Origin of the sequence: Catenulispora sp. GAS73, assembly GCF_041262085.1 — a bacterium.
Taxonomy (GTDB): domain Bacteria; phylum Actinomycetota; class Actinomycetes; order Streptomycetales; family Catenulisporaceae; genus Catenulispora.
On record NZ_JBGCCM010000006.1, the window covers coordinates 1 to 57671 of the forward strand.

Genomic DNA, 57671 nt, shown 5'->3' on the forward strand with positions numbered 1-57671 from the left:
GGTCGCCCCCTCGCTGTAGAGCGCCCGCCGGAGGCCTCAAGGTGCCCACCACGCCCGACGATTGCCGCCTACGACATGCGCAGTGACTCGGACCGGCGCGCGGTCGTGTCCGCGAAAACCGCCAGCCGCCAGCGCAACCCACGCCGCACATTTGGACGGCGGTTCCAACAACCGGCGGATCTGTGCCTGTTGTGGGGGAAGTGGCGCTGGTGCGGCACGACGCCGTGGACCTTTCCACAAGCCCGAACCGACCCGCACCAACCCTCCGCGAAACTCGCCCCCACCATGGTCCCCCACATGGCCCCACACGCCCCCCACCCACACCCCCCCACCCCCAACCCCCCCAAAACCCGAGAAACCCCCGCGACAGGCTGTCGCGGGGGCTCTGTGAGTGTTGGGTCAGGTCACTGGGCGAGAGCCCGCACCTTCTCCGCCTGCGGGCCCTTCGGACCCTGGGTGATCTCGAACTCGACCGGCTGGTTCTCCTCAAGGTTCCGGTAACCGGAGCCCTCGATGGCCGAGAAGTGGACGAAGACGTCCGGGCCGCCGCCGTCCTGAGCGATGAAGCCGTAGCCCTTCTCGCCGTTGAACCACTTGACCGTGCCAGTTGCCATGCTGCGTTCTACCTCGGAAATCACTCCCGCTGTGAGCGGGACCGGTGGTGGGGTACCAGCGCCTGTCGCGCGGATACCGGTCGAGCTTGGAGTGAGTCCGGATGTGCTTCATGAACCGACTGCCCAGTGCGACCGTGCGTCACGGTAGCACTACCAGCTCGGCGGCGATAGGTGAAACGGCAAGGTGGGCGCCGTGTCGTCACCCTATCGTCACTCTCGTGGCGGACAGATCCACCCACTTGTGCGCGTCTCGTACGCCTTTCGGGGGCCGTTCCGGGCGTGGTGGCCGGAGGTGTCGGGGGCTCGCGGCGGGTTCGCGGCAGGCGTGTGCGAAGCCGCCGCCCCGGCTCAGCCGAGTCCGGCGAAGAACCGATCGCTCATCTCGGTATGCAGCGGGAAGGCCAAGGGCTGCGCGTGGTCGATCACGACCAACTCCTGCGTCTCGCCGGCGGACAGTTCCCGCACGCGCTCGGGCGTCAGACCGGCCAGATCCTCGATCGGCCGCGGCTTGACCCGGCCGAAGATCAGGATCACGTAGCGGGGGGCGCTCAGCACGTCGGCGAGCTCCACCTCGTCCACCTCGGCGCGCAGCCCGGTCTCCTCCCACAGCTCGCGCACCGCGGCCTCCTGCCAGCTCTCACCCTGCTCGATGAAACCGCCGGGCAGGGCGATCTCGCCGAGCTGCGGCTCGATGCCGCGGCGCACCATCAGCAGGCCGGTCCCGCCGTCCTTCCCGATGATCGGCATCATCACCAGCGCGACCGGCGTCGGGTTCACCCAGGTGGTCTCGCCGCAGTTCGCGCAGGTGCGCGGCCACGGGGAGCCCTCGGCGTAGGCGGTGCCGCAGTAGGAGCAGTGCGAATTGTGGACCGGCATGGTTCATCAGCGTACGCCGACGCTTCAGGGGGTGAACCGTCGCCTCCCCGAAACGAGCCGGACGCGCGCCCGCGCCCGCGCCGTGAGCACGGGGACGCGGACGCGTTGTGGACGCCCTACGCCCCGCGCCCAGCCCGCCCAGCCGCCCCACGCGCCCAACCACGCGCCCCTCAGCCGAGCGAGAACTCGATCGGCTCCGTCGACGCCAGCCGCACCCGTCCCGTCAGCACCAGGTGCCGCAGATGCGACCCGGCCTCCCCCAACGCCAGATGCCGCGCGAAGGTGTCCAGGCGCTCCCAGCCCTTGTTCCACTCCATGTGCTCGGTGATGTTCCACAACGTCTTCGGCCCGGCGGCCAGCTGCCCCTCGATCTGCTCCAGGCGCCGGACGTGGTGCTCGGCGATCTCCGCGGCGCGGCCCGGGACGTCGTCGAAGGGCGCGCGGTGCGCCGGCAGGGCCCGCGTGGTCTTCAGCCGCGCGACCTTCTCCAGCGAGGCGAGGAAGTCGCCGAGCGGGTCGGAGGTGCCGACCACGTGGTCGTCGTAGACCGTGACCGCCGGCGTGATGCCGGGCAGGACGTGGTCGCCGGTCAGCAGCGCCCCGGTGTCCTCCAGGTGGAAGCAGGTGTGGCCGGGGGAGTGGCCGGGCGTCCAGACGGCGCGCACCGCGCGGCCGGGGACGTCCATCAGCGCGCCGTCCTCGATCAGGATGTCCGGTACCGCCGGCTTGGCGCCGGACGGGATCGCGGCCGCGGCGCTCGCGACCGCCTCGGCCGGTGCGCCGCACAGCTCCAGCAGCCTCTTGTAGCGCTTGGTCCACGGCTCGCGCTCGGCGGTGCGGACCATGTCGACGACCTTCGCGTCCTCCCCGTGCAGCGCCACCCAGCAGCCGCTCAGTTCCCTGATGCGCCCGGCGAGCCCGTGGTGGTCGGGGTGGTGGTGGGTGACCAGGACGCCGCGGACGTCGGACACCGACGTGCCGACGGCCTCCAGGCCGCGCTCCAGGGCCGCCAGCGACACCGGGTCGTCCCAGCCCGCGTCGACGAGCACGGGGCCGCCGTCCTTCGTCTCCAGGGCGTACACGAGGGTGTAGCCGAGGGGGTTGTCCGGGAAGGGGACGCGGATCGACCAGACGCCGGGTGCCTCCGCGACGGGGGCGTCCTTGCCGGGAGCGTCTGCGCCAGGGGTGTCCGCGACGGGGCCGTCCGTGCCGGTCGGCTCAGCACTGTCCTCGGCGGCCGGGGCGTCCGTCATGGTGGTGCTCCTTCGTTCGGCGCGTTCGGCGGTGGTGAGAACACGTTCTCATGACTAGTTAGCGAGGCGAAAGGTTCGCTGGTGCCCCGTGCGGTCAGACGCTCATTGAGGTCGTCCGGTGGAACTGATATCTGTTCTAACAGACCGCCTTCTGACGGCCTGTCAGCATCACGGAGAGGTGAACGCATGGGCACCGTGACCGAGCACCGGAAGCTGTTCATCGGCGGCTCCTATGTCGATCCGGCCACGACCGCCACGCTGGAGATGGTCTCGCCGGTCACCGAGGAGGTGTTCGGGCGCACGCCCGAGGCGGCGCCGGCGGACATGGACCGCGCCGTGACGGCCGCGCGGCGGGCCTTCGATTCCGGGCCGTGGCCGCGGATGAGCGTGGCCGAGCGGGTCGAGATCCTGCGCCGGCTCCGGAACCAGTACGAGGCCCGGGCGGACGAGCTGGCGCGGCTGATCAGTGCCGAGACCGGGTCGCCGTACTCGTGGTCGATCATGGGGCAGGTGTGGGCGCCGATCGTGATCTGGGACTACTTCCTGGGGATGGCGGCCGACTATCCGTGGGAGGAACTGCGCCAGGGGATGCTCGGGCCGACGGTGGTGCGGAGCGAGCCGGTGGGGGTGGCGGCGGGGATCGTGGCGTGGAACGTGCCGCAGTTCATCACGGTGAGCAAGATCGCGCCGGCGCTCGTCGCGGGCTGTGCGGTGGTGGTGAAGCCGTCGCCGGAGACGGCTCTGGACGCGTATCTGTTGGCGGATATGGCGATCGAGGCGGGGCTGCCGGAGGGGGTGCTGAACATCGTCCCGGCGGGGCGCGAGAACAGTGCCTATCTGGCTGCGCATCCGGGGCTGGACAAGATCGCCTTCACCGGCTCGACGGCCGGTGGTAAAGCGGTTTTGGCCGCCGCCACTCCGAACCTGACGCGGGTGACTTTGGAACTCGGCGGGAAGTCGGCGGCGATCATCCTGCCCGACGCGGATCTGGGTACTGCGATTCCCGGGTTGCTGCCGAACGCGTATATGAACAACGGGCAGGCGTGTGTCGCGCAGACGCGGGTGTTGGTGCAGCGGGACCGATACGCCGAGACGGTCGAGGCGATGGCGGAGGCTGTCAGGGGACTGAAAGTCGGCGATCCGCTCGATCCGGAGACGCAGGTCGGTCCGCTGGTCGCCGAGCGGCAGCGGGATCGGGTGGAGTCGTACATCGCCAAGGGCGTCGGCGAGGGCGCGCGGGTGGTGGTCGGCGGTGGGCGTCCGGCGGATCTGCCGAGGGGGTGGTACGTCGAGCCGACGTTGTTCGCCGATGTGGACAACCGGATGGTGATCGCGCAGGAGGAGATCTTCGGGCCGGTCGTGGCGATGATTCCTTATGCGGACGAGGAGGACGCGGTCCGTATCGCCAACGACTCCGACTACGGGCTGTCGGGGTCGGTGTGGTCCTCCGATGTCGAGCACGGGTTGGACGTCGCGCGGCGGGTGCGGACCGGGAACTACGGGATCAACACGTTCGGGATGGAGTTCAACTCCCCGTTCGGCGGGTTCAAGCAGTCGGGGCTCGGGCGCGAGTTCGGGCCCGAGGGGCTGCGGGCATATCTGGAGACGAAGACCATGCACCTGCCGAGCGGGTACACCCCTGAAGGGTTTTGAGCGGTGTCGGAGACCAAGTGGCGTGTGACTGTCGATACGGACCTGTGCATCGGGTCCGGGGGGTGCGTTTTGCGCGCGCCGGAGGGGTTCGAGTTGGACGCGGCGCGGCAGTCGTGTCCGCGGCACGAGGTGATGGGGGCATCGGAGGCGGTGCTGGACGCGGCGGAGAACTGCCCGGTGGAGGCGATCGCGATCGTGGAGGAGGGGAGCGGGGCGCCGGTTTTTCCGCCGGCTGACTAACGGCGCCGCTGTGCGAGCTCCCTGCGCGGCCGAAATTACTTGACTCAGTCATTGACTCAGTCAAGTAAGGCTGCCTAGCATGGCCGCATGGTGGATCTCGCGCCCGCGGTGGCGGCCGTCCGTTCGTTCAACCGGAGCTACACGAAGGTCATCGGCGTCCTCGACGAGGGGCTGTTGAAGAGCCCTTACACCCTGACCGAAGTCAGGGTCCTGTTCGAGGTCGCGCACGCCGGCCCTGACGGTGCGAGCGTCGCCCGGATACGGGAGGACCTCGGCCTCGACGCCGGCTACCTGAGCCGCATCCTGGCCCGCTTCGACGGCGAGGGCCTGGCGGTGAAGGGGCGCGCGGCGAGCGACGCACGGCGCGGGACCGTCGCCCTGACGGAGCGCGGACGCGGGGTCTTCTCAGGGCTCGACGAGCGGTCGAGCGAGCAGGTCGCGGCATGGCTGTCGCGGCTCGGCGCGGGGGACCGCGGGCGGCTGGTCGAGGCGATGGGGCAGATCGGCGGTCTGCTGGACTTCGAGGCGGGGACTCCGTCAACGAACGGCGTGACCCTGCGGCCCCCGCGCGCCGGCGACTACGGCTGGGCGGTGGAGCGTCACGGGACCCTCTACGCGACCGAGCGCGCCTTCGACGAGACCTTCGAAGCGGACGTGGCCCGCATCGTCGCGGACTACGCAAGCTCCCACGACCCGGAGCGCGAAGCCTTCTGGATCGCCGACGCACTCGGCCGCCGCGTGGGCTGCGTGGCTTGCGTGCAGCGCCCGACAGACGACGGCGTGGACACCGCCCAACTCAGGATCCTGCTGGTCGAACCGACCGCCCGCGGCCTCGGCGTCGGAAGGCGCCTGGCCGAGGAGTGTGTGGAGTTCGCCCGCAAGGCCGGCTACCAGCGCATGATGCTGTTCACGGTCGACGGCCTGACGGCGGCCCACAAGATCTACCGCACGCTTGGTTTCGAGATCACGCGCCAGGCGGCGGTCGAGATGTGGGGGCACCACCTGGTCGAGCAGGAGTGGCAGCTGGAGCTGGGGTAGGCGCCGGGCGTCGCCGCTCGGCCCGACCCCTGCACCCGCACTGCCGAACGAACAAGCTGCCCCCTGCGCGCCGTCGCCGTCCATGCGCGAAGCGGCGCGTGCCGGATGGCAGGATGGTGCCGCCATGGACCTGCCCACCGATCTTGCCGCCGCGCTCGACGCCGCTACCGCCGACCTTCCGTTGCGTGAGTTGGAGGCATCGGTTGACCGGCTGATCGCCCGCTATCGGGCGCCGGGCCACGCCGATCGGCCGATCCTCGCCGGGCGCGTTGATGCCGCTGCTTATGCGGCGTACCGGATGCCGGCTACGTGGGGTGCGGTGCGGGGTGCGCTTGCGGCGGCGGGGGCTCGGGTGGCGGGGTTGGCGCCGACGAGCCTCGTCGACGTCGGGGGTGGGTCGGGGGCGGCGGCTTGGGCTGCTGCGGGGGTGTTCGGTGCGTCGCTTCGGGACGTCACCGTGCTCGATCAGGTACCGGAGGCGCTGGAGTTGGGGCGGCGGCTGGCGCGTGATGCCTTCGCGGGCGCTTTGCGGCATGCGGAGTGGCGGCAGGTGCGGTTCCCGGCGGGGGTGCCGGCGGCGGATCTCGTGACCGTCTCGTACGTCCTCAGCGAGTTGGCGCCGGACGCGCAGGAGGCGCTCGTTCGCGCTTCGGCCGCCGGGGCCGAGACCATCGCGGTCATCGAGCCCGGGACGCCCGACGGCTACCAGCGCATCATGGCGGCGCGCGACGTGCTGGTCGGCATGGGGCTGCGGGTCGCGGCGCCGTGTCCGCACTCCGACGCCTGCCCGCTGCTCGGCACCCGCGACTGGTGCCACTTCGCCTCACGCATCCACCGCAGCCCGCTCCACCGCCGCCTCAAGGGCGCGGACCTCGGCCACGAGGACGAGAAGTACGCCTACGTCGTGGCGACCCGCCTGCCGGTCCCGGCCCCGACGGCATCCCAGGCGCGCATCCTGCGCCACCCGCAGATCCGCAAGGGCCTGGTCATGATGCAGCTCTGCCAGCCGGACGGCACGGTCGCCCAGACGCTCGTCTCCAAGCGCCAAGGCGACACCTACCGCGCGGCACGCGATGCCGACTGGGGCGATGAGTGGGGCGCGGCACAGCCGGCAATGTCGGAAGGCCCGCAAGCCTCGGCGGGCTGAAGGATCGCCCCGGCGACCGGCGACCGGCGACCGGCGACCGGCGACCGGCGGCAGTCGGCAGTCGGCAGTCGGCAGGCAGCGGCGGGTGGCCGGCGACCGGCGGCGGTCGGCAGGCAGCGGCGGGCGGCCGGCGCGACCAGCAGCAGTCGGCAGGCAGCGGCGCGCGGCCGGCGATCGGCAGCCGGCAGCCAGCGGCGGGCGGTCGGCGACCAGCGGCGGTCGGCAGGCATCGACCGGCGACCGGCGGTCGGCAGGCATCGGCGGGCGGTCGGCGATCGGCAGCCGGCAGCTAGAAAACCACGCTCAGTCCCGCACGTACCGCACCCGCTCGCGCTCCCGAGCCACCACCACGGCCCGCTCCGTAACCGCCTCCGCGTCCGGCCGCGCCGTGTCCAGCTCCCGCTGCCGCCGCAGCACATACGTCCCGGGCCCAATACCCGAGTACGCGTGCTCCGGATGCGCCAGATACGCCACCGCGCCCTCCGCCACGGTCAGCGTCCCGAGGTCCAGCCCGGCGCCCTCCCCGTCCCCACTCGCCGCGTCGAACGCCACCGCGCCCGCCGCGCCCTCCGCGAGCAGCGTGTGCGTGTGCCCGCCGAACTCGCCGCGCACCACCGGCAGCCCGGCGCGCGGAATCGCCGCCGTCGCCGGCCCCAGCGCCGGCCGCGGTACGACCATCACGTCGCCCTGCGCCTGCAACCCGGTCAGCACCGGAATCGTCATCTGCCGATCGAGATGCTCGTCCACGTCGATGCCGTGGACCTCGATCGCCTCGCCGAGAGTCTTCATTCTCCGTGATCTCCCCATGGTTTCCGTATCGCCCGAAGCCTCAAGCACGCCGCTCAAGGCCCGCATACTCCTCCGCCGTCAGCCCGTAGCCCCAGGCCGCGGCCCCCAGCGCCGCCCGCACCGTCACCGGCACCAGCAGCCCGAACGTGTGTCGGCCGCCGCCCAGATCCTCCGTGCCGTTCGTGCACACCAGCACGTTCGCCGCCATCCCCCACAACTTCCCCGGCACCGAGTACAGCGCCAGCCGCTGCCCGGCGTTGCCGGGGTCGGCGCACTCATCGACCAGCTTCAGCCCGGCCTCCCCGGTGAACCGCGACCAGCCCAGCGCCTCGATCGCGCAACGCCGCACCTCGACGTTCTGCTCGGCCGCGATGCGCGCGACCGTCGGCTCCAGCACCGCCCAGCGCGGCACGATCCGTCCGTGCCAGAAGTACGCGCTGAAACCGCCCGGATACGCCAGCGCCGGGCCGTCCTCGGCGTGCAGGCGCCCCTCCCGGTCGACCTTGCGGAGCGCCGGACGGTCGCAGACCACTGCCACGTCCCGGAACGGCCACCACCACCCGGCCGAGCGGGCCACGCGCACCAGCCCCTCGATACCGGCCACCGAACCCTGCGCGTGCAGCCGGGCCAGCGCGTCGTGCAACGCCAGCTCCTGCAACCCCTCGCGCTGGTTCCGGGCCCAGGCCAGGGTCGCCCTCACCTTGCCGTAGGACGGCGTATGGCGGCGGCGCGCGTCTTCGTATTCCTTCTCCGCCGACGCGCCGAGCGCCTCCAACGCCATCCGTACGCCGAGCCGGCGCTGCCCGAGCGCCCCGTGGCTCCAGAACGCGTGCTGCCCCCACACCTGCATCGAGGCCTTGGCGCGCGCGCCCTCGATCCGCCGCTCGGCCAGTGTCAGGCCGTCGGCCTCGGGCGTCCTGGCGTTCCGGGTGGTGAACGCCAGCCCCAGTGCCGCCGAGCGGACGGCGGTGTCCACGCGCTCGCGCTCCGAGAACCGTGTCCCGGCCTCAGCCTGCTGCCAGTGGCGGTTCTTGTGAGTGTTCCCGGTCGACCGCCGTGCGCGCTGCCGCGCCTCGGTCCACACCTTCGCCGACGCTCGCGACGTGAAACCGGACACCACCGTGGCGATCACCGCGCCCAGCGCCGGATCCGGCGCCCACACCACGGTGCGCGGCGGCTCCAGCCCCGCGGTCTCGTACGCCAGGGCGATCCCGAACTCCGCCTCGTACCGGTCGGCCGGCTTCGTGCACGCCGAGACGTCCAGCCACTCCCGCCGCACCGCCGGCAGGCCGCGCAGCCATTCACCGAGCTGGGAAGTCTGGATCTCCATGTCGTCACCCCCTTCGCGACCCGATGGTGACAGGGGTTTGCGAAGGGTGACGATCGCTTTTCAGCGCAACGGCTTTTTGCCCCGCGTCATCATTGCGCGGCGGCGGCCGAAGCGGACCCGGCGGCTCCGGCGGCCGCGTTGATCGCAGTGGCCTGCGAAACCAGCGTGCACGCCGTGTCGATGTCCGCCTTCACCTGCGAGATCGAGGCCCGCCCGGACAGCCAGGTGATCAGCGTCGAGTGCCACGTGTGCGTCACCACGCGCACCGCCGCGAGCTCGGCTCGGGTCAGCGGCCGGCCGGAGTGGACGGCGTCGGCGATGACGTCGGTGATCAGCCGGTTCACCGAGTCCACCTCGGCGGACACCGAGCGGTCGGCGAACGTCAGAGCGCGCATCATCGCCTCGGCCAGGTGCGGCTCGCGCTGTAGCGCCTTGAAGGTGCGCATCAGGGTCTCGGCCACGCGCTCGCCGGGGTCGGCGCTCACCGGGGGCTTGCGGCGCAGCTGGTCGTGCAGCTGCTCCAGCTGGTCCTGCATGGTGGCCACGAGCAGGTGGATCTTGGACGGGAAGTAGCGGTAGAGGGTGCCCAGGGCCACCTCCGAGAGCTCGGCGACCTCGCGCATCTGCACCGCGTCGAAGCCGCCGCGGGCCGCCAGCTGCTGGGTGGCGCGCAGGATGCGCTGGCGGCGGGCTTCCTGACGCTCCGTCAGGGCCGGGACCGGCGACGACGCCGAAGCGGGGGTGCCGGCGGGGGCCGACGCGTCAACCGACATGGGCTTTCCTCAACCTCGATAGACTCTGCGAACGCGGTTCCGATCCTGGCCACAGCGGTTCACGGACGGTGTTCGCCGTGGTAGCCGGATGTGAACCGTCTGTGAACTGTGTCACGTCCCAACTCTGCCACCTGCGGCGCGGGCGAAGTAGGAACTTGTTCTAGATTAGCGCCACGGATTATGCTCCGTTGACCCGCTCGTGACGCCGTCTAAGCCGTGAAGGCGGGACACGGACTTACGGAGCGAGGTGATAGAGCATGGCCCACACGCCACTGCGCATAGCCTTGCTCGCGTATAAGGGGAACCCCTTCTGTGGAGGTCAGGGCGTCTACGTCCGGCACCTCTCCCGAGAGCTCGCCCGCCTGGGCCACACCGTCGAAGTCCTGGCCGGCCAGCCGTATCCGGTGCTGGACCCCGAACCCGGCGTCAAGCTCACCGAGATATCCAGCCTGGACCTGTACCGCCAGCCCGACCCCTTCCGCACCCCCAAGCGCGACGAGTACCGCGACTGGGTGGACATGCTGGAGGTCGGGACCATGTGGACCGCCGGGTTTCCCGAGCCGCTGACCTTCTCGCTGCGCGCGCTGCGCCACCTGTCCGGGCGCAAGGGCGAGTTCGACGTGGTCCACGACAACCAGTGCCTCGGCTACGGCCTGCTCGGCATGCCGCGCCTGGGCTTCCCGACGCTGGCGACCATCCACCACCCGATCCAGGTGGACCGCGAGCTGGAGCTGGCCGCCGCGCCGACCAGGGGCAAGCGCGCCTCGGTGCGCCGCTGGTACGCCTTCACCAAGATGCAGACCCGGGTCGCGCGGCGGCTGCCGGAGATCATCACCGTCTCGTCGTCCTCCGCCGCGGAGATCGGCCAGTATCTCGGGGTCCCGCAGCGGCGGATCAGCACGATCCCGATCGGCGCCGACACGGACACCTTCTCCCCGGATCCCTCGGTGGCCAAGGTGTCCGGGCGCATCGTGACCACCGCCAGCGCCGACGTCCCGCTCAAGGGACTGCTCCCGCTGGTCGAAGCGCTGGCCAAGGTGCGGGTCGAGATCGAGCACGCGCATCTGGTCGTGGTCGGCAAGGCCCGCCAGGACGGCGTCGTCGCCAAGGCGATCGAGCGCCTGGGCCTGGGCGGCGCGGTGCGCTTCGTGCACGGCATATCAGACGCCGAACTCGTCGACCTGATCCGCTCGGCCGAGGTGGCCTGCGTGCCGTCGCTGTACGAGGGATTCTCGCTGCCCGCGGTCGAGGCCATGTCCTGCGGGACCGCGCTGGTGTCCACCACCGGCGGGGCGATCCCCGAGGTGGCCGGCCGGGACGGCGAGACCACGTTGGCGGTGCCGCCGGGGGATCCGTCGGCGCTTGCCACCGCCTTGACCCGGGTGCTGGGGGACGTGGAACTGCGGGCCCGGTTGGGCGCCGCGGCACGGGAACGTGTTCTGGAGAAGTTCACGTGGCGGGCCGCCGCGATCGCCACCGCCGAGTGCTATCGGGCGCTCATCGAGGCCGGCCGGGATCCGGTCGACTGGGACCGCATGGCCGCCGACAGGCTCCGTGGAAGAAAGGCAGGGGTCTGACGTGCTCACCGTGGACTTCGAGAAGTTCCCGATCGCCAAGGGCGAGAAGGTGCTGGACATGGGGTGCGGCTTCGGCCGGCACGCCTTCGCGCTGCTGCGTCAGGGGGCTGACGTGGTCGCCCTGGACTACAGCCAGGACGAGGTCGCCGAGGTGACCAAGTGGTTCGGGGCGATGCAGCTGGCCGGCGAGGTGCCGGCCGGGGCCGGCGCGATCGCGGTCCGCGGTACCGCCTACGGCCTGCCGTTCGCCGACGCCACCTTCGACGCGATCGTCGCCGCCGAGGTGCTGGAGCACCTGCCCGACGACCGGCTGGCGATGTCCGAGCTGGTCCGGGTGCTCAAACCCGGCGGCCGGCTGGCGGTGACCGTGCCGCGCTGGTTCCCGGAGAAGGTCTGCTGGGCGCTGTCCGACGCCTATCACGAGGTCGAGGGCGGCCACATCCGGATCTACAAGCGGCGCGAGATGGTCGAGAAGCTGCGGGAGGCCGGCGTGGTGCCCAGCGAGCTGCACCACGCGCACGCTCTGCACGCGCCGTACTGGTGGCTCAAGTGCGCGGTCGGCGTGGACACCGAGAACGCGCCGGTGAAGGCGTACAAGAAGCTGCTGGAGTGGGACATCATCAAGGCCCCGGCGATCACCCGCGTCAGCGAGACGCTGCTGAATCCGGTGCTGGGCAAGAGCCTGGTCGTCTACGCCACCAAGCCCGCCACCAAGCCCGCCGCCACCAGCCCCGCCGCATGACGGTGGGGTCCGCACCGGCGGCCGAAGGGCTCACCGCCGCGGTCGAACTGCTGGCCGGCGAAGGCGTGCTGAGCGCCGACCAGATCCGCGCCACCGCCGAGGGCATCGCCGCGCTCCAGCGGCCGGACGGCGCGATCCCCTGGTTCCACGGCGGCCACCTGGACCCCTGGGACCACATCGAGGCGGCGATGGCGCTGGACGTGGCCGGACTTCCGGAGCCGGCGCTGGCCGCCTACCGCTGGCTGGCGGCGTCGCAGAACGCTGACGGTTCCTGGTACGCGGCCTACGCCGACGCCCCCCAGGGCGTCACCGAAGCGACCAACCGGCTGCGCGAGACCAACTTCACCGCCTACATCGCGGTCGGCGTCTGGCACCACTTCCTGGTCACCGGCGACGAGGAGTTCCTGGCCGAGATGTGGCCGCCGGTGCGCCGGGCGACGGACTTCGTGCTGCGGTTGCAGACCCCCGGCGGCGAGATCGTGTGGTGCAAGGACGAGCAGGACCGCGACGCCGACGAGGCGCTGCTGACCGGCTGTTCGTCGATGTACCAGGCGCTGCGGTGCGCGCTGGCGATCGCCGAGCAGGTCGGGCACGGCCGGCCGGACTGGGAGCTGGCGTGCGGGCGGCTGGGCCACGCGCTGACCGGCCATCCGGAGCGGTTCGCGGATAAGGGCACGTATTCGATGGACTGGTACTACCCGGTGCTCGGGACGGCGCTGCGCGGCGCGGCGGCGGAGCGGCGGATCGCAGAGGGCTGGGACACCTTCGTGGTGCCGGGGCTCGGGGTGCGGTGTGTGACGCCGAACGATTGGGTCACCGGCGGCGAGACCTGCGAGTTGGCGTTGGCGCTGTGGGCGGTCGGCGACGTGGAGCGTGCGCGGACGTTGCTGCGCGACATCCAGCACCTGCGCGACGAGGCCGACGGGATGTACTGGACCGGCCGCGTCTTCGAACCGGACAAGGACGGGAATCCGCCGGCGATCTGGCCGCAGGAGAAGACCGCCTGGACCGCTGGCGCGCTGTTGTTGGCGCTGGCGGTGCTCGCCGAGGACAAGGCGACGGTCGCCGTGTTCGGCGGGGACGGGTTGCCCGAAGGTCTGCCGGTCGCGTGCTCGGTCGCGGAGTGCGTGGCGGCCTGAGTGCAGCACGGTCGCAGCTCGATCGAGCGAGCTGCGACGTGCCCTGATACTTCTTGGTACCGCCTGATGCCGTCGGCTCAGCCGTTGCAGGCCTTGTTCACCGCCGCGATGTCCTTGGTCGTCTGCGGAATCGTCTGACTCATCCCGTTGGTGTCGTCGTTGGCGTAGTCGTCCGCGAACGTGTTCCAGCTCGACGCCTCGTTCTGGATCGCGGTCTTCACCGCCGGGTCGGTGGCCAGTGCGGCGTCGGCGTCCAGCTTGTCGGCGAGGTCGTGGTCGGCGTTGATCTGGTAGTTCTTGTCGCCGGTGCCGGCCGGGTTGGAGGCGTTGAAGGCGTTCAGGTCGCGGTTGGCCTCCGCGCAGCCGGCCTTGACGCCGTCCGGGCTCGGCGGCCCGCTGGACGTCGACGTGTCCTGCGCAGGGGCGGCGGAGTCGGTCGTCGGCGCCGACGTGGACGGAGACCCGGTCGGGGTGTCCGTGCTGGACATCGTGGACGTCGTGGCGTTCGTGGGGTGGTTCGGTCCGGCCGTTGGCGAATTGTGGTGCATCAGCTGCGTGGCGCCGAGCGTCGCCAGCACCGCGACCACGGCGACCGCCGCGACCACGGCGGCGATCTTCGCCCCGCTGCCCTTGCGTGGCGGCGGGTTCAGCGCCTGGCTGGCCAGGTACGGCGCCGGCTGCGGTCCCAGCGCCGGGTAGGGGTTGGGATTCGACGTGCTCGCCGGGTTGGTCGGGTGCAGCGGATTCGCCGGCCGGATCCCCGGTATCGGCGCCTGCGGGGTCGGAGTCGCTACCGCCGTCGGCGTGGTGGCGCCGGCGGCAGCGAAGGCGGCGCCGAAGCGCGCGGCGCTCGTGCCACCGGTACCGCCGTCGTTCAGCATCGCCAGCGCGGCCTGTACCGTCGGGCGCTGCGACGGGTCCTTGGCCAGCAGCGCGGCCAGCAGGGCGGTCAGCCGCCCGGCGTTCTTCGGCGGTGCCGGCTGTTCGAACAGCACCGCGGTCATGGTGGCCGTCGGCGAGTCGCGGCGGAACGGCGAGACGCCCTCGACCGCCTGGTACAGCGTCACGCCGAGGGAGAACAGGTCCGAGGGCGGACCGGCCTCCTCGGCGCGGGCCCGCTCGGGCGCGAGGTACTCCGCGGAGCCGATGACCGCGCCGGTCATCGTCAGGGAGCTGTCGCCCTCGGCCTGGGCGATGCCGAAGTCGGTGAGCAGGACCCGGCCGTCCTTGGCCAGCAGCACGTTCGCCGGCTTCACGTCGCGGTGCACGATGCCCTTGGCGTGCGCGGCGGCCAGCGCGCGCAGCATGGTGTCGGCCACCTTCGCCGCGTTCTCCACGCTCAGCGGGCCGTGCTCGGTCAGGTGCTCGTCCAGCGAGCTGCCGGTCACCAGCTGCATCACGATCCACGGCACGTCGTCGTCGATCACCACGTCGTGCACGGTCACGATGCCGGGCTGGTCGCGCAGCCGGACGGTGTTGCGGGCCTCGCGCTCGGCCCGGCTCAGGCGCTCGGCCAGCTGCTTCTCAGAGAGCATGAAGGGCAGCGAGACCTCTTTGACGGCCACGTCGATGCCCAGCGTCTGGTCGTGGGCGCGCCACACGCGGCCCATGCCTCCCGAGCCCAGCCGGTCGACCAGGCGATACCGCCCGCCGACCAGGCGGCCGGGTTGTGAGTTCTCAGGCATGATTTGTATCCCCCACAAGATCCCCCCGGGGCTACTGTGTTTCCGACATCGGACAGACTACGGAAGCGGCGTGTTGATCACATCCGCCGAAGTACTCAGGAAGGGATGAGTGAATGTCCTATCCGGACCCGCGCTACTTCGCCGACACCGGTGAGGTCAGCGCCGCGTTCCGACCGGCCGATGCCGAACCGGAGATCGCCTTCGCCTCCGGCGGTACCTGCAGCCTACTGTCGACCTCCGACGGCACCGACGGCTTGTACGGGCTTTACCGCTGGGACTTCGCCGCGGCGCCCAGCGGCCCCGGCACGCACTTCCACAAGACGATGAGCGAGGCCTTCTTCATCCTGAAGGGCGCCGTCCGCCTGTTCAACGGCGAGAAGTGGGTGGAGGCCACCCCCGGCGACTACCTGTTCGTGCCGCCCGGCGGCCTCCACGCGTTCCGCAACGAGTCCGGCGAGACCGCCTCGATGCTGCTGATGTTCGCCCCCGGCGCGCCGCGCGAGAACTACTTTCGCGGGCTGGTGGAGGGGTTGCAGAACGCGGCGGGGCAGGCGTTCTTCTTGGAACACGACCAGTACAACGTCAAGGACTGATAGAGGGCCCCATGAAGCTTCTCCTCACCTCCGGCGGCGTCAGCAACCAGAGCATCCGCGACGCGCTCGTCGACATGCTGGGCAAGCCCATCGCCGAGTCCACGGCCCTGTGTATCCCGACCGCGATGTACGGCATGCCCGGGACCGCCGTCATGACGTGGCGGCAGATCGCCGGGCAGACACCCACCCCGATGGTCGAGCTCGGGTGGAAGTCGGTGGGGATGCTGGAGCTGACCGCGCTGCCCAGCATCGACGAGGAGAACTGGGTTCCGCTGGTCCGGGAGACCGATGCCCTGCTGGTGTGCGGCGGCGACGTCCTGTATCTGCACCACTGGATGCGCGAGTCCGGCCTGGCGGATCTGTTCCCGTCGTTGAGCGAGACGGTCTATGTGGGGCTGAGCGCCGGCAGCATGGTGATGGCCCCGCACGTCGGGCAGGAGTTCGTCGGCTGGAAGCCGGCCGCGGGCGGCGACAGCGCGCTGGGCATGGTCGGATTCTCGATCTTCCCGCACCTGGACAACGTGATGTGTCCGGAGAACACCATGGCCGACGCTGAGAAGTGGGCCGCGCGTGTGCCGGTGCCGGGATACGCGGTCGATGACGAGACGGCTATCAAGGTGGTGGACGGCGTCGTCGAGGTCGTCTCCGAGGGGCACTGGAAGCTTTTCGACCGCTGACCGTGAGGGCGGCTCGGACGGATCATGCGGATCGTGCGGATCACGCCGGCTTCGAGAAGCACGCCGGCATGATCCGCCGCTTCACCGTCAGAACGGTTCCCGTTTCCCGGCGGTGAGCTGCACCCACTGCGCCGTCGGCCGGCCCTCGACCCGGAACTGGTCGCCGGTGACGCCGAACTCCTTCGGCCAGCCTTCCGGCGAGTCCTCCCACGTTTCCTGGCGGCCGTAGACCGTCTCGTCCAGGATCGCGTAGCTCGGCGCGGCGCGCTCCACGCCGCGGCCGGTGGTCCAGTAGGTCTCGAACACGCGGTCGTCCTGGCGCAGGTAGCTCACGCGCATGCCGAACCAGCGGTCGGCCAGCAGCTGCTCGGCCGAGTCTCGGGCCGAGTACCACGGGACGTCCCAGTCCAGGAAGTCGTGGTAGGCGCGGCTCTGCTCGTAGGGGCCCTGGGAGAAGATCGCGTACGTCACGTCGCGGGAGTGCAGGTAGGACAGTTCCTGGACCTCGGCGGTGAAGAAGGTGCAGCCCTCGCACTGGTCCTTCGGGGAGCGGTCGTCGTGCCACATCGCGTAGTAGACGGTCAGCATGCGCCGGCCCTCGAAGACGTCGAGCAGCGGGACGGCGCCCTTCTCGCCGACGACCGGGATGGACGGGTCCACCTCGACCATCGGCAGCCGGCGGCGGGCCGCCGCGAGCTTGTCACCCTCTCGGGTGTGCGCCTTCTCGCGGATCGCGAGCTCGTCGAGCTGCGCCTGCCAGCTCTGGCGGTCGGTGATCTGCGGTAGCGGGGGAGTGTTCTCCATGAGTGCCTCCGGATCGGTTTTGGGATCGGTCCCTCGATTCAGACGATCCACGCGGTGCGAACTCATCGGTGCGAGCTTAAAGTGTGGACCTCGTGTCGATCCGGGCCCCGCGCCGTTCGACCTAAGGGTGCGGGGCCGAACCGGGCCCGCACGAACCGAAGGAGCGCGACCATGAAGTACATGCTGATCTTCCGTGCCGACGACAAGGCCCTGGAGTCGATGGCGACCACCGACTTCGCCGAGATGATCGACAAGGTCGGCCGGATGAACGACGAGCTGATCCGGGCCGGCGTGCTGCTCGCGGCCGAGGGCCTGGCCGGGCCCGAGGAGAGCGTCGTCGTCGACTACTCCACCGAGCCGCCGGTGGTCACCGACGGTCCGTACGGGGAGACGAAGGAGCTGTTCAACGGCTTCTACATCCTCAACGTGGCCTCGCTGGAGGAGGCCGTGGAGTGGGCCAAGCGCTCGCCGATCACCGGTCCCGGGTTCAAAACCGAGATCCGGCGCGTGACCTCGATCGACGAGATGCCGCAGGACAACGAGTGGGTCAAGAAGGAGCGCGCGTGGCGCGAGGCCACCGGGCAGCTGTGAGGGCGTGAGCCTGCGAGCCTGTGCACCATGACTGATCTGACCGGCCGGGCCGCCGTGGCGGCGGTGTGGCACATCGAGTCCGCCCGCATCGTCGGCGCGCTGGCCCGCTACACCGGCGACTTCGCGCTGGCCGAGGACGTGGCGCAGGAGGCGCTGGCCGAGGCCCTGGTCACCTGGCCGCGCGAGGGCGTCCCGCGGCAGCCGGCCGGCTGGTTGCTCACCGTCGGTCGGCGGCGCGCGATCGACCACTTCCGGCGGCACGCCGTCCAGGACCGCAAGTACGCCGTCCTCGCCCAGGAGCTCGGCGAGGGCGGCGTGGCCGCCGGCGGCGCGCCGATCGACCCGCTGCGCGACGGCGAGGCCGGGTTGTGGGACCCGGACCAGATCGACGACGACCTGCTGGCGCTGATGTTCGTCTCCTGCCATCCGGTGCTCTCCCGCGAGGCCCGGGTCGCGCTGACCCTGCGCGTGGTCGGCGGCCTGACCAGCGACGAGATCGCCAAGGCGTTCCTGGTGCCGACGGCCACCGTGCAGGCGCGCATCACGCGGGCGAAGAAGACGCTGGCCGCGGCCGGCGTCCCCTTCGATGTACCGCCGCCGGAACAGCGCGCTGAGCGGCTGGGCTCGGTGCTGACCGCGGTCTATCTGATCTTCACCGAGGGCTCGTCGGCCAGCGCGGGCGACGCGCTGATCCGGCAGGACCTGGCCGGCGAGGGGTTGCGGTTCGCGCGCATGCTGACCCGCCTGGTGCCCGACGAACCGGAGGCGCACGGCCTGCTGGCGCTGATGGAGCTGACCGCCGCACGCTTCCCGGCCCGCGTCGGTCCGGACGGCGAGCCGGTCCTGCTGGCCGATCAGGACCGCCGGCGCTGGGACCACGCGGCGATCCGGCGCGGTCGCGCGGCCCTGGCGCGGGCGCAGCAGAGCACCCGTGGCCTCGGCGCTTATGGCTTGCAGGCGATGATCGCCGAGTGCCACGCCGTCGCGTCCTCGATCGAGGAGACGGACTGGGAGAAGATCGTGTCGCTCTACGACGCACTCGCACGCCTGGCTCCGTCGCCGGTGGTGGAGCTGAACCGCGCGGTCGCGGTCTCGATGGCCCGCGGCCCCGCCGCCGCGTTGACGATCGTGGACGAGCTGGCGGCGGCCGGGACGTTGGGGAATTTGCATCTGCTGCCGAGCGTGCGCGGGGAGCTGTTGATCCGGCTCGGGCGCTTCGACGAGGCGCGTGGGGAGCTGGAGCACGCGATCAAGTTGTGCGGGAACGAGCGGGAGCAGGCGGTGTTGTGGGGGAAGCTCGCCGACCTGGACGCCGGACCCGATCTGACCGCTAGACCCGGCGCAGCACCCTGAGCGAGCCCGTCACCGATTCCTCGACGAAGTCACCCGACTCCAGGGCCCGCAGGTAGATCCGGTACGGCGCCTGGCCGCCGTCCTCCGGGTTCGGGAACACGTCGTGGATCACCAGCAGGCCGCCGGGCGCGACGTGATGGGCCCAGCCCTCGTAGTCGCCCTGCGCGTGTTCGTCGGTGTGGCCGCCGTCGATGAAGCACAGGCCGACCGGCGTGTTCCACAGCCGGGCCACGACCGGGGAGCGGCCGACGACCGCGACGACGCGGTCCTCGACCTTGGCCGCGTGCAGGATACGGCGCATCGTGGGCAGCGTGTCCATCAGGCCGACTTCGGGATCGACCAGGTCCGGGTCGTGGTACTCCCAGCCGGGCTGCTGCTCCTCGGAGCCGCGGTGGTGGTCGACCGTGACCACCACGCGGTCGGCGGTGGCGGCGGCCGCGGCCAGGTAGATGGTCGACTTGCCGCAGTACGTGCCGATCTCCAGCAGGTCGCCGACCTTCGCGGCGCGCTCGGCCGCCTCGTACAGGGCCAGGCCCTCGTCGGCGGGCATGAAACCGGGGGCGGCTTCGGCGGCGGCGCGCAGCTGGTGATCCATGGCGTCACTCTATCTTCCGGATAACTGGAACGTGTTCTACTATCCGGCACGTGGCATCAGTGACCGCCGGAATCGGCTCCATAGGGATCACCAGTGAGCACCGCGAGCTTGCCGAGGCGGTCAGGGGGTGGTTGGCACGGGCCGTGCCACCGGCTGCCGTCCGCGCCGCGCTGGACGCTGAGCAGGAGGAACGCCCGGAGGGCTGGGGCGATCTGGCGAAGCAGGGCCTGCTCGGCGACCACCTGCCGGAGGAGGTCGGCGGTGCCGGTGCCGGGCTGCTGACGCTGGCCGTCGTGGTGGAGGAGATGGGACGCGCGGCGACGCCGGGGCCGTTCCTGCCGACGGCGATCGCCGGGGTTTTCCTGACCGAGAGCGGCGGGAAGGGCTGCGCCGATGTGGTGCGGGGGATCGCGGACGGCAGCGTGATCGCGGCTGTGGCGATCGGTGCCGGGACGGTGGTCGCCGAACCCGTCGAGGGCGGCTACCGGCTCACCGGCTCGGTAGAACCGGTTATCGGCGCGGCGCTCGCCGACTGGCTCGTGCTGACCGCGCGGAGGTCCGACGGCTCCGAAGTCCAGGCGGTCGTCGCGGCGGCGGATCTGGACATCAGCCCACTGATCTCGCTGGATCGGACGCGGCGGGTGGCGAAGGTCTCGGCCGACAGTGTGATGGTGGCGCGCGAAAGGGTGATCGTCGGCGCCACCGCGGTCCTCGACCGTATTGCGGCGCTTCTAGCATCCGCCGAGGCGGTCGGCATCGCGGACTGGTGCACGCGTACCGCCGCCGAGTACGCGAAGGTCCGGGTCCAGTTCGGCAAGCCGATCGGCCAGTTCCAAGGGGTCAAGCACCGGTGTGCCGCCATGGTCGCGCGGACGGAGCAGGCGCGCAGTGCGGTCTGGGATGCTGCGTTTGTCGCCGGTGCTGCCGGGGAGGCCGGAGAGGCCGGTGCTGCCGAGGACGTCGAGGTCCCGATCGCCATCGCCGCCGCACTCGCCCTGGACGCCGCCGTCGAATGCGCCAAGGACTGTATCCAGGTCCTCGGCGGAATCGGCTTCACCTGGGAGCACGACGCGCACGTCTACCTCCGCAGGGCCCTGACCCTCCGCCAGGTCCACGGCCCCACCAGCCGCTGGCGTGCCCGCGTCGCCGAACTCACCGCCGCCGGCCGCCGCCGCGAGCTCAAGGTCGAGCTCCCCGCCGAAGCCGACGCCTACCGGGACGCGGCCCGCGAAGCCTTCGCCGCGGTCAGGGACCTGACTCCCGCTGAGCAGCGCAAGGCGCTCGCCGCGACCGGCTACGCCGCGCCGTACCTCACCAAGCCCTACGGGCTGTCGGCCGGGCCGGTCCAGCAGATCGTGATCGCGCAGGAGATGGCGGCGGCGAAGGTACGGCTGCCCGATCTCGTCATCGGCAACTGGGTGGTCCCGACGCTGGTCAAGTACGGGACGGACGCGCAGCGCGAGCGCTTCGTGCTGCCGACGCTGCGTGGCGAGGTCATCTGGTGCCAGCTGTTCAGCGAGCCCGGCGCCGGGTCCGACCTCGCCGCGCTGACTACCCGTGCGACTCGCGTCGAGGGCGGCTGGCGGCTGGACGGGCAGAAGGTCTGGACGTCGGTCGCGAACTTCGCGCAGTGGGCGATCTGTATCGCGCGTACGAGCCCTGACAAGCCCAAGCACGAGGGGATCACGTACTTCCTGGTCGACATGAAGTCGCCGGGGGTGGATGTGCGGCCGCTGAAGGAGATCACCGGCGCCTCGATGTTCAACGAGGTGTTCCTCGACGGCGTTTTCGTGCCCGACGAGCTGGTGGTCGGCGAGGTGGACGGCGGGTGGCCGCTGGCGCGGAACACGCTGGGGAACGAGCGGGTCTCGCTCGCTTCGGGGCCGGTGCTCGGAGGTTCACTGGAGGGGCTGCTGAGTTCGGTGGCGGCGCGCGAGGAACTCGACGCGGTGGTCGCGCAGAAGCTCGGCGAGCTGATTTGCCAGGGGCAGTCCGCCGCGCTGCTCGGGCTGCGGACGACCCTGCGGCAGTTGTCCGGGATGGAGCAGGGTCCTGAGGCAAGCATCAGGAAGCTGATTTCGATGAAGCTCGCGCAGGACGTCGCCGAGCTCGGCCTGGACCTGTTGGGCGCGGCTGGTGCGACCGAGCAGCCGGGAGCTGCGGCCGGTTGGACACAGGCCTTCCTGTCCAGCCGCTGCCTGACGATTGCGGGTGGTACCACCGAGGTCCAGCTGAACGTGATCGGGGAGCGGATCCTCGGCCTTCCTCGTGACTGAGACTGAACTCTGACTCTGAACTCTGATAAAAGGGGCGTAACGGTGAACAAGGTCTACGTCGTCGGCGTCGGCATGACGAAGTTCGAGAAGCCCGAGACCCGGCAGTGGCGCTACTTCGACATGGCGCGGGAGGCCGGCTCAGCGGCGCTGGCCGACGCCGGCGTCGGCTACGACAAGGTCGAGCAGGTGGCCGCCGGCTACGTCTTCGGCCCTTCGACGTGCGGCCAGCGCGCGGCGTACGAGCTCGGGCTGACCGGCGTGCCGGTGTACAACGTCAACAACAACTGCGCCACTGGCTCGACCGCGCTACTGATGGCCGCGCAGTGGGTCGGCGGCGGGCTCAACGAGTGCGTGCTGGCGCTGGGCTTCGAGCAGATGAAGAAGGGTGCGCTCGGCGGCGGCATGAACAACGACGACTTCGCCGCCTCGCCGCTGGCCCGGCACTACACGCTGATGGCCGAGCTGCACGAGTTCGAGGCGACGCCGCCGACCGCGCAGATCTTCGGCAACGCCGCCCGCGAACACATGGAGCGCTACGGCACCACCGCCGAGCAACTGGCGATGGTCGCCGCCAAGAACCACCGGCACTCGGTGCACAACCCGAACGCGCAGTTCCAGGCCGAGTACTCGGTGCAGGAGATCCTGGACGCGCGAGAGATCCACCGGCCGCTGACCAAGCTCCAGTGCTCGCCGACGTCCGACGGCGCAGGCGCGGCGGTGGTGGTGAGCGAGCGGTTCGTGGAGGAGCACGGGCTGGGGGACCAGGCGGTGGAGATCGTCGCGCAGGCGATGACGACCGACACCGCCGAGGCGTTCGAGACCCGGACCTGCATCGACGTCGTCGGCCGGCCGATGAGCCGGGATGCGGCGCGCAAGGTCTACGACGCTTCTGGGCTGGGGCCGGACGACCTCGACGTGATCGAGTTGCACGACTGCTTCTCCATCAACGAGCTGATTACCTACGAAGCGCTCGGGCTGTGTGGGGAAGGCGAGGGCGGCAAGCTCGTGGCCGACGGCGCGACGACCTACGGCGGCCGCTGGGTCGTGAACCCCTCCGGCGGGCTGATCTCCAAGGGGCATCCGCTCGGTGCGACGGGACTGGCGCAGTGTGCTGAGATCTCCTGGCACCTGCGTGGGCTGGCCGGGGAACGGCAGGTCGAGGGTGCACGCGTCGGGCTGGCGCACAACATCGGGCTCGGCGGCGCGGCGGTCGTGACGTTGTTCCGGAAGGCGTGAGCGCAGCAGTCTAGGACCCCATAGCCGCCAACAGTTTCTCGTCTGTCTCGCCCAACACCATCGCCACCGCCCCGAGCGCGCAGGCCTGCGGCCCCAGCGAGCCGACCTGGATCGTCATCGCGTCGCCGGCCAGCGGCAGCGACGCTGTCGCCGCGGCCTCGCGCAGCGGCCCCATCAGCAGCTCGCCTGCCGCGGACAGCGCGCCGCCGATGATGACGCTCTGCGGGTTCAGGATGTTGCCGAGCATGCCGACCGCGCGGCCGGCCATCGTGCCCGCGTCCGACAGGGCTCTGATGCAGCCCCGGTCGCCTTGCCAGCCCATGGTGATCACGTTGCGCAAGGTCAGGCGGTCGCCGTAGGCCGGTTCCAGTGCGCGCATCACGACCGGCAGTCCGACGAACGTCTCCAGGCAGCCGCGGTTGCCGCAGCGGCACAGCGGCCCCGTGGCGTCCACGACCAGGTGGCCGATCTCGCCCGCGCCGCCGTTGACGCCGCGGGTCAGCTGGCCGTTGGAGACGAACGCGCCGCCGACGCCGCCGTGCAGCTTCATGTACACGAACTCGTCGCAGCCGCGGGCCGCGCCCCAGCGGCGTTCGGCCAGGGCGCCGAGCTTGGTGTCGCCGTCGGCCAGGACCGGGAGGTTCAGGCGGGCGCCGAGTTCGGCCGCGACCGGGATGCCGGCCCAGCGGGAGGGCATGCCTGAGCTGGGGACGCCGCGGGCGGTGTCGAAGGGGCCCGGGACGCTCACCCCCACGCCCAGGATGCGGCTGGGGTCCGTGCCGGCCTCGTCGATCGCGGTGCGGACCAGGTCGGCGGCGACGTCGAAGCCCTGGCCCGGGTCGTAGCCGACCGGCAGGCGGACCGACTTGGCGATGCGGACCGCGTGCGCCACGTTGGCGATGATCACGTGGACGTGGCGGTAGCCGAAGTCGACGCCGATCGCCTCGCCGCTGGCCGGGTTGAGCATCACGGCGGCGCCCGGGCGGCCGGCGCCGCCGCCCGCGGGGGTGAGTTTGGCGTCCAGTTCGACCACCAGGTCGTCGGCGACCAGGGCGGCGATGATGCCGGAGACCGTCGAGCGGGACAGGCCGACCGCGCGGGCTATGTCGGCGCGGCTCATCGTCCCGCGCTCGCGCAGCAGCCGTACGACGGCCAGTCGGCTGCGCTCGGCACGGGACTCCGTCGGTGGCGTCCTCATGGGACTGAAGGATGCTGCGACTGGGCCCGATTAGTCAAGGATCAAACAAATTCAGGGGTTGAAGCCCCGGTTAGTTCGGTGGAATTTGTTCGTCCATCACGGAATCGCAACATGCTTGACGCCTTCATTTCGTCGCCTTTACGTTTCCCGCAACGCCGCCCCACTTCAAAAACGACAGGTCCCTCACTCGAGTCGATGAAAGAAGGCTGATCATGGGTGCACGCCCCCACCGGTCCGTCACGGTTGTCCTGGCCGTGGGACTGGCCTCCGGCCTGGCACTGGCCGGTTGCTCCTCCAGCTCCTCCAAGCCCTCGGCGGGTTCCACCTCCGCCGGCGGGGGCTCGTCGTCGAGTTCGTCCTCGGCCGGCGGTTCCACGGCCTCGGGGCCGGCGCTGCCGGACCTGTCCGGCAAGTCGATCCAGGTGCTGGCCGAGTGGTCGGGGACCGAGCAGCAGGACTTCCAGAAGGTGATCGACGCCTTCACCGCCAAGACCCACGCCAAGGTCAGCTACCAGGGCGCCGGCGACCAGACGCCGACCGTGCTGCGCAGCAAGCTGGCCGGCGGCGGCGCCCCGGACGTGGCGCTGCTGGCCCAGCCCGGCGCCATCGCGCAGTTCGCCAAAGCCGGGCAGATCAAGCCGCTGGCCGCCAACGTGATCTCCGAGATCGACGCGAACTACGACCCGAGCTGGAAGAAGCTCGGCACGGTCAACGGCCAGGTCTACTCGATCATGTTCAAGGCCGCGAACAAGTCGACGTTCTGGTACAACACCGCGCAGTTCCAGCAGGCCGGCGTCACGCCGCCGAAGACCTGGGCCGACTTCCTGAAGGCCTGCCAGACGCTCTCCGACGCCGGCATCACCCCGGTCTCGGTCGGCGGCGCGGACGGCTGGACGCTCACCGACTGGTTCGAGAACGTCTACCTGTCCCAGGCCGGCGCGGACAACTACGACAAGCTCACGCACCACCAGATCCCGTGGACCGACCCGACCGTGGTCCAGGCGCTGACCACGCTGAAGCAGCTGTTCGGCAACGACCCGTTCATGGCCGGCGGCAAGTCCGGGGCGCTGCAGACCTCGTTCAACGACTCGGTCACCCAGACCTTCAAGAGCCCGCCGAAGGCGGCGATGGTCTACGAGGGCGACTTCTCCGGCTCGGTCATCACCTCGACCACCTCGGCCAAGCTGGGCACCGACGCCAAGTTCTTCCCGTTCCCGGCGGCCGGCTCGCTGACCAACTTCGTGGACGGTGGCGGCGACGCCGCGCTGGCCACCAACGACAGCCCGGCGACTATGGCGTTCATCCAGTTCCTGGCCTCGCCGGCCGCCGCCGAGGCGTGGGCCTCGGCCGGCGGGTTCGTCTCGCCGAACAAGAACGTGCCGATGTCCTCGTACCCGGACGACACCACGCGCGCCGAGGCGCAGATGCTGATCGGCGCCGGCGACGGCTTCCGCTTCGACATGTCCGACCAGGCCCCGGTCGGGTTCGGCGGCACCAAGGGCGCCGGGGAGTGGAAGGACCTGCAGGACTTCCTGAGCAGCGGCGACGTCAACGGCACCGCCGCGCAGCTGGAGAAGGACGCGGCGAAGGAGACCTGGCAGTAGCCATGGACGAGAGCCTGTCCGCGTCGCCCGCCGCCGGGTCCGTCCCGGCGGCGCGGCCGCCTTCCGAGAACCCCTCCCATCCGGGGCCGCGCGCGCCGCACCCCCTGGCCGACCACGGTCGCAGCCCTCTGCGTATCCCGGTCCGAGTCCGCTTCGGCTTCCTGATCCCGGCCGCGATCGTGCTGGCCGCCATCATCATCTGGCCGGCCTTCGACTCGGTCTGGCTGAGCCTGCACAACGCCGACGGCTCCAAGTGGGTCGGGCTGCACAACTACCACACCCTGTTCACCGACTCCGCGACGCTCACCGCGCTGAAGAACAACGTCATCTGGGTGGTCTGCGCGCCGACCGTGGCCTGCGCGCTGGGCCTGATGTTCGCCCTGATGGCCGAGAAGATCCGCTGGTCGACCGCGTTCAAGGCGGTCATCTTCATGCCGATGGCGATCTCCTTCCTGGCCGCCGGCGTGATCTTCGAGCTGGTCTACCAGCAGGACCCGAACCAGGGCGTCGCCAACGCCGTGGCGGTGGGCGTCCACGACACCTTCGCGCCGTCCTCGAAGTACCCCGGCGCGCACCCGCGGCCGGCCTCCGCCAAGCCGGGCACTGCCGGGTCGTTCACCTCGGTGCAGACCTTCCAGGCCGGCACGGTCGCGCCGCTGCCGCTGGTCGGGATCCAGGACGCGGGCCTGCCGGGCAAGGCGGTGCAGGCCGCGGCGCCCGCCGCCGAGCCGGCCCCGGACCAGATCGAGGGCACCGTCTGGCTGGACCTCATCTACGGCGGCGGCGGGACGCCGAACCACATAGACGCCGGGAAGAAGGGCATGCCCGGGGTCTCGGTCAAGGCCATCGACGTGGCGACCGGCAAGACCGCGGGATCGGCCTCGGCCCACAACGACGGTACCTTCACCATCAAGGGCCTGAAACCCGGGGACACCTATCGGCTGGAGCTGCCGGGCAGCAACTTCGCGCAGCCGTATCGAGGGATCCAATGGCTCGGACCGTCTCTGGTGACGCCCGCGATCATCGCCTCGTACCTGTGGATCTGGGCCGGCTTCGCGATGGTGCTGATCGCCGCCGGGCTGGCCTCGATACCCCGGGAGCTGCAGGAGGCGGCGCGGGTCGACGGCGCCAACGACAGACAGGTGTTCTGGCGTATCACCGTGCCGTTGCTGGCTCCGGTGCTGCTGGTGGTGATGGTCACCCAGATCATCAATGTCCTGAAGGTCTTCGACCTGGTCTACGTCATCGCGCCGGGATCCACGCTGCCCAACGCGAATGTGCTCGCCGTGCAGATGTGGAACGTGTCCTTCGGCGGCGGTGCGGACCAGGGTCTGGGCAGCGCGATCGGGGTGTTCCTGTACGTGCTGGTACTGCCGGCCATGTACTTCAACATCCGCCGCCTCCGTAACGAGAGGAAGGAAGGGCGATGAGCGTTACGCGACCCGTCGCAGTGCCCGGCCAGGTCCCGGTCGGGACCCGCATCGCCAAGCGCCTCAGCGGCGGTGCGGTGTACCTCATCGTGCTGGCGGTCGGCGTCGTCTGGCTGATCCCGACGCTGGGGCTGTTCATCAGCTCCCTGCGCAAGGCCTCCGACATCAGCAGCAGCGGCTGGTGGACGGTCTTCACGCATCCGGCGCAGATCACGTTCAAGGACTACACGAACCTGTTCGCCAACAAGGGCATCATCCAGTCGCTGTGGAACACGGTGATGATCACCGTCCCGGCCACGGTCCTGGTGGTGTTCCTCGGCGCGCTGGCCGCGTACGCCTTCGCCTGGATCGACTTCCGCGGCCGGGACTGGCTGTTCGTGGTGGTGGTCGGCCTGATGGTGGTGCCGATCCAGGTGGCGCTGCTGCCGGTGGCCGCGCTGTACCGCAACCTGCACCTGTTCGGCACGATCCTCGGCGTGGTGATGTTCCATGTCGGGTTCGGCCTGCCGTTCGCCATCTACCTCCTGCGCAACTTCTTCGCGGCGATCCCGCGCGAGCTGCTGGAGGCCACCCGCATGGAGGGCGGCAGCGAGTGGACGATCTTCCGCAAGGTGATCGTGCCGCTGGGCCTGCCGGCCATCGCCTCGCTGGCCATCTTCCAGTTCCTGTGGGTGTGGAACGACCTGCTGGTGGCGCTGGTCTTCTCGAACGCGAAGACGCAACCGCTGACCGTGGCGTTGCAGTCCAACATGCGCCAGTTCGGCAGCAACATCGACATCCTGGCGCCCGGGGCGTTCCTGTCGCTGTCGGTACCGCTCGTCGTGTTCTTCGCTTTCCAGAGATACTTCGTCCAAGGACTCATGGCCGGCTCGGTCAAGGGCTAGTAGCACCAGGCGACGAAAGAAAATAGGAGAGCGCGCGACCGTGGCGGACGTCCGTTTCCTCGACGCCACGAGGGTGTTCCACGGGGCGTGGCGGCCCGCCGTCGACGGCGTCAGCATGGACGTCCGCGACGGCGAGCTCCTCGTCCTCACCGGCCCCTCCGGCAGCGGCAAGAGCACTCTGCTGCGCATGCTCGCGGGGCTGGAGCCGATGGACCGCGGCAGCGTGCTGATCGGCGGCAAGGACGTCGGGCGCGCCGCGCCGGACAAGCGCGGCGTCTCGATGATCTTCCAGGGCTTCGCCCTGTTCCCGAACCAGACCATCCGGGAGAACATCGCGCTGCCGCTGACGATGCGCAAGAACTCGGCGAAGTCGGCGGCGGCGCGGGTGCAGCAGGTCGCGGAGCTCTGCGGCGTCGCGGACCACCTGAACAGCAAGCCGGACTCGGTGGGCTACGACGTCCGCCAGCGCACGACCATGGCCCGTGCGATCGTCCGCAGGCCCGACGTGGTGTGCCTGGACGAGCCGCTGGCCGGATCGGGCGTCCCGCTGATGATGCGCGGCCGGTCGCCGATCGCGGCGTTGCAGCGCGAGCTGGGGATCACGACGCTGTACGCGACGTGCAGCTCGGTGGACGCCTGGTCGATCGCGGACCGGATCGCGGTCCTGGACAGCGGCCGGGTGCAGCAGGTCGGCACGCCGACGGAGGTCTTCAGCAAGCCGGCGACCATCGCGGTGGCCCAGTTCCTCGGCGAGCCGGGCATGAACCTGGTGACGGCGGTCGCCGCCGACGGCGTGGTGCGCCTCGGCGGCCTGGCGGTGGGGCTGAGCTCAACACAATCCTCAGCACTGACCGGGAGCCGGGTGGTGATCGGGATCCGGCCGGAGGACCTGTCGATCGGCGCTGAGGCGGAAGGTGTCCGCGCGACCGCGGTGTTGGTCCGGGACACCGGCCGCGACTACCTGGTGACGGCCCGGGCGGTGGTCGACGGGGAGGAGAGCGATCTGGTGATCCGGCACGGAGGCGGCCCGGTGCCGGCGAAGGGCGAGAGCGTGGTGCTCGGGGTGCGGGCCGGTGCGGCGCTGCATTTGTTCGATGCGGGGAGTGGGGCTCGGCTGCCGGATTGAGGAGGCGGCCTCGTTCAGGGCCCGGCTCGTCCGTTCAGAGCCCGAGCTCGTCGGCGGTGCCCGTCACCGCGGGACCGGTCCCTTCCGGCAGGTGCGCGACGACCAGCGCGACGGCCTTCTCGGCCGTGGCGGCTTCGCCCAGAACCCGCGTGGTGTCACCCCAGCCGGGCCAACGGACCCGGTAGTGGCCCTCGACGTAGTCGATGCAGGGCACGTCGTAGGTGTACGGATTGCCCGTACACCGGCTGAAGCACAGCACCCAATGGCTGGTGTAGGGGAGCAGCTGAAGACCGCCTCTGCCGGTCCACGCTCGTGCGCGAACGCGATCTCCCGGACCGCGATCCACGGGAAGTCGCGCTGGATGTCCGCGAGCGGCGCACCCGACCGCCAGGAAGCCGCCGCGCGGGCGATCTCCCGCAGATCGGGGGTCCCGCCGGAGAACGTGTACACGCCCCGAATCCAGCCGTTGACCGAGAACGTCCGGATCAAGGCCGCGCACGTCACAGAGAGCGGGGCGCGGTGAAAGCCGGGCACCCCTCCGAGTTCGGCGGACAACAACGAGTGGCCGACGGTGGTGGGCAGCTCCGCGAATTCGAGCCCCTCGTCGGCAGCCGCCTTCCGCAGCGCTGCGGCGAGGCTGCCGGCGGCTCGCAGATCGGCGTAGAGCTCGGGGTGCGGCAGATCGGCCCACGCGGGTTCGGGGGATGTCGGCGTCACCGCCGTAGTGTGCCATGTGAGCCCCCTGTCTTAATCACCGTTCGGTAACACTCGCAACGCCACAGCGACCGCAGCCCGTCCCTACCCGCATGACCGCACCCCGCCTCCTGCTTCGTCGGGCCGTGTACCAGCGCGGCATGCTCGGAGCGGCGGTGGCGGTGTTGATGCCGGCGCTGGTGCTGGTCACGCTCATCGGCTTACACGCTTCGGCGGTGCGGGCGGCGTCGGTGCGGAGCGCGCTCGGGGCGATGGCGCCGGATGCGCGGACGGTGCGTGTCGTCTACGGATCCGGGACGCAGTGGGCGGCGACGCCGGATCAGCGGGCCGCGTTCTTCGCGCAGCTGCACGGTCGGGTCGGCGCCGCGTTCGCGGGGGTCGGGTCGCAGGTCGACACCACGGTCGTGTCCGGGCCCTATGTCCTGCTCGGCTCCGGTGCGTCCAGCACCGACGCTGTCGCGTTCTGGTCGAGCGACTCGCTCAAGGACAAGGCGCGGCTGGTCGACGGCACATGGCCCGCGACGGGAGCGGTGAGCGCCGACTCCAACGCGGCCTTCCCGGGCGTCGTCTCCCAGCAGACCCTCACCAGCCATCACTGGCACGTCGGCGACACCATCCCCACGCGCTCCGGCTGGCAGTCCAGCAGCGCCTTGACGTTCCGCGTTGTCGGCGTCTACCGGCCGCTCGACCCCGCCGACCGGTTCTGGCGCCACGACGGCGACCAGGCGCCGGTGCTCGTCGACGCCTCCGTCACCGCGCGGCCCGACATCCTGCTCACGCAGGCCGCGATCACCGCGGCGCCCGACCCGGCGGGCTTCCCGGCCGATCGGCTGCCGCAGTTCACCGCGCAGCTCGCCGCCTTCGACGCCTGGGTGCCGACCACCTCCTCGCCGGACGGCGACTTCACCGCCGTGCTCGACGACCAGCTCGAACCGCGCATGAGCGTCCTGGTCGGCGTGACGGCGGTCAGCGTCCGCCTGGAGTGGCTGGTCGCCGCCGAACTCGGCGTCCTGTCGCTCGCGGCGCTGGCGCAGATCGCGCGAGCGCTGGCCGACCGCCGGCACGCCATGGACGGCCTGCTGCGTGCCCGGGGCTCCTCCGTCGGCGCGCTGGGCCGCGTCCAGGTCGTCGAAGGGCTCGCGCTCGCCGTGCCCTGCGCATTGCTGGCGCCGTGGGCCGCGCGGTGGCTGGAGCAGCGCATCGGGGCGGGGTGGGCGCAGCGGGGCTCGGGCATCGCCGGGGCCGTGGGCGGCACCGACCACATCCAGACCGCGCAGTGGGTGGTCGCGCTGATCGGCGCGGTGCTCGCCGCGATCCTGCTCGGCTCGGTCGGCACGCGCTCCGCACTCGGTTACAGCACTGTCGCGCGCGTCCGCCGGCGCTCGACGCTGCGCACCGCCCTGCAGCGCGCGACCATCGACCTGGCCGTGCTCGCCTTCGCCCTCGCCGCGCTCTGGGAGCTGTTCCAGGCCCGTGACGACTCCTCGCGCGCCGGCGCGTTGCCCTGGCCGCAGGTGGTCGCGCCCGCGGTGCTGCTGTCCGCCGGGGCGCTCATCGTTCTCAGACTCCTGCCGTTCGTCGCCGCCCCGGCCGGCCGGGGCGCCGCGCACGGCAAGGGCGCCCTCGCCGCCCTCGTCGGCTGGCGCCTCGGCCGCGCGGCCCGCACCCAGGCCCTGCCGATGGCGCTGCTCGTCCTCGCGGTGGCGATCGGCGTGCAGGCCAGTGTCCTGCTGTCCTCGGCCGACCGCTCGGACGCCGACCAGGCCGGCTTCGCCGTCGGCGCCGACGTGCACGTCACAGGGCTCGTGTCCACCGGACCCGAGACCGTCCACGCGCTCGCGACCACGCCCGGCACCGGCTCCGGCTTCGTCGCTCTGCGCGCCCCCTACCGCATGGTCCGCGCCGACCAGGCCGCGACCACCCACGGCATGGACCAGACCACGCCGACGGCCGACGTCCTCGGCTTGGACCCGGAACGCTCCGACGGCGTCCTGGTGCTGCGGGACGATCTGGCCGGCGGCAGGAGCTGGCTGCGGATCAGTGCCCTGCTGGCCACCGGCGGCTGGGACGGGCACGGCTCGGTGGGCGTCCCGCTGCCCGGCACGCCGACCCGGCTGTCCGCGGACCTCACCTACAGCCCGAGTGCGAACAGCACCTGCGACCCGGGCCGACTCCAGCTGACCGCCCACTTCACCGACGCCTACGGCTTCCCCGGCTCAGCACCCCTCGGCGCCATCGCCGCACCCGACGGCGCCGCCCACACTCTGGCCGGAACCCTGGTAGGCGGAGGCAAGAACATCGCCTACCCGATCTGCATCAGTGCCCTGTCGGAGGCCTCGACCGCCCCGTCCTGCCCGATCGGCACCCTCAAAGTCGCCGGCCTGCGCGCCGACGACCAGCCGGTCGCCATCCCGGCCGGCATGGCCTTCACCGCACCGCCGGTCCCGACCGACGCCGACCTCGCCACGACCAACGCCGGCGTGAGGCAGGGCCTCACCGTCTCGAATCCCGTCCAGATCCTGGAGCTCGCCAAGGTCGGCGATACCGGCACCCTGACCGTCCCGGCGATCGCGACCGATCACCTTTTGGCCGCCCTGGACAAGCGCGTCGGCGACACCTTCGCCACCGGAGCCTTCTCCCAGCCGGTGACCCTGCGCTTCGTGGCCGCGATCGAAGCCGCCCCCGGAACCGGGTCCGGCGGCGCCGCCGACAGCCGGGACGCCCTCATCGTCCCGATCGGCTTCATGGACCGCGAAGCACAGCGCGCCTCGGCCGGCCCCGGCGCGACCGGACAGCAGATCGCCCCGCTCACCGGCGAGTGGTGGGCCGACGCGGACGGCGGCACCTCCGCGGCCGGCCTCGCCGACCGCTGTCGCAGCACCCTGATCGCCGCACGCCTCGCGCAGCCCGCCGCCGTCGCGGACCGTGCCACCGCCACGCAGGCCCTGCGCGACTACCCCTTCGCCGCCGGCTTCCGCCTGACCCTCGAACTCGGCACCCTCGCCGCCCTCGCCTTCGTCCTGCTCGGCCTGGCCCTGCACACCGTGTCCACGCTGCGCGAGCGCGCCCGCGAACTGGCGGTGCTGGCCGCGCTCGGCCTGACCCGGCGCCGCGCCGCCGTCCTGCTGCTGGCCGAACAGGCCGGCGTCGCACTGCTCGGCGCCCTGGCCGGCCTCGGTCTGGGCGCCCTGGCCCTGCGATCGGAGTTCAAGCTGATGGTGTTCACGCCCTCCGGCGCCCCGCCGGACCCGCCGCCGGTCCGGGTCTACGACTGGCCGGCGCTCGGCCTGGCCGGGGCCGCGGCGGCGGTGTTCGGGGCGCTGGCCGTCCTGCTCGCCTACGCCTTCAGCGAGCGGGCCTCGTTCCGAGCGGAGGTGAGCTGATGCGGCGCCCGCGGTGGTGGAGCGAGGCCGCGCGGGTGCGGGGCGTGCTGGCGCTGCTCGCGGCGTTCGCGGCGGCGACGGCGGCCACCGGGGCCGCGGTGCCGTACCAGATGAGCCGGTCCGACCGGGCCGTCGTCGAGGACGCCGTGGGCGGCGCGAGCAGCCAAGACCGGGACATCACTCTGGTCTCCCCGAGCAATGACCAATACAGCAACGCCTTCATGGAATCCGTCGCGGCCGCGTCGAAGGCGGCGATGCCGCCACAGCTGTCGGATCTGATGACGGACACCGATATCAGTATCCTCAGTTCCGGCGAGTTCCCGGTCATGGGCTTCAAGGGGCCCGATGGCTTGTTCGTGCACCTGCGTGGTGCCGCCCTGCCCGGCTTCGCCGAGCACGTCCGCTTCGTCGCCGGCGCCGCGCCGACCGCCGCGACCGGTGTCCACGACGTCGAAGCGGCCGGCGACCCGCGGCACGTCACCGTCACGGAGTCGGCGGCGATCAGCCAGGCCGCCGCGAGTGCCCTCGGGCTGCACGTCGGCTCGGTGTTGCACACGACCGCCGGCAACACCAGCGGACGTGAGGACATCACCTACACCGTCTCAGGCGTCTACGTCTCCGACGATCCGGGCGACGCGGTCCGCTGGCGGTACGCCGACCACGCCCGCGGCCTCGGCCTCGGCACCATCTGCGGTGTCGAGGACCCCGTCCTGGGGTATGTGAACGACCCGAAGTGCGCTCAGCCACAGGCGGTCTGGCGTCTGGACCTTCTGCTGCCCTCGGTCACCGACGTGGACGCCATGGGCCTGATCCCCGGCATCGGCCAAAGCAGCACGGCGATCGAGTTGGTCGTCGACCCCTCGCGGGTCCGCGTCGGGGACCTGGCGGTCCTCCAGGACGCGGTGCACCGCCTGGTGGTCGGGGGACAGGGCCTGTCGTTGCAGGACCCCGGCGGCCATCCGTTCCCGCTGGCCGCCGAGACCAGGCTCGACATCCTCGCCGGCCACGCGCTCACCGTCGAGCGCCAGGCGCGCCTGCTGGACTCCGTCGTGCTCGGCGGCGTGCTGGCTGGGGCGCTCGCGGCGTTCTTCCTGATGCTGCGCACCGTCGTCACCCGGCGCTCGGCCGAGATCGTGCTGTGCAAGGCGCGCGGCGCGGCGCCGGGACGCCTCGCGCTGCGGTTCGCCACGCAATCAGGGCTCGTCGTCGCGGTCGGGGCGGCGGCGGGGGTGGCGATCGCCACCGCGGCGGGGGTCGCGGCGGGTGGGACCGTCCCGGCCTGGCCCGGCGCGGTCTTGCTGACGCTCGCCGGGTTCTTCTCCGTCCTCGGCCGGGTCGCGGCACACAGCGACCAGCCCGGGTCGGAACGCCGCGAGCCGACCGAGGCCGACGCCGACGCCCGGATTCCCCGTCTGGTGCGCGACATCGCGGTCCCGCTCGGCGCCGCCGCAGCTGTCGGTGTGATGCGGACCCGGGGCGCGCAGAGCGCGTCAGGGTCCGTCGACTGGCTGGCGGTCGCGGCGCCCGCCTTGCTGGCGTTCGCCGCGGCGCTGGTGGTGGTGCGGGCCGTCCCGCTGCTGTGGTCGGTGCCGTTGGCGCTGGCGCGACGGCGGCGCGCGACGGTGTCGTTCGTCGCCGCCGCGCTGGCCGGACGCCGGGTCCGGGTGCTGGCCGCGCCGCTGGCGGGTCTGGTGGTGGCGATCGCCGCCGCGACGTTCGCCGCCCGGCTGGATTCCTCGGTGACCCAAGGAGTCCGCGACGAAGCGCTGTACGCGGTCGGCGCCGGGGCGCGCGTCGAGGCGATCCCCGATCCCTCGACGATCGTGCTCGAAAACGGCGCCGCGGTGTCGCTGCCGGCCGGGTTCGCCGCCGAGGCCGCCGCCGTGCCGGGTGCCGGACAGGTCTTGAGCGCGTACGTGGGAGCGGCGGGCATCTCCGGCCTCGCTTCAGCCCCGGCGAACGTCGCGGTGCTCGCCGCAGACTCCGGTCAGCTGCGGACGCTGACGCAGCGCGCCGCGAGCGAGTCCGGCGGGCGCTCGGGGCAGGTGCCGGACGACTGGCCGGAGAAACCGAGCCGCCCCGGCACGGTGACCGCGCTGGTCTCCCCGGGACTCGCGGGACTGGTCGGGTCACACGCCACCATCGCCCTCCCCGCCGAACAGATCGAGGTGGACTTCGTCGCGACGGCCGATCTGCCGACGGCGTCGGTGATCGCCGGTGAATACGGGCCCGGATACGTCGTGCTGCCCGCCGACCGGATGGGCGCCGAGGCGCCGCCGCCGGACGCGGTGTGGATCACCGGGCACCCCTATGTCAAAGCCCTGCGTTCGTTGCCCGGCGTCCAGCCCTACTTCCCGTTCGCTTCCTACGCGCAGGTCTCCGCCGCCGGATACGCCGACGGCCGCACCTCCGCCGCGCACTCCGTGCTGCGCATGGCCGAGCTGCTGACGGTCGGATTCGGCTTGCTGTGCCTCGCGCAGACGATGGCCGGGAGCCGCCGGGCGGCGCATGACAGTGCTCTGCTGCTTCGAGTCTTAGGTCTTTCTGAAACAGGGGGCCGACTGCTGGGTCCCGCCGTTACGCTGCCGCTGTCGATCCTGGCGGCAGCCGGGGGTCTGGCGATGGGGGCGGCGCTCGCGCCACTGCTCGGCGACCAGGTTCCGGGCGCGCCGAGCGACGGGTGGCTGGTACCCGTCATCGGTGTGGTCGCCCTGTGTCTCGTCGGCGGGGTCGTGCTGGAGGCCGCGTCGCGGCCCCGGCACCAAATCTCGGTGCGCCTGCGGGCCGCCGACTTCGAATGAGGAGATCGTCGGGGGGAAGGAGTAGCGATGGTGCGTCTGTGAGACAGGGTTTTGCGATGACTCTTCGATGACGGCCGGGCTCCGTCGCCGCGATCCGCGGATCGCGGCGACGGAGCCCGGGGTCAGACTTCGTCGGCGAGCATCCCCGGCAGTTGGTCCAGGCCGGTGAGATAGAAGTCCGTCTTGGCCACCAGATCGGGGTCGTCCCCGTGGACCGTGCCCCAGGGGCCGCGACGGATGAAGGCGGTGCGCAGTCCCGCGCCCCAGGCCGGGCGCAGGTCGTTGTCGAGGCGGTCGCCGACGTACAGGACGCTTCCGGCGCCGCGCAGCGGGCCGCGTCCCTCGGCGCGCGAGACGGTGTCGCAGACTTCGACGACCTTGGCGAAGAACGCGGGGTCGGGCTTCTCCAGGTCGCCCCACATGCCGGAGGTGGTCACCAGGTGCACCGGCAGGTCGAGCGATTCCAGGATGCGGTGGGACACCGTGGTCTGGTTCGCGGCTATCAGGACCAGATAGCCGGCCTCCTTCAGGGCGGCCAGGGTGGGGCGCGCGTCCGGGTACAGATCGCGCTCCCCGTAGCCCTCGGGGCGGCCCGCGAGGGTCCGCGCCTCGCGCTCGGCGGCGAGGTCGAAGCCCGGCCGGAAGTACTCGAAGGCCTCCAGGTGCGGCCGGCCCGCGGCGATGACGGCGCCGAAGACGGCCGAGAAGGTGTGGCGCGGGACGCCCAGCCAGTCGGCCCAGTTGTGGTACTCGATGCTCTCGTCCACGAGCGTCTCCCCGACGTCGAAGACAACTGCGTCGATGGTGCGTGACTTGCCCGGGTTGTGCATGCTCAGAGTTCCTCTCACGGGACGCTGCGTAGCGTCAGACAGCTCCCCATTCCAAGCAGTGCCCGAGGGACGGCGATGGCAGTGACGATCGCGATTGTAGAGAGAGTCTTTGAGTTAGGTGGTTCCACTATCGGAAAGTCATGCCAACGGGTTACGGCGTAGGGGTGGCGTGAACGCGTTTCCCGGGACCGGATGCCCGGGCTCCGCCGACCCTAACGCGCCGCGACGGGATCGCCGGCGACACCGACCCGATCGGCCGTCGCGCGATCGGCGGCGGCGTCCAGAGCCGCGTCCAGAGCCAGCGCCACCCAGATCACCCCGAGGTGCGTGAACGCCTGCGGGTAGTTCCCCAACTGCTGGCCGTCCGGCGTCAGCTCCTCGGCGAACAGGCCGGTCGGCCCGGCGTGGTCGAGGAAGCCCTGGAACAGCTTCTGCGCCTGCTCCACCGCGCCGCTGCGGGCTAGTGCCGCGTAGTAGAGCATCGTGCACAGGTCGAAGCTCGCCTCGTCGCCTTCCATGCCGTCGCTGAACTCGCCGAGGTGGTAGCGGTGGCACAGGCCGTCGTGGACCAGGCCGCGCTCGATGGCGGCGAGGGTGCCGGCCCAGCGCTCGTCGTCCCCGGAGGTGAAGCCGACGACCGGCATGAAAAGGATCGAGGCGTCCAGTGCACCGTCGCCATAGCTCTGGACGTAAGCCTGCTGCGTCTCGTCCCAGCCCCGGGTGCGGATCTCGCCGGCGATCGAGTGCGCCATCACGGCCCACATGCCGGCGTTCTCGTGCGTCGGCGCGATCCGCAGACCGTACTCGAAGGCGGCCCAGCACATCAGGCGGCTGTAGGTGAAGTCGCGCCGACCGCCCCGGGTCTCCCAGATGCCCTCGTCCGGCCGGGCCCAGTGCTCGACCAGCCAGTCCAGCAGCCTGCCGACCGCGGCCTGGCCCTCAGCGCTGTGCAGGTGCTCGGTGTCGGCCAGCGAGTAGAGGAACTCGCCGTAGACGTCGAGCTGGAGCTGCTCGACCGCGCCGTTGCCGATGCGGACGGGCGAGGAGCCGCGGTAGCCCTCCCAGTGCGGCAGCTCCTCCTCGACCAGGTCCGTGGTGCCGTCCACCCGGTACATGATGTCCAGCGGCTCGCCCAGCGGGTTCGGACCCTCGGCCAGGCGGTCGGTGACCCAGCGCGCGAAGGCCTCGGCCTCCTCATGGAAGCCGAGATCGGACAGCGCGCGAGCGGAGAAGGAGCCGTCGCGGACCCAGGTGTAGCGGTAGTCCCAGTTGCGCGCACCGCCGATCTCCTCGGGCAGCGCAGCCGTGGCCGCCGCCAGGAAGGCGCCGGTCGGCGCGTACGTGAGCAGCTTGAGCGTGATCGCCGAGCGGTGCACGGTGTCGGCCCACCGGCCGCGGTAGGTGCTCCGCGCGAGCCAACCGTGCCAGAAGATGAGCGCCTCCTCCAGCGCGCGCTCCACATCGGCCGCGACGTCGGGCTGCCAGTCGTCCGGCTCATCCAGGTCAGTGGCCAGCACGAACGCCGCGGCCTCACCCGGCCCGAGCAGGACCTCGGCGACCGCAGTGCCGGAGTCGTCGGACAGGCCCAGCGGCGCGGACGACAACAGGCTCACCGTCCGTTCCAGGCTGGAGAAGACCACGGCCTGCGTGGCACCGCGCTGCACCAACCGCACCCGGTCACCGACCGAGCGGGCATAGTCGAAGCGCGGCAGGCAGCTCACGGAGAACTGGACGTCGCCGGCCACCGCGCGCACGATCCGGTACAGGACGCTCTCAGCCGGGGTCTGCGAGGCCCGAGCCTCATCCGGCACCATGAAGTCGACGACCTCGCCGACGCCGCCATCGGCGGTCTCGAACCGCGTCACCAGCACCGCGCTGCGCGGCACATAGGACTGGCTCGACGTCGCACCCTCGACCCAGATCCGGAACGCCCCACCCCGCTCGCGGTCCAGCACCGCGCCGAACACACTCGGCGCGTCAAACCGCCCCGGACAGAACCAATCCACGGTGCCGTCACCGGCCACCAGCGCACAAGTCCGCAGGTCACCGATCAGACCATGGTCGTCGATCGCGGGGTAGGGGAGCGTGGTCGAGGTCATGCGCAGACCCTACATTCCCGCACGCCCCGCCCCGGACACCTTCCACGGCGGGGCCCCGAGCGGTGCTTTTCCGACGCCACTGCTCGACGCGCGGGTGACGGGCCAGCGCGGCCGGCCCCGTGCTGGGTCGTGTCCGACCGGACCATGCGGGGTGTTGGTTCTGGGCCCCTCGCCGCGTCGGCGGGCGCAGCCAACCTGGCCGGGCCGGTGGTGTCAAGCCGGGCGAAACCGGACCACAGCAGCAGCGATCCGGCTTTACACCACCGGACCGGGCTGGTTCCGTAAGGCGACGACGCGGCGAGGGGCACAGAACCCGGCGACCACAAGCAGCGACCGCCGCCGGACAGCGCGGCGCAGGCAACAGCGTAAAGAAAGCCGAGCAGTCGCGGGCCGCCGCCAAACAGCAGGTCGCGCGGGTCGCCCCCTCGCTGTAGAGCGCCCGCCGGAGGCCTCAAGGTGCCCACCACGCACGACGATTGCCGCCTACGACATGCGCAGTGACTCGGACCGCCGCGCGGTCGTGGACACGAAAACCGCCGGCCGCCGACGCACCGCCGCCGACACCTAAACCGCCGCGCGGTCGTGCCCACGCAAACCGCCAGCCGCCAACGCACCGCCGCCGACACCTGAACCACCGCGCGATCGTGCCCACGAAAACCGCCGGCCGCCAACGCACCGCCGCCGACACCTAAACCGCCGCGCGATCGTGCCCACGAACACCGCCAGCCGCCAACCCACCGCCGCCGACACCTGAACCACCGCGCGATCTTGCTAACGAAAACCGCCAGCCACCACCACCACCACAACAACAACCACCACCACCACAACCTCAATGCGGCAACGCACTCCCAGCCACCCACTGACCCCAGCTCAAATTCCAATCACCGAACCCATTATCAGCACGCACAGTGTCCTTGGAGTTCACAACCGTCACCGGATCACCAGGCATCACCTGACTAAAAAACCACTCCGCATCCGAAGTCGACATCCCGATACACCCATGGCTGCCGTTGACGTTGCCGAACTTCCCGGCGTTCCACGGCGCGGCGTGCACGAACGTCCCCGAAGGCGTCAGCCGCACGTCCCAGTACACGTCCGGGATGTCATACGCGTTCACCCCGAAGATGCCGACGGTCGAGGAGTTCATGCTGATGTCCTGGTCCTTCTCCAAGACCACCATCGTCCCGTTCCAGGTCTCAAAACCGGGCTTGCCGGAGCTCGTCAGCAGCGTCGTGGTCTTGCCGCCGGTGGTCACCGCCATCCGGTGCGTGTTCGCGTCCATCGTCGCGGTCAGGGCCCGGCCGATGGTGAAGGTGACGTCCCGGTTCTGCCTGCCGTACAGGCTGCCGCTCTTCACGCCGTCCAGGCGCATGTGCAGCGTCACCTTGGTGCCCGCCGCCCAGTACTGCTGCGGGCGGTAGTCCACGCGCTGCGAGCCGAACCAGTGCCAGGAGCCTGCCACCGCAGGGCTCGCGGTCACCGTCAGCTGCTTCTCCACCGCGGCCCGGTCCGTGATCGGCTTGTCGAACGTTATCGACACCGGCTGCGCGATGCCGTACGTCGTGTTGGGGTCCGGGGTGTAGGTGCCCGCGTAGGTGTTGTCCGGGGTGCCGGTCGTGAACTGCGAGGTCGTCGTCTGCTGCTTGCCGTCGTCGCCGACCGCGACCGCGGTCACCTTGTAGGTGTGGCCGATCCCGACCGGGTTCGCCGACGTCCACGAGGCGCCCGAGGGGTCCAGCGTGCCGTCGACGGCGTTGCCGCCGGACAGCTGCGCGGTGACCGACGTCAGCTTCCCGTTGGCAACACTCACCGAGATCTGCGACGAGGGGTCCACGTCGGAGGAGTTCGCGGCGGGTTTGATCACCACGAGCGCCGGGGAGGTGACGGCCGGGGCCGAGCTCGACGGGGCGCTCGACCCAGAGCTCTGTGACGAGCTACCGCCCGAAGCCGCTGATGACGAGGGCGACGATCCGTTCGCCACCGGAGCCACCGTCGCCGTCTTCGCCGAGTTGCCGCCCCCGCCACAAGCGGCGGTCAGCCCTGCGACGGCCACCGCGACGGCGAGCTTGTGCAGTCTACGCATAATCGCCTCCCGTGCTCGATCCTATAACTGGCTGGTACCAATGGCACCGCAGCCTGCTGGTGAACCGTTAGGTTTTCCTTAACCGCAGCAGAAGCACAGGAGAAGGCAAGGCAGGGGCCCGTCGGGCGGGCTCGAAACACGCTACAGATCCAAAGGGGGGCTCCTGGATGACGATCGCCACACCTCATGCGCCGACCCAGGTCCTGGCCACACAGGGCGCGGCGGCAGCCGCCGCGCCGAACGAGCCGGCCAAAACGGCGGGGCAGCGCACGGATCGCAAACTGGGGCGGATCCGCGCCGCGCTGGCCGCCGGGGCGCTGGTGTTCGGTGCGGTCGGGATCATCGGGGCCCAGGTGCGCGCCGACGGGGCCGACGACGCCAAGTCGCACAGCGGGGTCATGATCCAGCAGGCTGAGGTGCTCTACCACAGCCTCTCGGACGCCGACGCCACCGCGACCACCATGTACCTGCACGTCGGCGAGGCGCCGGTCGACTTGCTGAACACGTACAACGCCGACCTGCAGAAGGCCCAGGGCGCGCTGCTGACGGCGACCGCCGAGGCCGGCGGCGACACCGCGGCGATGAAGGCGCTCAATCAGGTCGCGGCCCAACTGCCGCAGTACGTCAAGCTGAACGCCACCGCGGCGGCGAACAACCTGCTCGGCTACCCGGTCGGATTCCGCTACCTGCTTCAGGCCTCGAACCTGATGCAGGGGACCGCCGGCACGGCGACCAGCCCGCCGACCGGGATCCTGCCGTGGGCCCAGGCGCTCACCGACACCGAGGCGAAGAACCTCGCCTCGGCCGAGAACACGGCAACGCAGTTCCCGGTGCTGATGATCGCGGCCGGCGTCCTGCTGCTGGCGGCTCTCGTGCTGGTGCAGACGCGCGAGTCGCGGCGGACGAACCGGACGTTCAACATCGGCCTGCTCGGCGCCACGGCCGCGCTGGTGGTGTCCTTCGCCTGGGCCGGGGTCGACATGACGGTGCAGAACAGCCGTGAGAACGACGCCAGGACGCGGGGCTCGGATCAGGTGAGCGCGCTGGCCACGGCCCGCATCCTGTCCCTGCAGGCGCGCACCGACGAGATGCTGACGCTGGTCGGCCGGGGCACCGCGGACGACAAGGAGGCCGACTACGCGGGCGTGACCGCGGCGGACGGCTCGCACGTCCCGGGCACCGAGGAGGCGCTGGCCGCCGAGCTGCAGAACGCCTCCCAGCTCGCGACCGACGACGCCGGCCGGAAGCTCGCGAACCAGGCCGCGGCCGACGCGGGCGCCTGGCACACCCAGCACCAGGCGCTGCGGGCCTCGGACGCGCAGAACCAGTACCCGAAGGCGGTGGACTCGGCGCTGGGCCAGCACGACTTCGCCGCGCCGAAGCCCAGCGCCGCGGCGTCGTTCACCGCCCTCCAGGGCGACCTGGACCAGGCCATCAAGTACGCCGAGGCCTCCTTCCAGGACGAGGCCGCGAGCGGTGCGAACGCCTTGGCCGGATTGGAGATCGGGCTCGGGGTATTGGCTTTGGCGATGGCGGCGGCGGTGGTCCGGGGGCTGGGCCGCCGGATCGCGGAATACCAGTGAGGGGGCGGGGGATGACCGGGATGGACGGGATGCGGCACATCAGGGTCCGGACATGGGCGGCCGCGGCCGTCGTGGCGGCGGTCGGGCTCACGGCCGCCTGCGGCGCGGAGAACAAGGGCACTTCGGGCAGCGTCATGGTGCCCCGGTCCGGCCAGGGCATCGGCGCGGGCGGCGTCCCCAGCGGTACGCCGTTCAAGCCGACGCTCTGCGGGCCGGAGGCCACCGCCGCGGCCGTGAACCCGCTGCCGGGCCCGAACGACCAGGTGGCGCCCGGCGGCACCCTGGACAAGATCCGCAAGCGCGGGTTCCTGATCGCCGGCATCGACCTGAACACCGAGCTGTTCGGCTACGACCCGCAGCACGACAACAACCCCCAGGGCTTCGACGTCGACATCGCCCGGGCGATGGCCCGCGCCATCTTCGGCTCCGACGGCCACATCCAGTTCCGCGTGGTCACCCTCGGGGACCCCAAGACCGGTGAGTACGCCCAGCTGCACGCGGGCAACGTGGACCTGGTCGTGCAGACCACGACCATCACCTGCGCGCGGATGCAGAGCCCGACGCCGCTGAGCTTCTCCAACCCCTACTACACCGCCGAGCTGAAGCTCCTGATGCCGCTCGGCGACGACGGCAAGCCCCAGTCCGCGTCCCTGGCCGGGCTGAAGGGCGTCAAGACCGCCGACGGCTCCCAGGTGAAGGTGTGCGCGACGCTCAACTCCACGTCGGCCGCCGAGATCCTGCGGGTGCTGGGCAAGGCCGGTACCTTCACCGCGGCGAACGCCCTGGACTGCCTCGCAGACTTGCAACAAGGTCTGGTCGGCGCGATCTACACCGACGACGCCCTCCTGCGCGGCATGGAGAGCCAGGATCCGCACGTCAAGATGACCACCGCTCCGGCCGAGGAAGAACAGCCATACGGCATCGTCACGAACCATCCCGCCAGCGGCACGAACGATCTGACCCCGTTCGTGAACACCGCCCTGGCGAACCTGATCCAGGACACCGGTCCGAACGGCTGGCGCTCACTGTTTGCAAATGATTTGGGTTCCCAGCCCAAGTCTCTTCCACAGATCCCCCAGCACTATCCTCTGGGTAGCTGAGCTGATGGAACGGGCAGTGGGTAGCTGAGCTGATGGAACGGGCAGGGGATTCCAGTCAGACGGGCATGGGGGGAGCAAGAGCACGACCGTGACGACGATGTGGACCCGGCAGGCGATCGACGCCGCGATCGACCGCCGCGCCCAGGAGCGCTCGGGGGTGTCGGCGGGCCTGCTGGAACTGGACGACCACCCGGGCCGGCGGCTGCTGGACGGCGCTCAGCTGACCGGTGCCACGGCGCAGGCCTGGGCGCAGGCCTCGGCCGAGCTGGCCGGGCTGTGGACCGTGTTCGAGGCGTACCAGCAGGTGCTCGACCGGGTCGTGGCGATGCGCGGCGGCCCCAAGACCCGGCTGGGCGACCGGGAGCTGGCGGCCATGGCCGATCTGCTCACCGGCCGGTCGGTGGCGCTGCCCCGGCAGGCCGTGCCGTTCGAGCGGCGCGGGCTGCTGGACCCGGCCAGCACCCAGGACCTGCTCACCCTGGACGAGGCCGTGGAGTCCATGACCCGGACCTACGACCTGGTCAAGAAGGTCGCGGTCGACGCCGAGAACGCGTGGAACCGGCTGCTGGAGCCGCTGGACGAGCTCCAGGCCAGGGCCCGCGCCGCGCGCGGCACCGCCGACCGGGTCGGGGTGAGCGCCGATCCGGTCTTCGACCGGCTGGCCGGGATCGAGGCCCAGACCTCGGACCTGCGGCGCCGGGCGCTGTCCGACCCGCTCGGCACCGCGGCCGGCACCGCGGCCGGCGGGGGCGCCGCCACCCCGGCCCGGGTGGCGCGGCTGCTGGCCGACCTGGCCGGCGTGCAGACCGAGCTGGACCAGGCGCTGGCCGCCCGCGAGGAGTTCGACCAGCGGCTGGCCGGGGTGCAGGACGTCATCGTGCTGATCGCCCGGGCCGAGGCCGAGGCCGAACGGATCCGCGGCGAGGTGCGGGAGAAGATCGCCAGGGTGAAGCTGCCGCCGGCCTCGGAGGCCGCCGCGCACCTGCGCACCAAGGTCGCCGACCTCCAGCGGGAACGTTCCGCACAGTCCTGGACGTTGCTCGGCCGGAACCTGTCGGCACTGGAGAAGAACAGCCGCGTGGTCCTGGAGAACGCCCAGAAGCGGGTCGGGCAGATCCGCGCTCCGCTGGACCGCCGGGACGAACTGCGGGGGCTGCTGGAGGCCTACCGGGCGCGCGCCGCCCGGCACGGGATCGCCGAGTCCCCGGCGCTGGCCGCCGCGCACGGGCTGGCGCGGGACCTGCTGTGGTCCGCGCCGTGCGACCTGGCCGGTGCCGAGGCCGCCGTCCGCCACTACCAGGCAGCGGTCGGCGCCGCGCTGCCGAGCATGTCATAGGTCTGGTGTCCACTGATGACGAGAGCTGATCGGGCCGACCGGACCCACGAGGATTCACACAGGGCTCCACAAGGGTTTTACAGGGGAGAGGGAAAGACCAGTGACCGCCTGTCTTGAGCCGGGCTGCGACGGGACCATCGACGCCGACGGCTACTGCGACACCTGCGGTACCGCCGCCGCTCCGGCGGCGGCGCAGCAGGGCACGCCGCGCGTCGGAGCCGGCCATGCCTCCACGCGCACCGGGACCGCGACGTCCACGCGCACCAGCGCCACACGCTCCACCGGCACCTCGGCCTCCAGCCGCAACTCCACCTCGGTCTCCAGCCGCACCCGCGGCTCCCGGGGCGGCAGCACCGGCCGGTCGCGCCGCGGCAACCTGGGCGCCGGGCTGATCGAGGTGCCGCCGGTCCCGTCCAAGGACCCGATGACCGAGATCATGGTCAACCCGCAGGTGCCGGAGGCGAAGCGGTACTGCTCCAACTGCTCGGCGCCGGTGGGCCGGGGCCGGGACGGGAACCCGGGCCGCACCGAGGGCTTCTGCCGCAAGTGCCGGACCGCGTTCTCCTTCGAGCCCAAGCTGAAGGCCGGCGACAAGGTCGGGCAGTACGCGGTGCTCGGCTGCATCGCGCACGGCGGCCTGGGCTGGATCTACCTGGCCAAGGACGAGAACGTCTCGGAGCGCTGGGTGGTGCTCAAGGGCCTGCTGGACTCCGGGGACGCCGACGCGATGGCCGCCGCGGCCGCCGAGCGCCGGTTCCTGGCCGAGGTGAACCACCCCTCGATCGTGCAGATCCTGAACTTCGTGCAGCACCCGGACGCCGTCACCGGTGCGCCGGTCGGCTACATCGTCATGGAGTACGTCGGCGGCAGCTCGCTGAAGCAGATCCGCTCCGACTACCGCGACCCGGCCGGGCAGGCCGGCCCGCTGCCGGTGGCGCAGGCCATCGCCTACGCGATCGAGATCCTGCCGGCCTTCGGCTACCTGCACAGCCTGGGCCTGGTCTACAACGACTTCAAGCCGGACAACATCATCCAGTCCGAGGAGCAGCTCAAGCTCATCGACATGGGCGGCGTGATCCGGATGGACGACGAGGACTCCGCGATCTACGGCACCAAGGGGTATCAGGCCCCGGAGATCGCCGACGAGGGTCCGTCGGTCGAGTCCGACCTGTACACCGTCGGCCGCACCCTGGCCGTGCTGACCAGCCTGGACTCCCGGGCCTACCAGACCACCTACCTGGACGCCCTGCCCGCGCCGACTGACGTGCCGCTGTTCGCCCGGCACGAGTCGTTCTACAAGCTGCTGCAGCGGGCCACGGACCGGGACCCGGAGATGCGGTTCGGGTCCGCCGAGCAGATGGCGCAGCAGCTGACCGCGGTGCTGCGCGAGGTGCTGTCGCTGGAGGAGGACAAGCCGCACCCCGGCGCCTCGGTGATGTTCGGCCCCGAGGTGCGGGTGCCGAGCACCACCGTGGAGATCCCGGGCGTGCTTGAGGTGGTGCGGGCGCTGCCGGTCCCGCTGGTGGACCGCGACGACCCCGGTGCGCAGTTCCTGGCCGGCCTCGGCGCCGTGGACCTGGTCGAGCAGCGCTTCGCCCTGGAGAACTCGCCGCTGCTGGCCACCTCTCAGGAGATCCAGCTGCGGCTGGTGCTGGTGGCCACGGCCGAGGTCGACTTCAGCACGGCGATCCGGCTCCTGGACGAGTTCGAGAACGCCAACGGCGGCGACTGGCGCACCTTCTGGTACCGCGGCCTGATCCAGCTGGCCTCCGGCATGCTCATGGAGGCCGCGCGGATGTTCACCGCGGTCTACGACGCGCTGCCCGGCGAGGCGGCGCCGAAGCTGGCGCTGGCCGCCTGCGCGGAGCACCTGAACGACTGGGCGACCGCGAGCCGCTACTACGACATGGTCTGGCGCACCGACCACGGCTACGTCAGCGCAGCGTTCGGCCTGGCCCGCGCGCTGCTGCGCACCGGGCAGCGGGACGCGGCGGTGCGCGCCTTCGGCGCCGTGCCGCAGACCTCGACGCACCACACGGCCGCCGCCGAGGCCGCGCTGCGGGCCCTGCTGGTGGACCGCGACCGCGACCTGTCCGGTGCCGACCTGGCCGACATCGACGCCCGCTACGCGTGGCTGGCCACCCGGCTGGACTCCGAGCAGGCGAACTGGCTGGCGCTGGACGTGCTCAGCGCCGCGGGCGCGCGGCTGACCGTGCAGAAGCCGAACGACCTGGTCCCCGGCCAGAAGTTGATCGACCGCGAGGTCGACGAGCGCTCGCTGCGCCTGGGCATGGAGCACGTCTACCGCTCGCTGGCCCGGCTGGCCACCGACCGCACCAAGCGGATCGAGCTGGTCGACCAGGCCAACGCGGTCCGGCCCAGGACCCTGATATGACCGTCGAGACCACCATGGCTGCCGAGGCCGGACAGGAGGCGGATCACTCGATGCCGCTACAACTGACGTGTCCGAACTGCGGGGCCACCGACCTGGTGATGGAGCAGGGCGCCCGGTTCTGCGAGGCCTGCGGCTACGGGGTCGACGAGCCGGTCACCGGCGAGGAGGAGCCCTCGGAGTTCCAGGGCCCCAAGCCGTGCGTGTCCTGCGGCGGCACCGAGATCGACGCCGAGGGCTACTGCACCGACTGCGGGGACCTGCAGCCGCGCCGCCGCGACCGGATGGAGGTCGACCTCGGCGTGGTGGCCGGGATCAGCGACCGGGGGCTGCGCCACCCCCGCAACGAGGACTCGATGGCGCTGCGCCCGGCGCTCGGGCTGGACGGCCGGAACCTGGTCGTCGCCGTGGTCTGCGACGGGGTGTCCACCTCGGAGCGGCCCGACGAGGCCTCGGCCGCGGCCGTCGCGGCGGCGGCGAAGCTGCTGCTGACCGCGATCGCGGCCGGGACTCCGGAGCCGGTCGCCGAGCGCGTGCCGGAGCCGGAGCCGGCGCACGTCGATCCCGTCGAGACCGCGGTGATGGAGCTCCAGTCCGAGATCGAGACGGAGCCCGACGACGCCGCCGAGGCGGCCGGCGCACCGGTGGTCATCGGCCCCGCCGACCTGAGCCTGATCTCCCGGCACGCCGTCGCCGACGCCGACCGCGCGGTCTCCGACCTCGCCCGCGACGCCGACCACGGCAACCCGCCGGCCTGCACCTACGTCTCGGCGATCGTCGGCGAGGAGGTCACCGTGGCCTGGCTCGGCGACAGCCGGGCCTACTGGCTCGACGAGCGCGGCACCTCCCGCGCGCTGACCCAGGACGACGCCGCCGAGGGCTCGCACGCCATCGAGGCGTGGCTCGGCGCCGACTCCGGCGCCCCGGAACCGCACCTGGCGCGCTTCACCCCCGACGGCCCCGGCGTCGTCCTGGTGTGCAGCGACGGCCTGTGGAACTACGTGGAGAAGGCCGCGGACCTGGCAGCCCTCGCCCTGCCCGCAGCCCTGACGGACCCGTTCGGCGCGGCCGCCCGGCTCGTCCGGAAGGCCCTCGACTCCGGGGGCCACGACAACATCACCGCCGTGCTCGTCCCCTATCCCGTTCAGGCACCCGCGGAGGGCGCCGCCGGCCAGACAGGAGCAAGTCAGCAGCCATGAGCCAGTACCCAGACTTCGCTTTCGAGATCAACCAGAACGAGTACCTGGCCGCCGGCCAGCGCGAGGTGCACGCGGTGGTCACGCTGACCGCGACGGCCGCGGCCGGCGGCGCGCCGGTCCCGTCGGGCGGCGTCCCGGCTTCGGGTAAGGACAACGTCGAGGTCATCATCATCGACTGCTCGGGGTCCATGGACTACCCGCGCACGAAGATGATGGCGGCCAAGGAGGCCACCAAGGTCGCCATCGACACGCTGTCCGACGGCGCCTACTTCGCGGTGGTGGCCGGCACCGAGGGCGCGCGCGTGGTCTACCCGACCGGCGGGCAGCTGCTGCGCGCCGACTACCAGAGCCGCGCGGCGGCCAAGGAGGCGGTCGGGCGCCTGCACGCCAACGGCGGTACGGCGATGGGCCGCTGGCTGGCCCAGGCAGGCCGGATCTTCGACACCCACCCGCACGCGATCAAGCACGCGATCCTGCTCACCGACGGCAAGGACGAGTCCGAGACCCCGGCCGACCTGGCCCGCGCGATCCAGGCCAGCATCGGCAACTTCACCGCCGACTGCCGCGGCATCGGCGAGGACTGGGAGCCCAAGGAGCTGCGCAAGATCGCCGAGGCGCTGCTGGGCACCGTGGGCATCGTCCGCGACCCGGCCCGGCTGGCCGAGGACTTCCGCGAGATGACCGTGAACTCCATGGGCAAGGAGGTCGCCGACGTCGCGCTGCGGCTGTGGGCGCCCAAGGGCGCCACGATCCGCTACGTCAAGCAGGTCAGCCCGAACCTGGCGGACCTGTCCGGCATGCGGGTGCCCGGCGACAACCCGCTGACCGGCGACTACCCGACCGGCGCCTGGGGCGCGGAGAACCGCGAGTACCACATCTGCGTCGAGGTCGAGCCGGGCAACATCGGCCAGGAGAAGCTGGCCGGCCGGGTGCAGCTGGTGGCCAAGGACGCCGGCGGCGCCACGCTGCTCGGCGAGGGCAAGATCCGCGCGGTGTGGACCGAGGACACCGACCTGTCCACGCGGATCAACGGCCGGGTCGCGCACTACACCGGCCAGGCCGAGATGGCCGCGGCCATCCAGGAGGGCCTGGACGCCCAGGCCGCCGGCGACCTGGACACCGCCACCGCCCGCCTGGGCCGGGCCATGGACCTGGCGGTGGAGTCCGGGCACGAGGACACCGTCAAGATGCTGCGCAAGGTCACCGAGGTCGACCCGGCCACCTCCAAGGTGCGGGCCAAGGCCAAGGTGGACAAGGGCGACGCGATGGAGCTCGACGTGGTCTCCACCAAGACCGTGCGGGCCAAGCGGAACTGACTCCTGTGGGGGGTAGGCAATGAGCATGGCGAGGGTGCGGAATCCGCGGCGGTCTGCCGCGGTCGGCGTTGAGGCGGGTGGACGATGATGGCCACGTGTCCGGACGGACACCAGTCGGTCGCGACCGACTACTGCGACGAGTGCGGGCTGTCGATGGGCGCGCCGCAGGCGGCGCCCGGGAACGCGGCCCCGGCCGGCGGGCCGGCGGCCCACGGCTCGCCGTCCTTCGGCGCGGCCGGCGAGCCGTGCCCGAAGTGCCTGATGCCCCGGCAGGACGGCGACACGTTCTGTGAGGGCTGCGGGTTCCCGTTCGACGAGGAACAGAGCAGCGACACGCTCGACGAGCCCGAGCTGGACATCGAGGCCGAGCTGCGCAAGGCCGAGAAGGCCCAGCGGGCGGCCGAGGAGGCGGCTCGCGAGGCGGCGGCGCGGGGCGGCGGTCAGGTTGGCCAGGGCGGCCAGACCGGGCCGGTCGCACGCGGAGTCGCGACCGGAGCGAATCAGGGCTCGCAGACCGATCCGAGCAGTGGGCGGACCGGTTCGGTCGGGCAGGGCGGTCAGAACGGCCAGAGCGTCCAGGGCGTCCAGGGCGGTCCGGCGAATCAGGGCTCGCAGGCCGGCCAGGACCCGCTGGCCGCGACCGTCACCTCCGACCCGCGCGGCGCCTCGACCGCGGTCCAGTGGATCGCCATCGCCAGCGCCGACCGCGCGTACTACGACGCGGTGGTCGCCGAGGGCGAGATCGACCCCAACGCCTACCCGTTCCCGCCGTACTGCCCGGACCGCCAGTACGAGCTCAAGGGCGACACGGTGCGCATCGGCCGCTCGGGCAAGCGCGGGAACGTCGACATCGACCTGACCGGCCCGCCGACCGACCCCGGCGTCTCGCACCTGCACGCGGTGCTCCAGCAGCGCCCCGACGGCGGTTGGCAGGTGGTGGACCTGGAGTCGATGAACGGCACGGTGCTCAACGACGACACCGCCCCGATCCCGGCGAACCAGGCCTTCCCGGTCGAGGCCGGGTATCGCATCCATGTCGGGGTGTGGACGACGCTGACGCTGATCCAGCTCACCTGACGGCATCGCCCGCGAGGAGCGGGAGGGAGCCCGGCCGAACCACGACGGCCCCCCGTACGTGCCATCAGTGGAGGTCGAAGACCTCCGCTGAGCCGAAAGGGGCCACGAAAGATGTCCAAGCCGGGTTTTCCTCCCACCGCCCGGGTGGCCGGGGCCGTGTCGGCGGTGGCGCTGCTCGCGCTGGCGGCGGCCTGTTCCTCCTCGTCGGGAAAGAGCAACAGTCCGTCGTCGAGCAGTTCCGGCACTTCCGGCACCACCGTGAACAGCGGTTCGGCCAGCGTCAACGGGGCGCAGACCGCGGTGCTCACAGCACCGGACGGCCACACGCTCTACTACTTCACCCCGGACACCGCCGGCGGCAAGCCGACGTGCACCGGCAGCTGCGCCGCGACCTGGCCGGCGCTGACCGCGACCAGCCCGACCGAGGCCACCACGGCCACGGGCACGCTGACCGTGGTGAGCGGGCAGGTGGTCTACAACGGTCACCCGCTGTACGAGTTCACCGGTGACAGCGCAGCCGGACAGGCGAACGGCGAGGGCACTGGCGGCACGTGGTACGTCGCCACCCCCACCCTGGCGACCGGGGCCGGCCCGGGCACCACGATGCCGTCCAACCCGTCCATGCCGTCCAGCTCGTCAGGTTCCTCCACTTCCGGTGGAGGCGGCGGCTACCACTACTGAGCTTTCACTTGTCGCGCTTGCGGACGGTGTCCACCCACAGTGCGGCCCCTCCGGCCCCCGCGAGCACGATCAGGATGATGCCGAAAACGGTCCCGTTCATGAAAAACAGCGCTCCCCTCTCGCTACCCGAACCACGGTAGCGAGAGGGGAGTCAGAGAGCGAGCGAGCTTTCGGTTAACGACTGTATACGGCCACGAAGTCGCGTTCCTCGGTGGAGAAGTACCGCTGCGCGGTCCGGGCGAAGTCCAGCAGTTTCGTCGAGGTCGGATTCCCGGTGCCGTTCGGGTTCGCGGCGTAGGTCATGTAGGACACCCACTCCTGGTTGATGTCGAGTTCCATGCCGCGCACCGCGCCGGCTCGCTGCAACAGCTCGGCCAGCGTACGCACCGACAGGGCCGGCCCGATCGCGTACACCACGTTACCGTCGGCGGTGACGCCGATCCCGGAGCGCCACACGAAGTAGGCGTTCTTGACTGTCACGCCCCACAGCTTCTTGTCTTCGCTGTCCACGCTCGGGTTGACCTGGCCGTTGTCCACCAGCAGCTGCAGGTTCTGCCGGACGCCGACCACGTTCGGGTCCATCTGCAGGCCGGGGCCGGAGTTCCAGGACCCGACGTTCATCGTGCCGTCCTTGTAGAACACCTCCGAGGCCTGGCCGGGCACCAGCGTGCCGTAGGTCTTGCCGTTGAGGTAGAAGCCGCCGTGCGCGTCGTTCGGGTTCAGCAGGAACGCGCCGTTCCAGGTCGCGATCAGGTTCTTGAACTGGTCGCCGGCCAGGTGGTCGGTCTGGTTGTAGCCGGCCGTGCCGGGCTGCTGGGAGCCGGGGTGCAGGACGAAGCTGGCGTGCTTCTGGTCCATCCACGACACCGCCGACAGGTACTCAAGGTGCTGAGGGTCCGAGCGCAGTTTCGCGGTCTGGATCACCGGCACGCCGTTCACCACGACCGCGGGGGACCAGTCGCCCTCACCGGGCGCCGGGTTCGGCACGAACGGCTTCATCGGGGACAGCACGTGCTCGTTCTTGGCCAGCGTCGGCGTCGCCGACGGCGGGGCCAGGTCGGCCAGCTGCTGCGGGGACAGCGTGCCGCCGGTCTTGGGCTTGTTGTTCTGGTACTGCTGGTTCTCCATCCACGTCACGGCCCAGCCCATGCCGTGCCCGCGGGCCCATTCGGCCACCCGCGCCTGGTTGCTCATGTTGCCCGGGGCGCTCAGCGCGCCGTACAGCGAGTAACTGGTCATGAACAGGAACACGGCAAGGAACGCGGCGACGCCGCGGAAGATTATCTTGCGGCGGCGGCGCTGGGCCGGGGAGAGCCGGTCCTTGCGGCGGCTGCCCGCCCGGCGGCGGCCCCGGCCGCCGCGCTCGGCGTCCAGGGCGTCGTCCTCGGGACCGTCGTCCCCGTCGTAGCCGGCGTAGCCCTCGTGGAAGCTGGAGGAGAACTCGTCCTGGTCCGGGCCCTGGGAATAGCCGTTGGCCTGCGGCCGCGGGCCCGGGACTCCCGTTTGACGCAGATCCTCAGGGTTTTGAGGGACGCGGCGCCGCGTGCCGCGCGGGACGTGTGTCTCCTCGGGGGTCCGCATCTCCTGCGTCGCGCGGTCCACGCGCTGGAAGCTCGGGCTCTGCTGGTAGCTCGGCGCCTGCTGGGCGTAGCCGGCCTGCGGACGGCCCGCCTGAGGCGGGTAGCCGGGCTGCTGGTAGTCCTGGCGCGGCTGTTGGCTCGGATCGCGCGGGTCCCGGGGAACGCGCTGCTGGCCGGGGTCGCGCGGATCGCGCTGCTGCCCGGCCCGCGGATCGCGGCCCTGCGGGCGCTGAGGGTACTGGGGAGCTTGAGGGGTCTGAGGGGCCTGAGGGTTGGAGTAGTCGTCCCACGGCGTCCGCGGCTCCGCTGCGGGCCCCTGGTGCGGGTCCTGCGGGGGCCGGGGCCGCGGTACATCACGGCTGCGGGGCGGTCCCTGCGGCCGGTCCGGCCGCGGAGGAACCCCGCGTCCCGGATAGCCGTCGCCGGTCCTTCCCGTCGGTGCCGGTGTCATCCACGATCCTCTCAGTCCGGTCCCCGATCCAGCCTCAGAGTATGGCCATTCATTGATGGGTACCGCCAGCTTGCCAACATTTCCCTGCGCTTCTCAGACGCGCAGCGACCCCGGGGCGGTTGCGGAGCAAGAGGGCGAAAGCGACGTGTCCTACATCACTCGCGAACGGAGCCGGCGCAGCATCCGGGCATCGGCGAAACCGACCGCGCGGGCCGCCGCTTCCAGCGTCGCCCCATGTCCGATCAGGTGTTCGGCCCGTTCCACGCGCAGCGTCTGCTGGTAACGCAGCGGCGTCATCCCGGTGCTCTCGACGAACTGCCGGGTCAGCGTGCGCTCGCTGACACCGCCGGCGCGGGCCAGATCGGCCAGGCGCAAAGGTTCGGCAAAATCCGTGTCGATCCGGTCCTGCGCGCGGTGCACCGCGTCTCGCAGATGCCAGCGGTGCCGCAGCATCGCACTGTCCTGAGATTCCTCGCCGGAGCGCCGCGCGTAGACCACCATGTCGCGGGCGACGCGCGCCGCCGCGGCCGGGCCGTGGCGCTCGGCGACCAGGTGCAGCGCGAGGTCGATGCCGCTGGCGATACCGGCGGAGGTCACCACCCGGCCGTCGGCGACGTAGACCACGTCGCGCTCGACGCGGGCCCGGGGATACCGCGCCGCCAGTTCGTCCTGCAGGTCGTGGTGCGTGGTGCAGCGCCGGTCGGTCAGCAGCCCGGCCTGGCCCAGCACGTCGGCGCCGGAGCAGACGCTGGCCACGGTGCCGCCGGCGCGGTGGTGCTCGACCAGCCGGGCCAGCAGCTCGCGGCCCGGGCGCGGGCTGCCCTTGAGCGTGGGCGAGCGCCAGCCCGGGACCAGTACGAGGTCCTGCGGGCCGGCACCGGGCCAGTCGGTCTCGGCACGCAGCCGGACGCCCTGCGCGCTCACGATGTCTTCCTGCTCGGCGTAGTACCGCAGCTCGTACGGGAAACCGAGATCGTCGGCGGTGGAGAACACCTGGGCCGGACCGGACAGGTCCAGCAGATGCAGGCGCGGGATGAGCAGGAAGACGACCTTCACAATCCGGTCAGCCTACCCGGCTGTCTGCCAACGCGCCCGCGCCGACGACCTCGTCGACCGTCGCGACGGTCGCGAAGCGCTTGGCGAGCGCGAAGACGGTGCGCTCCACGACCGCCGCGGCCGGCAGCGTGCGCGGGTCGGCCACCAGCTGCTCGGGGGTCAGGTCCTCCGGCGCGTCCGGGTGCGGGATCGGGTTGGTCGCGGTCGCGTCGACCACGAACGTCACCTGGTAGCCCAGGTCGGAGCCCAGGCGCGCGGTGGTCTCGCAGCACTGCTCGGTGCGGATGCCGCAGATCGCCAGCTCGCCGACGCCCTGCTCGGTGAGCAGCTGCTGCAGGTTGGTGGTGGTGAACGCGTTGTGGGAGGTCTTGCGGATCTGGGGCTCGCCGGCGGCCGGCTCGCGCAGGCCGTCGAGGTAGCGCACGTGGCCGGACTCCGGGTCGAAGGCGCCGCCGGTGCCGGGCTCTTGGTGCAGGACCCAGACGACCAGGTCGCCGTTGTCCCGGGCGTGGTCCACCAGGCGGTTGACGTCGTCCGCGATGTCGGGGTTGTCGATCAGGGCCCACAGGGGGCGGGAACGGAAGGACTCCTGGACGTCGATCACGATGAGGGCTCGCTGTGTCATGCCCTCTACGATCGCGGTCCGGCCGGGCGCGCGGCAGACCCGTTCCGGCCCCGATGCGGAACGATCCGGTCAGAGTCTCTGGAGCGTCCGGGATCCTGATCAACATCTGCGGCTCAACGGTGGTTCATCGTGAGGTCGCTTTCAAGGCCTTGATTACGCCCGATTTTATCCCTATTTGGGGGCATTCCGAGGTGACGGTTCGATAACTGGTCTATACCTGACGACCATCTGGTCTATACCGCTGAGCCAAACGTGATTAGCGTGTCCCAGCGTCACGACCTGTAGTCCCCAACCCTCACTCTTCCTCCAAAGGTGGATCCCAGGTGAAGCGTCTCGCCACTCTCGCCGCGACCGGTCTGGTCGCGGCTGTCGCCCTGACGGCGTGCTCGTCCAGCAAGTCCTCGTCGTCCGGCTCGACGAACTCCGGCGGCTCCTCCAAGCCGGTGACCATCACGCTGCTCGCCCCGAACTACGGCAGCACCCCGACCGACGACACCAAGCTCTACTGGCAGGGCATCATCAACGCCTTCCAGGCCAAGTACCCGAACGTCAAGGTCGACCTGCAGATGGCGACCTGGGACAACCTGGCCACCAAGCTGACCACGGCGGTCCAGAACAACGACGCCCCGGACCTGTTCGAGGGCGGCGGCTACGCCGACGTCGCGGCGCAGGGCCTGCTGTACAAGGCCTCGGACATCGTCTCCCCGCAGACCGTGTCCAACCTGATCCCGCACGTGGCCCAGCTCGGCCAGACCAAGGGCCAGGACGGCGCCCAGGCCCAGTACGGCATCCCGTTCACCACCTCGACCCGCGCGCTGTTCTACAACACCGCGCTGTTCCAGCAGGCCGGCATCACCTCGCCGCCGCAGACCTGGGCCGACGTGGCCGCCGACGCCGCGAAGATCAAGGGGATCGGCAAGACCGGCTTCGGCCTCCCGCTGGGCTCGGAGGAGGCGCAGGCCGAGACCTACCTGTGGTTCCTGGGCAACGGCGGCGGCTACAAGGACGCCTCGGGCGCGTGGGCGATCAACTCCCCGCAGAACGTGCAGACCTTCCAGTGGCTGACCGACAACCTGGTCAAGCCCGGTCTGACCGAGTCCGACCCGGCCACCAAGTCCCGCACCGACCTGTGGAAGGACTTCGCGGCCGGCAACACGGGCATGATCAACGGCTCCCCGTCGCTGCTCCCGATCCTCAAGGAGGGGACCATCGGCACCAACTGGAAGGCCACCGCGATCCCCGGCAAGTCCGGCCCGGTCACCTCCCCGCTCGGCGTCGCCGACTTCATCGAGGCCTTCAACACGCACCCGGACCACAAGACCGCGATCGGCGAGTTCCTGGACTTCGCGCTGCAGAAGCAGTACCAGGAGCAGTTCGACAACGAGTACGACCTGCTGCCGGCCACCCAGGACGCGGCGACCGACCTGTCGACGCAGAACCCGGCCCTGAAGCCGTTCATCGACGCGCTGCCCTCGGCCGCCTGGTACCCGAGCTCGGACCCGAACTGGGACCCGGCCTCGCAGAAGGTCAAGGACATCGTCGGCAAGGCCGTGACCTCCGACCCGAAGGGCGTCCTGGACCAGATCCAGGCCGTCGCGACGGCGAAGAACTAAGGCAGTACGGGACGTCCCAGCGATGACGACGCACACAGAGCGGGGCCGGCCGGCCCGGTCCCGCCCCTCCTCCGCCAGGTCGGTCCTCTCCGGCCTGGCCCCGCTGGCCTGGATCGGCCCGGCGATCGCGCTGATCGCCTTCGCCGTGCTGTGGCCGGTGGTGAAGATGGTCCAGTCCTCGACCACCCACTGGTCGCGCTACGGCGTGAACCTGGGCTCCAACGGGACGGACAACTACAACAAGCTGTTCAAGGAACAGGACCTGAACGGTGTGCTGGAGCGCACCGGGATCTGGGTGGTGGTGGTCGTCACCGCCACGATGGTGATCTCGCTGGGTGTCGCGCAGCTGTTCAACAAGAAGTTCCCGGGCCGTACCGTCGCGCGCTGGGCGCTGATCGCTCCGTGGGCCGCCTCGGTGATGATGACCTCGATCATCTTCAAGTGGATGCTCTATCCGGGATACGGGTTCATCAACCTCATCCTGAGCGACCTGGGCCTGGTGGACCGCAACAGCGCCACCGCCGACTGG

General features: G+C 71.2%; 47 protein-coding genes (1 of these 47 running past the window's edge). 30 read left to right on the forward strand and 17 right to left on the reverse strand.

Annotation, left to right across the window (positions count from 1 at the left end; genetic code table 11):
- Positions 1–404: 404 nt before the first annotated feature.
- From ABH935_RS10425 to ABH935_RS10435, 3 genes are all read right to left on the reverse strand, one after another.
- Positions 405–614: a cold-shock protein gene (locus ABH935_RS10425; RefSeq protein ID WP_012786341.1), complete on the reverse strand. Its 210-nt coding sequence runs from the start codon at positions 612–614 to the stop codon at positions 405–407.
- A gap of 348 nt (positions 615–962) precedes the next feature.
- Positions 963–1490: an NUDIX domain-containing protein gene (locus tag ABH935_RS10430; RefSeq protein ID WP_370377626.1), complete on the reverse strand. Its 528-nt coding sequence runs from the start codon at positions 1488–1490 to the stop codon at positions 963–965.
- Between the two features lie 170 nt (positions 1491–1660).
- The gene (locus ABH935_RS10435) at positions 1661–2743 is read right to left on the reverse strand and encodes an MBL fold metallo-hydrolase (RefSeq protein ID WP_370377627.1); all 1083 of its coding nucleotides are present in this window, start codon (positions 2741–2743) and stop codon (positions 1661–1663) included.
- A 186-nt stretch (positions 2744–2929) separates the two neighbouring features.
- Here ABH935_RS10435 and ABH935_RS10440 point away from each other — a divergent pair, with 186 nt between their 5' ends.
- From ABH935_RS10440 to ABH935_RS10455, 4 genes are all read left to right on the forward strand, one after another.
- A complete protein-coding gene (locus ABH935_RS10440; RefSeq protein ID WP_370377628.1) occupies positions 2930–4396 on the forward strand; it encodes an aldehyde dehydrogenase in 1467 nt (488 codons plus the stop codon).
- Positions 4397–4420: 24 nt separating this feature from the next.
- Positions 4421–4636 carry a ferredoxin gene (locus tag ABH935_RS10445; RefSeq protein ID WP_370377629.1) on the forward strand — a complete coding sequence of 72 codons (216 nt, stop codon included), beginning with the start codon at positions 4421–4423 and terminating at the stop codon, positions 4634–4636.
- 87 nt (positions 4637–4723) lie between these two features.
- Positions 4724–5674: a GNAT family N-acetyltransferase gene (locus tag ABH935_RS10450; RefSeq protein ID WP_370377630.1), complete on the forward strand. Its 951-nt coding sequence runs from the start codon at positions 4724–4726 to the stop codon at positions 5672–5674.
- Positions 5675–5798: 124 nt separating this feature from the next.
- Positions 5799–6821 (forward strand): small ribosomal subunit Rsm22 family protein, encoded by a 1023-nt coding sequence (locus tag ABH935_RS10455; RefSeq protein WP_370377631.1) that lies wholly within the window; start codon positions 5799–5801, stop codon positions 6819–6821.
- A 303-nt stretch (positions 6822–7124) separates the two neighbouring features.
- Here the strand turns inward: ABH935_RS10455 and ABH935_RS10460 are convergent, their stop codons facing one another.
- The 3 genes from ABH935_RS10460 to ABH935_RS10470 form a co-directional block, all read right to left on the reverse strand.
- A complete protein-coding gene (locus ABH935_RS10460) occupies positions 7125–7610 on the reverse strand; it encodes a hypothetical protein (protein WP_370377632.1) in 486 nt (161 codons plus the stop codon).
- A 40-nt stretch (positions 7611–7650) separates the two neighbouring features.
- Positions 7651–8940: a DUF6745 domain-containing protein gene (locus ABH935_RS10465; protein WP_370377633.1), complete on the reverse strand. Its 1290-nt coding sequence runs from the start codon at positions 8938–8940 to the stop codon at positions 7651–7653.
- A gap of 89 nt (positions 8941–9029) precedes the next feature.
- Positions 9030–9713, reverse strand: coding sequence for a TetR family transcriptional regulator (locus ABH935_RS10470; protein ID WP_370377634.1), 684 nt, complete (start codon positions 9711–9713; stop codon positions 9030–9032).
- A gap of 257 nt (positions 9714–9970) precedes the next feature.
- Here ABH935_RS10470 and ABH935_RS10475 point away from each other — a divergent pair, with 257 nt between their 5' ends.
- The 3 genes from ABH935_RS10475 to ABH935_RS10485 are packed head-to-tail and all read left to right on the forward strand — an operon-like array spanning position 9971 to position 13171.
- Entirely contained in the window at positions 9971–11290 is a 1320-nt protein-coding gene (locus ABH935_RS10475) for a glycosyltransferase family 4 protein (RefSeq protein WP_370377635.1), read from the forward strand.
- 1 nt (position 11291) lies between these two features.
- Positions 11292–12032 (forward strand): class I SAM-dependent methyltransferase, encoded by a 741-nt coding sequence (locus ABH935_RS10480; RefSeq protein WP_370377636.1) that lies wholly within the window; start codon positions 11292–11294, stop codon positions 12030–12032.
- A complete protein-coding gene (locus tag ABH935_RS10485; protein WP_370377637.1) occupies positions 12029–13171 on the forward strand; it encodes a prenyltransferase in 1143 nt (380 codons plus the stop codon). Before ABH935_RS10480 ends, ABH935_RS10485 begins: the two co-directional genes overlap by 4 nt.
- A 77-nt stretch (positions 13172–13248) precedes the next feature.
- On the opposite strand, the gene ABH935_RS10490 is transcribed toward ABH935_RS10485, so the two are convergent.
- Positions 13249–14856, reverse strand: coding sequence for a serine/threonine-protein kinase (locus ABH935_RS10490; RefSeq protein WP_370377638.1), 1608 nt, complete (start codon positions 14854–14856; stop codon positions 13249–13251).
- Positions 14857–14969: 113 nt separating this feature from the next.
- Here ABH935_RS10490 and ABH935_RS10495 point away from each other — a divergent pair, with 113 nt between their 5' ends.
- Both ABH935_RS10495 and ABH935_RS10500 read left to right on the forward strand, forming a co-directional pair.
- On the forward strand, positions 14970–15449 hold the full coding sequence (locus ABH935_RS10495; protein ID WP_370377639.1) for a cupin domain-containing protein: 480 nt from the start codon (positions 14970–14972) through the stop codon (positions 15447–15449).
- Positions 15450–15460: 11 nt separating this feature from the next.
- Positions 15461–16126 carry a Type 1 glutamine amidotransferase-like domain-containing protein gene (locus ABH935_RS10500; RefSeq protein ID WP_370377640.1) on the forward strand — a complete coding sequence of 222 codons (666 nt, stop codon included), beginning with the start codon at positions 15461–15463 and terminating at the stop codon, positions 16124–16126.
- A gap of 87 nt (positions 16127–16213) precedes the next feature.
- On the opposite strand, the gene ABH935_RS10505 is transcribed toward ABH935_RS10500, so the two are convergent.
- Positions 16214–16930 (reverse strand): DUF899 family protein, encoded by a 717-nt coding sequence (locus ABH935_RS10505; protein WP_370377641.1) that lies wholly within the window; start codon positions 16928–16930, stop codon positions 16214–16216.
- 171 nt (positions 16931–17101) lie between these two features.
- Here ABH935_RS10505 and ABH935_RS10510 point away from each other — a divergent pair, with 171 nt between their 5' ends.
- Together ABH935_RS10510 and ABH935_RS10515 are read left to right on the forward strand one after the other, a co-directional pair.
- Positions 17102–17521 (forward strand): YciI family protein, encoded by a 420-nt coding sequence (locus ABH935_RS10510; RefSeq protein WP_370377642.1) that lies wholly within the window; start codon positions 17102–17104, stop codon positions 17519–17521.
- Between the two features lie 27 nt (positions 17522–17548).
- Positions 17549–18874, forward strand: coding sequence for an RNA polymerase sigma factor (locus tag ABH935_RS10515; RefSeq protein ID WP_370377643.1), 1326 nt, complete (start codon positions 17549–17551; stop codon positions 18872–18874).
- Here ABH935_RS10515 and ABH935_RS10520 read toward each other — a convergent pair.
- On the reverse strand, positions 18852–19469 hold the full coding sequence (locus ABH935_RS10520) for a class I SAM-dependent methyltransferase (RefSeq protein WP_370377644.1): 618 nt from the start codon (positions 19467–19469) through the stop codon (positions 18852–18854). The two genes, ABH935_RS10515 and ABH935_RS10520, sit on opposite strands and share 23 nt — an antisense overlap.
- Positions 19470–19519: 50 nt before the next feature.
- On the opposite strand from ABH935_RS10520, the gene ABH935_RS10525 reads away from it, so the two are divergent.
- Both ABH935_RS10525 and ABH935_RS10530 read left to right on the forward strand, forming a co-directional pair.
- Complete coding sequence (locus ABH935_RS10525; RefSeq protein WP_370377645.1) at positions 19520–21745, forward strand: acyl-CoA dehydrogenase; 2226 nt, start codon at positions 19520–19522, stop codon at positions 21743–21745.
- Between the two features lie 42 nt (positions 21746–21787).
- Complete coding sequence (locus ABH935_RS10530) at positions 21788–22981, forward strand: lipid-transfer protein (RefSeq protein WP_370377646.1); 1194 nt, start codon at positions 21788–21790, stop codon at positions 22979–22981.
- A gap of 10 nt (positions 22982–22991) precedes the next feature.
- Here the strand turns inward: ABH935_RS10530 and ABH935_RS10535 are convergent, their stop codons facing one another.
- The gene (locus ABH935_RS10535; protein ID WP_370377647.1) at positions 22992–24179 is read right to left on the reverse strand and encodes an ROK family transcriptional regulator; all 1188 of its coding nucleotides are present in this window, start codon (positions 24177–24179) and stop codon (positions 22992–22994) included.
- Between the two features lie 212 nt (positions 24180–24391).
- On the opposite strand from ABH935_RS10535, the gene ABH935_RS10540 reads away from it, so the two are divergent.
- From ABH935_RS10540 to ABH935_RS10555, 4 genes are read left to right on the forward strand one after another with little or no spacing between them, the layout of a single operon-like run.
- Complete coding sequence (locus tag ABH935_RS10540) at positions 24392–25783, forward strand: ABC transporter substrate-binding protein (RefSeq protein ID WP_370377648.1); 1392 nt, start codon at positions 24392–24394, stop codon at positions 25781–25783.
- 2 nt (positions 25784–25785) lie between these two features.
- Positions 25786–27213: an ABC transporter permease subunit gene (locus ABH935_RS10545; protein ID WP_370377649.1), complete on the forward strand. Its 1428-nt coding sequence runs from the start codon at positions 25786–25788 to the stop codon at positions 27211–27213.
- On the forward strand, positions 27210–28097 hold the full coding sequence (locus ABH935_RS10550; protein ID WP_194909939.1) for a carbohydrate ABC transporter permease: 888 nt from the start codon (positions 27210–27212) through the stop codon (positions 28095–28097). The genes ABH935_RS10545 and ABH935_RS10550 overlap by 4 nt, the downstream gene beginning before the upstream one ends.
- Before the next feature lie 40 nt (positions 28098–28137).
- A complete protein-coding gene (locus ABH935_RS10555; protein ID WP_370377650.1) occupies positions 28138–29223 on the forward strand; it encodes an ABC transporter ATP-binding protein in 1086 nt (361 codons plus the stop codon).
- 34 nt (positions 29224–29257) lie between these two features.
- Here the strand turns inward: ABH935_RS10555 and ABH935_RS10560 are convergent, their stop codons facing one another.
- Positions 29258–29569 carry a DUF6193 family natural product biosynthesis protein gene (locus ABH935_RS10560; RefSeq protein WP_370377651.1) on the reverse strand — a complete coding sequence of 104 codons (312 nt, stop codon included), beginning with the start codon at positions 29567–29569 and terminating at the stop codon, positions 29258–29260.
- On the opposite strand from ABH935_RS10560, the gene ABH935_RS10565 reads away from it, so the two are divergent.
- The 3 genes from ABH935_RS10565 (at position 29486) to ABH935_RS10575 (ending at position 36121) form a co-directional block, all read left to right on the forward strand.
- Entirely contained in the window at positions 29486–29746 is a 261-nt protein-coding gene (locus ABH935_RS10565; protein ID WP_370377977.1) for a hypothetical protein, read from the forward strand. The two genes, ABH935_RS10560 and ABH935_RS10565, sit on opposite strands and share 84 nt — an antisense overlap.
- A 283-nt stretch (positions 29747–30029) precedes the next feature.
- Positions 30030–33320, forward strand: coding sequence for an FtsX-like permease family protein (locus ABH935_RS10570; protein WP_370377652.1), 3291 nt, complete (start codon positions 30030–30032; stop codon positions 33318–33320).
- Complete coding sequence (locus ABH935_RS10575) at positions 33320–36121, forward strand: hypothetical protein (RefSeq protein WP_370377653.1); 2802 nt, start codon at positions 33320–33322, stop codon at positions 36119–36121. The genes ABH935_RS10570 and ABH935_RS10575 overlap by 1 nt, the downstream gene beginning before the upstream one ends.
- A 122-nt stretch (positions 36122–36243) precedes the next feature.
- On the opposite strand, the gene ABH935_RS10580 is transcribed toward ABH935_RS10575, so the two are convergent.
- From ABH935_RS10580 to ABH935_RS10590, 3 genes are all read right to left on the reverse strand, one after another.
- Positions 36244–36951 (reverse strand): HAD family hydrolase, encoded by a 708-nt coding sequence (locus ABH935_RS10580; RefSeq protein WP_370377963.1) that lies wholly within the window; start codon positions 36949–36951, stop codon positions 36244–36246.
- Between the two features lie 212 nt (positions 36952–37163).
- Positions 37164–39050 carry a glycoside hydrolase family 15 protein gene (locus ABH935_RS10585; RefSeq protein ID WP_370377654.1) on the reverse strand — a complete coding sequence of 629 codons (1887 nt, stop codon included), beginning with the start codon at positions 39048–39050 and terminating at the stop codon, positions 37164–37166.
- A gap of 829 nt (positions 39051–39879) precedes the next feature.
- Positions 39880–41133 carry an Ig-like domain-containing protein gene (locus tag ABH935_RS10590; protein WP_370377655.1) on the reverse strand — a complete coding sequence of 418 codons (1254 nt, stop codon included), beginning with the start codon at positions 41131–41133 and terminating at the stop codon, positions 39880–39882.
- 167 nt (positions 41134–41300) lie between these two features.
- Here ABH935_RS10590 and ABH935_RS10595 point away from each other — a divergent pair, with 167 nt between their 5' ends.
- The 8 genes from ABH935_RS10595 (at position 41301) to ABH935_RS10630 (ending at position 51817) form a co-directional block, all read left to right on the forward strand.
- The gene (locus ABH935_RS10595) at positions 41301–42716 is read left to right on the forward strand and encodes a hypothetical protein (protein WP_370377656.1); all 1416 of its coding nucleotides are present in this window, start codon (positions 41301–41303) and stop codon (positions 42714–42716) included.
- Positions 42717–42727: 11 nt separating this feature from the next.
- A complete protein-coding gene (locus tag ABH935_RS10600; protein ID WP_370377657.1) occupies positions 42728–43816 on the forward strand; it encodes a glutamate ABC transporter substrate-binding protein in 1089 nt (362 codons plus the stop codon).
- Positions 43817–43904: 88 nt separating this feature from the next.
- A complete protein-coding gene (locus tag ABH935_RS10605; RefSeq protein ID WP_370377658.1) occupies positions 43905–45152 on the forward strand; it encodes a hypothetical protein in 1248 nt (415 codons plus the stop codon).
- A 100-nt stretch (positions 45153–45252) separates the two neighbouring features.
- Entirely contained in the window at positions 45253–47547 is a 2295-nt protein-coding gene (locus ABH935_RS10610; RefSeq protein WP_370377659.1) for a tetratricopeptide repeat protein, read from the forward strand.
- Positions 47544–48743, forward strand: coding sequence for a PP2C family serine/threonine-protein phosphatase (locus ABH935_RS10615; RefSeq protein ID WP_370377660.1), 1200 nt, complete (start codon positions 47544–47546; stop codon positions 48741–48743). The genes ABH935_RS10610 and ABH935_RS10615 overlap by 4 nt, the downstream gene beginning before the upstream one ends.
- Positions 48740–50059: a VWA domain-containing protein gene (locus ABH935_RS10620; protein WP_370377661.1), complete on the forward strand. Its 1320-nt coding sequence runs from the start codon at positions 48740–48742 to the stop codon at positions 50057–50059. The genes ABH935_RS10615 and ABH935_RS10620 overlap by 4 nt, the downstream gene beginning before the upstream one ends.
- 84 nt (positions 50060–50143) lie before the next feature.
- The gene (locus tag ABH935_RS10625; RefSeq protein WP_370377662.1) at positions 50144–51136 is read left to right on the forward strand and encodes an FHA domain-containing protein; all 993 of its coding nucleotides are present in this window, start codon (positions 50144–50146) and stop codon (positions 51134–51136) included.
- A 111-nt stretch (positions 51137–51247) separates the two neighbouring features.
- Positions 51248–51817, forward strand: a complete 570-nt coding sequence (locus tag ABH935_RS10630; protein ID WP_370377663.1) for a hypothetical protein — start codon at positions 51248–51250, stop codon at positions 51815–51817.
- Positions 51818–51991: 174 nt separating this feature from the next.
- Here ABH935_RS10630 and ABH935_RS10635 read toward each other — a convergent pair whose 3' ends face one another.
- The 3 genes from ABH935_RS10635 to ABH935_RS10645 all read right to left on the reverse strand — a co-directional run bounded on the left by ABH935_RS10635 (position 51992) and on the right by ABH935_RS10645 (position 55529).
- A complete protein-coding gene (locus tag ABH935_RS10635) occupies positions 51992–53848 on the reverse strand; it encodes a phosphodiester glycosidase family protein (RefSeq protein ID WP_370377664.1) in 1857 nt (618 codons plus the stop codon).
- Positions 53849–53998: 150 nt separating this feature from the next.
- Positions 53999–54907 (reverse strand): GlxA family transcriptional regulator, encoded by a 909-nt coding sequence (locus ABH935_RS10640; protein WP_370377964.1) that lies wholly within the window; start codon positions 54905–54907, stop codon positions 53999–54001.
- A 4-nt stretch (positions 54908–54911) separates the two neighbouring features.
- A complete protein-coding gene (locus ABH935_RS10645; protein ID WP_370377665.1) occupies positions 54912–55529 on the reverse strand; it encodes an isochorismatase family protein in 618 nt (205 codons plus the stop codon).
- 323 nt (positions 55530–55852) lie between these two features.
- Here ABH935_RS10645 and ABH935_RS10650 point away from each other — a divergent pair, with 323 nt between their 5' ends.
- Entirely contained in the window at positions 55853–57142 is a 1290-nt protein-coding gene (locus ABH935_RS10650; RefSeq protein ID WP_370377666.1) for an extracellular solute-binding protein, read from the forward strand.
- 22 nt (positions 57143–57164) lie between these two features.
- Positions 57165–57671 carry the 5' portion of a carbohydrate ABC transporter permease gene (locus tag ABH935_RS10655; protein WP_370377667.1) on the forward strand. The gene runs 432 nt beyond the window's last position, so only the first 507 of its 939 coding nucleotides appear in the window; the start codon lies at positions 57165–57167; the stop codon falls past the right edge of the window.

Excerpts from the sequence above, each read along its gene's own strand:
- ABH935_RS10425 (WP_012786341.1), bottom strand. The coding sequence starts at position 614 with ATGGCAACTGGCACGGTCAAGTGGTTCAACGGCGAGAAGGGCTACGGC.
- ABH935_RS10430 (WP_370377626.1), bottom strand. The coding sequence starts at position 1,490 with ATGCCGGTCCACAATTCGCACTGCTCCTACTGCGGCACCGCCTACGCC.
- ABH935_RS10435 (WP_370377627.1), bottom strand. The coding sequence starts at position 2,743 with ATGACGGACGCCCCGGCCGCCGAGGACAGTGCTGAGCCGACCGGCACG.
- ABH935_RS10440 (WP_370377628.1), top strand. The coding sequence starts at position 2,930 with ATGGGCACCGTGACCGAGCACCGGAAGCTGTTCATCGGCGGCTCCTAT.
- ABH935_RS10450 (WP_370377630.1), top strand. The coding sequence starts at position 4,724 with ATGGTGGATCTCGCGCCCGCGGTGGCGGCCGTCCGTTCGTTCAACCGG.
- ABH935_RS10455 (WP_370377631.1), top strand. The coding sequence starts at position 5,799 with ATGGACCTGCCCACCGATCTTGCCGCCGCGCTCGACGCCGCTACCGCC.
- ABH935_RS10460 (WP_370377632.1), bottom strand. The coding sequence starts at position 7,610 with ATGAAGACTCTCGGCGAGGCGATCGAGGTCCACGGCATCGACGTGGAC.
- ABH935_RS10465 (WP_370377633.1), bottom strand. The coding sequence starts at position 8,940 with ATGGAGATCCAGACTTCCCAGCTCGGTGAATGGCTGCGCGGCCTGCCG.
- ABH935_RS10470 (WP_370377634.1), bottom strand. The coding sequence starts at position 9,713 with ATGTCGGTTGACGCGTCGGCCCCCGCCGGCACCCCCGCTTCGGCGTCG.
- ABH935_RS10475 (WP_370377635.1), top strand. The coding sequence starts at position 9,971 with ATGGCCCACACGCCACTGCGCATAGCCTTGCTCGCGTATAAGGGGAAC.
- ABH935_RS10485 (WP_370377637.1), top strand. The coding sequence starts at position 12,029 with ATGACGGTGGGGTCCGCACCGGCGGCCGAAGGGCTCACCGCCGCGGTC.
- ABH935_RS10490 (WP_370377638.1), bottom strand. The coding sequence starts at position 14,856 with ATGCCTGAGAACTCACAACCCGGCCGCCTGGTCGGCGGGCGGTATCGC.
- ABH935_RS10495 (WP_370377639.1), top strand. The coding sequence starts at position 14,970 with ATGTCCTATCCGGACCCGCGCTACTTCGCCGACACCGGTGAGGTCAGC.
- ABH935_RS10500 (WP_370377640.1), top strand. The coding sequence starts at position 15,461 with ATGAAGCTTCTCCTCACCTCCGGCGGCGTCAGCAACCAGAGCATCCGC.
- ABH935_RS10505 (WP_370377641.1), bottom strand. The coding sequence starts at position 16,930 with ATGGAGAACACTCCCCCGCTACCGCAGATCACCGACCGCCAGAGCTGG.
- ABH935_RS10510 (WP_370377642.1), top strand. The coding sequence starts at position 17,102 with ATGAAGTACATGCTGATCTTCCGTGCCGACGACAAGGCCCTGGAGTCG.
- ABH935_RS10515 (WP_370377643.1), top strand. The coding sequence starts at position 17,549 with ATGACTGATCTGACCGGCCGGGCCGCCGTGGCGGCGGTGTGGCACATC.
- ABH935_RS10520 (WP_370377644.1), bottom strand. The coding sequence starts at position 19,469 with ATGGATCACCAGCTGCGCGCCGCCGCCGAAGCCGCCCCCGGTTTCATG.
- ABH935_RS10535 (WP_370377647.1), bottom strand. The coding sequence starts at position 24,179 with ATGAGGACGCCACCGACGGAGTCCCGTGCCGAGCGCAGCCGACTGGCC.
- ABH935_RS10540 (WP_370377648.1), top strand. The coding sequence starts at position 24,392 with ATGGGTGCACGCCCCCACCGGTCCGTCACGGTTGTCCTGGCCGTGGGA.
- ABH935_RS10545 (WP_370377649.1), top strand. The coding sequence starts at position 25,786 with ATGGACGAGAGCCTGTCCGCGTCGCCCGCCGCCGGGTCCGTCCCGGCG.
- ABH935_RS10550 (WP_194909939.1), top strand. The coding sequence starts at position 27,210 with ATGAGCGTTACGCGACCCGTCGCAGTGCCCGGCCAGGTCCCGGTCGGG.
- ABH935_RS10565 (WP_370377977.1), top strand. The coding sequence starts at position 29,486 with ATGGCTGGTGTAGGGGAGCAGCTGAAGACCGCCTCTGCCGGTCCACGC.
- ABH935_RS10570 (WP_370377652.1), top strand. The coding sequence starts at position 30,030 with ATGACCGCACCCCGCCTCCTGCTTCGTCGGGCCGTGTACCAGCGCGGC.
- ABH935_RS10575 (WP_370377653.1), top strand. The coding sequence starts at position 33,320 with ATGCGGCGCCCGCGGTGGTGGAGCGAGGCCGCGCGGGTGCGGGGCGTG.
- ABH935_RS10580 (WP_370377963.1), bottom strand. The coding sequence starts at position 36,951 with ATGCACAACCCGGGCAAGTCACGCACCATCGACGCAGTTGTCTTCGAC.
- ABH935_RS10585 (WP_370377654.1), bottom strand. The coding sequence starts at position 39,050 with ATGACCTCGACCACGCTCCCCTACCCCGCGATCGACGACCATGGTCTG.
- ABH935_RS10590 (WP_370377655.1), bottom strand. The coding sequence starts at position 41,133 with ATGCGTAGACTGCACAAGCTCGCCGTCGCGGTGGCCGTCGCAGGGCTG.
- ABH935_RS10595 (WP_370377656.1), top strand. The coding sequence starts at position 41,301 with ATGACGATCGCCACACCTCATGCGCCGACCCAGGTCCTGGCCACACAG.
- ABH935_RS10600 (WP_370377657.1), top strand. The coding sequence starts at position 42,728 with ATGACCGGGATGGACGGGATGCGGCACATCAGGGTCCGGACATGGGCG.
- ABH935_RS10615 (WP_370377660.1), top strand. The coding sequence starts at position 47,544 with ATGACCGTCGAGACCACCATGGCTGCCGAGGCCGGACAGGAGGCGGAT.
- ABH935_RS10620 (WP_370377661.1), top strand. The coding sequence starts at position 48,740 with ATGAGCCAGTACCCAGACTTCGCTTTCGAGATCAACCAGAACGAGTAC.
- ABH935_RS10625 (WP_370377662.1), top strand. The coding sequence starts at position 50,144 with ATGATGGCCACGTGTCCGGACGGACACCAGTCGGTCGCGACCGACTAC.
- ABH935_RS10630 (WP_370377663.1), top strand. The coding sequence starts at position 51,248 with ATGTCCAAGCCGGGTTTTCCTCCCACCGCCCGGGTGGCCGGGGCCGTG.
- ABH935_RS10635 (WP_370377664.1), bottom strand. The coding sequence starts at position 53,848 with ATGACACCGGCACCGACGGGAAGGACCGGCGACGGCTATCCGGGACGC.
- ABH935_RS10645 (WP_370377665.1), bottom strand. The coding sequence starts at position 55,529 with ATGACACAGCGAGCCCTCATCGTGATCGACGTCCAGGAGTCCTTCCGT.